Source organism: Brachybacterium sp. SW0106-09, from assembly GCF_001293905.1.
Classification (GTDB): domain Bacteria; phylum Actinomycetota; class Actinomycetes; order Actinomycetales; family Dermabacteraceae; genus Brachybacterium; species Brachybacterium conglomeratum.
Genome location: NZ_BCAK01000023.1, coordinates 1 through 57,671, shown reverse-complemented (window position 1 = coordinate 57,671; position 57,671 = coordinate 1). Strand labels below are relative to the sequence as shown.

Below are 57,671 nucleotides of genomic sequence, written 5' to 3'. Positions count from 1 at the left end.
CACGTCCCTGCATCGGCCGACGGGGACAGCCCCGGCCGGTGGGCGCGGAGCCGCTCCCCTCCCGACCGCCGTCACAGCGCGCCGCGGAAGAGCGCCACCAGGATCACGCCCGCGTACCCGAGGAGCACGCCGGCGATCGCGCCCGTGGCGCCGTCCCGGCTGCGGCCCCTGAGCACGAGCGAGACGGCCGCCACGATCACGCCGAGGACCACGAGCGCGCCCCACCCCAGCAGGAAGTAGCCGGAGAAGAAGCCGATCGCGAGGCCCAGCACCAGCAGCGGGATCATCAGCGGGGAGACCGGCGCGGGCTGCTGCCCGCTCCCCCGGCCGGCCCCGGCGCTCTGGCGGCCCGGTCCCTGGCCGCTCATGCCCCGTCCCCGTCGCGGATCTGCGAGGTGCTCTCCGCGAGCGCGCCGGCGCCGCGCAGCAGCAGCGCCTCGGCCAGGCAGACCTTCGCGAACTCCCCGAGGTGGAGGGACTCGTCGATGCCGTGAGCACGGGACTCGGGGTCCTCGACCCCCGTGACCAGCACCTCGGCCTGCGGGAAGACCTCGAGCAGGTCGGCGATGAACGGGATGGAGCCGCCGAGCCCGGTGTCCACCGCCTCGGTGTCCCAGGCTCGTGCGAAGGAGCGGCGGGCGAGGTCCATCGCGGCCGAGCTCTGCGCGGCGCTGAAGGGGCGGCCCAGCTCTCCGCGGTGGATCGTGACCTTCGCCGTGGACGGGGCGTGGGACTCGAGGTGGGCGGTCAGCGCCTCCATGGCGCGCTCGGGGTCCTCGCCCGGCGGGATCCGCAGCGACACCTTCGCGCGGGCCACGGGCACGAGAGTGTTCGACGCGTCGCGCACGGAGGGGGCGTCGATGCCGATCACCGACAGCGCCGGACGGGTCCACAGTCGCGCGGTCAGCGGCCCCTCGCCGGAGAGCTCGGCCCCCTCGACGACGCCGGCGTCGCGGCGGTAGTCGGCCTCCTCCATCTCGACGCTCGGGCCCTCAGCGCGGCGCAGCCCTTCGACGGCGACCGTGCCGTTCTCGTCGTGCAGAGTGGCGAGCAGGCGGCTGAGCTGGGTGAGGGCGTCGAGCACGGGGCCGCCGAAGAGGCCGGAGTGGACGGCGTGGTCCAGGGCCCGCACCTCGACCACGAGGTCGACCAGTCCGCGCAGGCTCGTGGTCAGGGCGGGGGTGCCCACCGCCCAGTTCGCGGAGTCCGCGACGATGATGAGGTCCGCCGCGAGCGCGTCGCGGTGCGCCTCGATGAAGGGACGGAACGTCGGGGAGCCCGCCTCCTCCTCCCCCTCGACGAAGACGCTCACGCCGATGCCGTCGGCCGCGAGCTCCTCCCCGACCAGGCGCAGCGCGGTGACGTGGGCCATGATGCCGGCCTTGTCGTCGGCCGCGCCGCGCCCGTAGAGGCGGCCGTCGCGCTCGACGGGCTCGAAGGGGTCGCTGCTCCAGTCGGAGACCTCGCCGGTGGGCTGCACGTCGTGGTGCGCGTAGAGCAGCACCGTCGGGCGACCCGGGGCGGCCGGGCTGCGTCCGATGACCGCGGGGCTCCCGCCCGCGACGGACTCGATCTCCACCTGCTCCATGCCGGCGCCGCGCAGCAGCTCGGCGACGGCCTCGGCGCTGCGGCGCACGGGCTCCTGGTCGTACCCCTCGAAGGCGATCGACGGGATCCGCACCAGATCCTTCAGGTCCTCGATCGCGGCGGGGAGCAGGGGATCCAGGCGCTCGCGCAGCGCCTGCACCTCCTCCGGGGACGCGGCGTCGGCGGTGGGCGAGACGGGGTCTTCGTTCAGGCTCATGGCCCTCACGGTACCGCCGCGGCCGGGCGACGGACCCGAGTACGGGGCAGGCCCTCGCAGGGGTCCCAGGCGGCTCCCGTCCCCGTCGCCTAGAATGCCCCGGTGATCTTCCGCAAGTCCGAGCCCCCGCATCCCGCCGAGCAGTCCCCGGCCCCCTCCCGCCCCGGCACCAAGGGTCGCCCCACGCGCACCCGCAAGGAGGCCGAGGCGGCGCGCCGCCGTCCGCTGGTCGTCGACGACCGCAAGGAGGCGCGCAAGCGCGATCGCGAGCGCGCCTCCCAGGAGCGCATGGAGGCGCAGCAGGCGCTGGTGACCGGCGACGAGCGGAAGATGCCGGCGCAGCACCGCGGCCCCGAGCGCCGCTACGTGCGCGACGTCGTCGACTCGCGCCGCAACGTCGCCGAGTACTTCTTCCCGATCGCGCTGGTGTTCATGCTGGTGGCGCTGGTGCTGCCGCTGATCCGTCCGGAGATCACCACCGCGATGAGCACGGGCATGATCGTCGTGCTGTGGGGCGGCATCGCGCTGTGCGTGATCGACAGCCTCGTCCTGCGCCGCTCCCTGCGCGCGAAGCTCACCGAGCGCTTCGGCTCGGTGGGCCAGGGCCTGGTCGGCTACGGGATCATGCGAGCGATCCAGATCCGCCGCTTCCGCCTGCCGAAGCCGCAGATAAAGCACGGCGAGGCGCCTCGCTGAGCGACTCCCCTGGGACCACGAGAACGGCCGACGCGATCACTCGCGTCGGCCGTTCTCGTGTGCAGAGGGCTCAGGCCTTCGGGGAGGCGGTGCCCGTCTCGCCCTGCGGGGCGTCCTTCGCGTAATCCTTCGGCGCGTCCTTCGCGGCCGGCTTCGCGTCGACGCCCGCCTCCTTGCGCTGCTGCGGAGTGATCGGGGCGGGGGCCGCGGTCAGGGGGTCGTAGCCGTTGCCGGTCTTGGGGAAGGCGATGACCTCGCGGATCGACTCCTCCCCGGCCAGCAGCGCCACGATCCGGTCCCAGCCGAAGGCGATGCCGCCGTGCGGCGGGGCACCGAACTGGAAGGCGTCCAGCAGGAAGCCGAACTTCTCCTGCGCCTCCTCGGCGCCGATCCCCATCACCTCGAAGACGCGCTGCTGCACGTCCTGGGAGTGAATGCGGATCGAGCCGCCGCCGATCTCGTTGCCGTTGCAGACGATGTCGTAGGCGTAGGCGAGGGCGCTGCCCGGGTCCGTGTCGAAGGTGTCGAGGAACTCGGGCTTCGGCGAGGTGAAGGCGTGGTGGACCGCGGTCCAGGCGCCGCCGCCCACGGCGACGTCACCGGCCGCGCGGGCATCCGCGGCGGGCTCGAACATCGGCGCGTCGACGACCCACACGAAGGCGTAGGCGTCCTCGTCGATGAGCCCGAGCTTCTCGGCGATCTCGTTCCGGGCCGCGCCGAGCAGGGCACGGGAGCTCTTCGGCTCGCCGGCGGCGAAGAAGACGCAGTCGCCGGGGGCTGCGCCGGTCTTCTCGAGCAGACCCGCCTTCTCCTGCTCGGAGATGTTCTTGGAGACGGGGCCGGTGAGGGTCCCGTCCTCCTGGACGAGCACGTAGGCGAGACCCTTCGCGCCGCGCTGCTTGGCCCACTCCTGCCAAGCGTCGAGCTGGCGACGGGGCTGGGAGGCGCCGCCGGCCATGACGACCGCGCCGACGTAGGGGGCCTGGAACACGCGGAAGGGCGTGTCCGCGAAGTACTCGGTCATCTCGACCAGCTCGAGGTCGAAGCGCAGGTCGGGCTTGTCCGAGCCGTAGCGGCGCATCGACTCGGCGTAGGTGATGCGCGGGAAGGGGCCGGAGATCTCATGGCCGGCCTTCGCCCAGACGGCGGAGAGGATCTGCTCGGCCAGCGCGATCACGTCCTCCTGGTCCACGAAGCTCATCTCGACGTCGAGCTGGGTGAACTCGGGCTGGCGGTCGGCGCGGAAGTCCTCGTCGCGGTAGCAGCGGGCGAGCTGGAAGTACTTCTCGATGCCGCCCACCATCAGCAGCTGTTTGAACAGCTGCGGGGACTGCGGCAGCGCGTACCAGGAGCCCGGGGCGAGGCGCGCGGGGACCAGGAAGTCGCGGGCGCCCTCGGGGGTGGAGCGGGTCAGGGTCGGGGTCTCGACCTCGACGAAGCCCTGGTCCAGGAGGGTGTCGCGCGCGGCGCGGTTCACCTCGGAGCGCAGGCGCATCGCGGCGGCCGGGCCCTGCCGACGCAGGTCGAGGTAGCGGTAGCGCAGGCGGGTCTCCTCGCCCACCTCGCTGTGCTCGTCGAGCTGGAAGGGCAGCGGTGCGGAGGTGCTGAGCACCTCGACCTCGGTCGCGGTGACCTCGATCTCCCCCGTCGGCAGCTGCGGGTTCTCGTTGCCCTCGGGTCGGCGGTCGACGGAGCCGGTCACCTTCAGCACGTACTCGCTGCGCAGGTGCATCGCCTCGTCCTCGCGCACGACGACCTGGGTGACGCCCGCGGCGTCGCGCAGATCGAGGAACGTCACGCCGCCGTGGTCACGGCGACGGCCGATCCAGCCGGTGAGGGTGACGGTCTGTCCGATGTGCTCCTGGCGGAGCTCACCGGCGGTGTGGGTGCGCAGCACGGGATGTCCTTCGCGGTGTCGGGGGTCGGTGGCTCCCCGGCGCGGGGCGCGCGGGGTCCGGCGCACGGGGTGCGCGGAGAGGCCAGCCTACCGTCCGGGGTGAGGGATCTCGCCACCGCCGACCTGTCGGAGCGGGCCCTCTCCCCCGTAGACTCGAGATCTGTTCGACCTGCCGGAGCGCAGGTCCTTCCGCCCGAGTCCGCCCGAGCATGCCGTGCCCCGCGCATGGCGCTCGCAGCGCGGAATGTATGGGCAGCCACGCCCTGCGACCTGTTGGGGCCTGTTGAAACCCCTGACCGTCGTAAGGACGCCATGACCGAATCCCGCCCTGCCCCCGATGCCGCCGACCCCGCCGACGGGTCCGACGTCCCTGCCGAGACCGTGACCGAGAGCACCGAGGGGGCGGGCGCGCAGAGCGGGACCGCCCCGTCGGCCGCCGAGGAGCCGCAGGCCCCGGCCGGGCCCAGCTTCGACGACATCGACCTGCCGGCGCCGCTGCGCCGCGCGGTCGACGAGCTCGGCTTCACCACCCCCTCGGCGATCCAGGCGCAGGCGATCCCCTCGCTGCTCGAGGGCCGCGACGTGATCGGCGTCGCCCAGACCGGCACCGGCAAGACGGCCGCCTTCGGCCTGCCGCTGCTGGCCGCCGTGGACCCGTCCGTCCGCGAGGTGCAGGCGCTGGTGCTCGCCCCGACCCGTGAGCTCGCGATGCAGGTCGCCGACGCGATCTCCTCCTTCGCCACCTCCATGGGCGGCCTCGACGTGGTCGCCCTGTACGGCGGCTCCCCCTACGGGCCGCAGGAGCGCGCGCTCTCCCGCGGCGCCCAGGTCGTCGTCGGCACCCCCGGCCGCGTGATGGACCACATGCGCCGCGCGAACCTCAAGCTGGACACGATCCGCTTCGCGGTCCTGGACGAGGCCGACGAGATGCTGCGCATGGGCTTCGCGGAGGACGTCGAGGAGATCCTCTCCCACTCTCCCGAGAGCCGTCAGGTCGCGCTGTTCTCCGCGACGATGCCCGCCGCGATCCAGCGCGTGGCGCAGACCCACATGAAGGACCCGGTGCGCGTGAGCGTCACCCCGCAGTCCTCCACCGTCAAGAGCGTCACCCAGACCTACGCCGTGGTGCCCTTCAAGCACCGCACCGGCGCGCTCGCCCGCGTGCTGGCCACCTCGTCCGCCGAGGCGGCGATCGTCTTCGTGCGCACCCGCGCCGCCGCCGAGGAGGTGGGCTCCGCGCTGGTGGCCCGCGGCCTGATCGCGGCGTCGATCAGCGGCGACGTGCCGCAGAAGGAGCGCGAGAAGATCGTCGAGCGGCTCCGCGACGGCTCCCTGCAGGTGCTCGTCGCCACTGACGTCGCCGCCCGCGGCCTGGACGTCGAGCGGATCGGCCTGGTGGTGAACTTCGACGTGCCCAAGGAGGCGGAGTCGTACGTCCACCGCATCGGCCGCACCGGTCGCGCGGGCCGCACCGGCGAGGCGCTGACCTTCATCGGCCCGCACGAGCGCCGTGCGCTGAAGAACATCGAGCGCGCCACCAAGCAGACCCTCGCCGAGGCGGACATCCCCTCGCCCCGCGACGTCTCCAAGCATCGTCTCGCCGCACTGCTGACCCAGGTCCCCGAGCGGATCGAGCGGGGCCGTCTGGAGCTGTACCGCGAGCTGATCGGCGAGTTCGTCGCCGAGAACGAGATCGACCCGCTCGAGCTCGCCGCCGTGCTCGGCGCGATGACCGTGGGCGACGAGGGCCCCGGCGCGGCGACGGAGGACGAGGAGTTCACCGGCGCGCAGCTGCGCGGGGACGACCGCGAGCGCGGCGACCGCGGCCCGCGTGAGGCGACGCCGATCGAGCGCGGGTACACCTCCTATAAGGTCGGGGTCGGCCACTCCCACGGCGCGCGCCCGCCGGGCATCGTCGGCGCCATGACCGGCGAGGGCGGCCTGCACGGGAAGGACATCGGCAAGATCCAGATCTTCCCGCACTTCTCTCTGGTGCAGATCCGCGGCTCGCTCACGCCGGAGCAGATGGACCGCATCGGCCGGGCGAAGCTCGGCGGTCGCGAGCTGCGCATCGGCCCGGACCGCGGGCCGCGCGGGGGCAAGGGCCCGCGTCGTGACGGCGAGCGTCCCTTCCGCCGCGACGACCGTCCGCGCCGTGACGACCGCGGCGGCCGCCCCGAGGGCAGGCGCCGCCCCTTCCGCCGGGAGGGCTGAGCGCCGCTCCCGCCCCGGTGCCGGCCCCGCCTCGGTGGGGCCGCCCGGGGCGTGAGCTCGGCGGTGCACGGCTCCGCCGGGAATCTCGCGGCGCAGCGCCTCCGCACAGACAGGACCCCGCCACCCTCCCGGGTGGCGGGGTCCTGTCGTCGTCGGGGTCGCGGGGCGCGACCGGGGTCGACCCTGCGGAGGGATCAGCCCTGCTTCTGCTCGGCCTCGGCGTAGGCCTTGCGGACCTCGTCCATGTCCAGGTTCTTCACCTGGCCGATGAGGTCCTCGAGCGCGGACTGCGGCAGGGCGCCCGCCTGGGAGAAGACCGGGATGCCCTCGCGGTAGGCGACGAGGGTCGGGATGGAGGTGACGCCGTAGCGCATGGCGAGATCCTGCTGGTCCTCGGTGTCGACCTTCGCGAAGGTGACGTCCTCGTGCGTCTCCGAGGCCTCCTCATAGATCGGGGAGAAGCGCTGGCACGGCACGCACCAGCCCGCCCAGAAGTCGATCAGGACGATGCCGTCCTCGACGGTCTTGTCGTGGTTCTCGGTGGTCAGAGTGAGCGTAGCCATGACCGCTGGAACGCCGCGGCCCCGGGGATCATTCCCCCGAGGCCGCGATGTGAGCCAGCTCATCCGCCGGCGGTCGAACAGGCCGTCAGTCCGTCTGGTCCTCCTGGGCGGCGAGGACGCGCGGGCGAAGGTCTTCGGCGGGGGGCTGCCAGGTGGTGGCGTCGGCCGCGGACTGGTCGCCGCTGCGGATGTCCTTGACCTCTCCGCCGGTGCCCTCCTCGCCGGGGAACCAGATGAAGGGGATGCCGCGGCGGTCGGCGTAGCGGATCTGCTTGCCGAACTTCGCGGCGCTCGGGGCCACCTCGCAGGAGATGCCGCGGGCGCGCAGCGCTCGGGCGGCCGCGTCGCTGCGGCCCCGGTGCTCCTCGTCGGCGACCGAGACGAGCACGCAGGTGGGGACCGCGCGGCTCGGGGCCGCCATCCCGGCCGAGACGAGGCGGGAGACCAGCCGCGAGAGGCCGATGGAGAGGCCGACGCCGGGATAGGTGTGGCGGTTGTCGGAGGCGAGACGGTCATAGCGCCCGCCGGAGCAGATCGAGCCGAGCGACTCGTGCCCGGCGACGAAGCTCTCGAACACGGTGCCGGTGTAGTAGTCCAGGCCGCGGGCGATCGAGAGGTCCGCGACGATCATGCCGGGCACGGCCGCCTCGACCCGCTCGATGACTGCGGTGAGCTCGGCGATGCCCTCCTCGACCATCTCGCCGCTTCCGCCGAGGTCGCGGACCTGCTGGGCGAAGGAGGCGTCACGGGTGCGGATGGAGGCGAAGGCGAGCGCCCTCTGCGCCTGCTCCTCGCTCGCACCGGCCTCGTCGTGCAGCAGGGCGGCCACGGCGTCGGCGCCGATCTTCGGGAGCTTGTCCAGGGCGCGCAGCACGGGGGTGTGGTCCTCGAAGCCGATCGCGCGGAAGAAGCCCTCGGAGAGGCGGCGGGTGTTGGCGTGGATGCTCACCTGCGGCAGCGGCAGGCGCGAGAGGATCTCCGCCATCACGATCGCGACCTCGGCCTCGACGTGGCCGGGCAGGGTGTCCTGGCCGATCACGTCGAGATCGGCCTGGTAGAACTCGCGGAACCGGCCGTCCTGGGGGCGCTCGCCGCGCCACACCTTCTGGATCTGGTAGCGCCGGAAAGGGAAGGCGAGGTCGTTCTGGTGCTCGAGCACGTAGCGCGCGAGCGGGACGGTGAGGTCGAAGTGCAGGCCGAGGGTGCGGGAGCGGTCGGCGCCGGTGTCCTCGTCGCCCTCCTCGGCGTGGAGGCGGCGCAGCACGTACACCTCCTTGTCGATCTCGCCCTTGCGCAGCAGCTGCTCGAGCGGCTCGACCGCGCGCGTCTCGATGCCGGAGAACCCGTGCAGCTCGGCGACCTCCCGGAACACGTCGATCACGTGCTGCTCGACGAGGCGCTCGGAGGGGAGCCACTCCGGGAATCCTGACAGGGCGGCGATCTTCGCCATGCGGTGCACTTCCTTCTGGTCGTCTGCGGTGCGCGCCCATTATCCCCTCTCGAGGCCGGGCGCGCCCGAGGTGCGGTCGCACGGCGCCGGACGAGGCGGAACGCCGGCGCGCTCCGCTGTAGAGTTCCCTGACGTGGTCGCCCCGGTCCGTCCGTGACGAGCACCCATCAGCCCGGCCGTCCTGGTGACGGCAGTGTCCCGCCCTGCAGCGGATCCCATCGAAGGAGCTCATCGTGAGCGAGTCCGAGACTTCCCTCCCCGCCGACCAGGCAGCCGCCCAGCCCGCCGACGCCGTCGTCGACGCCACGGCCGAGCAGACCTCCGCGGAGCCCTCCACCCCCGAGTCGCAGACCACGGCCGCCGAGCAGGCGACCGCGGAACTGTCGACCTCGGAGCAGGCGACCGCCGCCGAGAAGGCCGGTCCCGTCGCCGCCGCCGAGAACGGCGAGCCGGCCGCAGCGGCCGAGCACGGCGTCGAGGCCGAGCAGAGCACCACGACCGAGGAGAGCGCCTCGACCGGGGAGTCCTCCGCGGCCGACACGACCGCCTCGGAGGCTGCGGCTGCCTCGGAGGCCACGACCTCCTCGGACGACGCGACTCCCGCCGACGACGCGGCCCCCGCCGCGGGAGCGGGCGCCTCCACCGCGGCGACGCCTGCACCGACTCCCGTGCCGAAGCCCGCGCCGGCCGGTCCCCGCCCGCGCCCGGCCGCCCCCTCCCCCGCCGCGCTGGCGGGGAAGAAGCCGACGGCGGCGCTGCTGCCCGTCGCTCCCGCGGCCGCCGAGCACGACCCCGCCGAGATCGCCGCGGCGAAGGCCTTCGGCAGCGTGGCGGAGGACGGCACCGTCACCGTCCAGGACGGCACCCAGGTGCGCACGATCGGCACCACGACCGAGACCGACCACGACGCCGCGCTCGAGCCCTTCGCGAAGGGGTACCTGGACCTGGTCGCCTTCCTCGACCAGACCGCCTCCGCCCTCACCGCGCCCGAGCACACCCAGAACGAGCTCAACCGGCTCCTGGAGAACCTGCGCAAGAACATGAAGGAGCCGCAGGTCGTCGGCGACATCCCGGCGCTGCGCGCACGCGCCTCCGAGCTGCGCGAGCAGGCCAAGGAGAAGATCCGGGCGCTCGAGGCGAAGCGGGCCGAGGGCCGGGAGGCCGCGACCCGTCGCCGCACCGAGTTCGTCGAGTCGATCGAGGCCCTGGTCGCCACCGACCCGGAGCAGATCTCCTGGAAGAACGCCGGTGAGACGATGCGTCAGATGGTCCCGACGTGGAAGCAGATGCAGTCCGAGGACATCGGTCTGGACCGCCCCACCGAGGAGGCGCTGTGGAAACGGCTCTCGGCCGCCCGCGCCTCCTTCGACCGGATGCGCAAGCAGTTCTTCTCCCAGCTCGACGAGCGGCATGCCGAGGCCGCCGCGCAGAAGGAGGAGCTCATCGCCCGCGCCGAGGCGATGCAGGACTCCGCCGACTGGGGTCCGACGGTCCGGGCGTACAAGGACCTCATGAACCAGTGGCGCCGTGCGCCGCGCGGCAGCCGCAAGAAGGACGACGCCCAGTGGAAGCGGTTCAAGGCCGCCCAGGACACGTTCTTCGCGGCGCGCAACGCGGACCTCCACGAGACCGAGGCCGAGCAGCGCAAGAACCTCGAGGTGAAAGAGGCGCTGCTGGTCGAGGCCGAGGCGCTCGACCCGGGCAAGGACCTCGACGCGGCGAAGTCCGCGCTGCGCTCGATCCAGGACCGCTGGGAGGAGGCGGGCAAGGTGCCGCGCGGCGACATGCGCCGGATCGACGACCGCCTGCGGGCCGTCGAGCGTGCCGTGAAGGACGCCGAGCAGGCCGAGTGGCGCCGCACCGATCCGCGCACCAAGGCGCGCGTCGAGGGTGCGTCCTCGCAGCTGCACTCCGCGATCGCCTCCTACGAGGAGGCGCTGGAGAAGGCCCGCGCCGGCGGCGACCCGAAGAAGATCGCGGAGGCCGAGGCGGCGCTCGAGGCCCGCAAGGAGTGGCTCGCCGTGATCGAGCGCTCCGCCCGCGGCCTGGGCTGAGGCGCCCGCGCGCCGGCCGCCGGCGCCGCGCACCTCTCCTCCCCACTGCCCCGCTCGTCCACAGGGACGGGCGGGGCGTTGCCGTGCGGACCGGTGGGGGCCAGGGTCGATGCATGGAGACCCTCGCCGCTGCCGCGCCCGCCCTCACCGCGCCCGTTCTCACCGCACCCGCCCTCGGAGTGCCCGTCGACGCCGCGCTCCGCGACGCCCTGGCGGACCCCGTGCTGCGCGAGCTCCTCGCCGACGAGCCCGCACAGGACGCTCCCCCGCCCTGCGACCGCCCGCTCCCATCTGTGAGGCTGCGCCCGATCGGGCTGTGCGCGGCCTGGTCGCATCACGCGGCGGACCTCGCCCTCCCCCTCGGCGCCGAGCTGCAGCGCTGGGAGGAGACCCCCACCACCGCCGCGATGGTCGCCCGCGGGGAGATCGTCCGACTTCTGCCCGGGGTGTTCCTGCCCCCGGATCTCCTCGGGACCTCGGTGCGCCGGGCCCTGGCGCTCGGCTGCGCCCTCGGGGAGCACCTGCAGTCCCATCACGTGATCGCCGGGAGGAGCGCCGCCTGGGTGCATCTGGGCGGTCGGCCGCCGGCATCGCTCGAGCTGCTCTCCCCGGCGCACCGAGGGATCCTCGCCGGCGTGGTCCAGCGCCATGCCCGGCTCGGCCCGGGCGACATCGATACCGTCGGCGGCGCGCCCGTGACCACGCCCCGCCGCACCGCCTCGGACCTGCTGCGCTTCAGCCCCGAGGCGATCGCCCGCCCGCTGCTGAGGCGGCTCGAACGGGCGGGTCTGGTGGAGCACGAGGAGCTGCGCGCGCATCTGCACCGGCTGCACCGGCATCCCGGCGTGCAGGAGGCCCGGGAGCAGCTGGACCGGGCGCTCACACCGCTCGCGGCGCGGTCGGACACGGCACAGCAGGACGGGACCGGACGGTGCGGGCCGCGACGGGCCCCGGAGCAGCCGCCCACGGTGCGGCCGCTCGCGGGGGTGCGCCTCGAGGGTCCGCTGATCACAGCACGGTCGGAGCGGACCGGGCCTCTCAGCTCGCCGTGAGCGGTGCGCCGAGGCCGACGGGCCGGCCGTCGGCCGTGACGCGGTAGACGTCATAGACGCCCTCGACGCGCCTGACCTGGGCGAGCACGGACTGGAGGTGCGCGGGATCGGCCAGCTCGAAGGAGAAGAAGGTCGTCGCGAGCCGGTCGGTGTTCGACTGCGCCGAGGCGGACTGCAGATTGACCTGCTGCTCCGAGATCACCAGCGCCAGATCGGTGAGGAGTCGGGGACGGTCCAGCGCCTCGACCTTGATGTGCACGAGATAGGCGGTGGAGTGCCGCCCGGACCAGCTCGCCTCGACCATGCGATCGGGCTGCTGCTGCTGGAGCTGGATCGCATTGGTGCAGCTGGTGTGGTGCACGGAGATCCCCGAGCCGCGGGTGATGAAGCCGACGATCGGATCGCCCGGCACCGGAGCGCAGCACTTGGCGAGCTTGACCCAGAGGTCGGCGTGGCCGTCCACGATGACGCCCTGGTCCGTCTCCGCCGTGTGCCGTTCGGCGCGACTGCCCCGAGGGCGGACCTTCGAGGGCAGGGTGATCTCGGCGAGGTCCTCCTCCGCCCCGTCGGCGCCGCCGAAGGAGGCGCGAAGCTTCTCGACCACGTGCTGGGCGCCGGTGTGACCCTCGCCGATCGAGGTGTACAGCGCATCGATCGAGCCGAGGTTGAGCTCCGAGGCGATCGTGGCGAGCGTGTCGTGGGTGAGCAGGCGGCGCATGGGCAGGTCCTGCCGGCGCAGCGCCTTGGCGAGCTCCTCCTTGCCCCGCTCCAGCGCCTCCTCGCGACGCTCCTTCGAGAACCACTGGCGGATCTTGTTGCGCGCCCGCGGGGACTTCACGAAGCCGAGCCAGTCCCGGCTGGGGCCGGCGTCGGCGGACTTCGAGGTGAAGATCTCCACGACGTCGCCGGTGGCGAGCGCGGACTCCAGGGAGACCAGGCGCCCGTTCACCCGGGCCCCGATGGTGCGGTGCCCCACCTCGGTGTGGACCGAGTAGGCGAAGTCGACCGGGGTCGAGCCCTGCGGCAGGGCGAGCACGTCCCCCTTCGGCGTGAAGATGTACACCTCCTGCGTGTTGATCTCGAACCGCAGCGAGTCCAGGAACTCACCGGAGTCGGTGGTCTCCTTCTGCCAGTCCATCAGCTGGCGCAGCCAGGCGGCGTCGTTCGTGATCGCCGCGGACTCGCCGCCGCCCTGGCCGCCCGCCATCGCCTTGTACTTCCAGTGCGCGGCGACGCCGTACTCGGCCCGACGGTGCATCTCGCGGGTGCGGATCTGGACCTCGACCGGCTTGCCGGTCGGGCCGATCACGGTGGTGTGCAGCGACTGGTACAGGTTGAACTTCGGCAGCGCGATGTAGTCCTTGAAGCGGCCCTGCACCGGCGACCAGCGCGCGTGGAGCGTGCCGAGCACGCCGTAGCAGTCGCGGACCGTATCCACGAGCACCCTCACGCCGACCAGGTCGTAGATGTCGGAGAAGTCGCGGCCCCGCACGATCATCTTCTGGTAGATCGAGTAGTAGTGCTTGGGCCGGCCGGTGACCTCGGCCTTGATCCGCGCCTTCTTGAGATCCTCCTGGATCTGGGAGGAGACGGTGGAGAGGTACTGCTCGCGCGCCGGGGCGTGCTGGGCGACCAGCGAGACGATCTCCTCGTACACCTTGGGGTAGAGGACCTGGAAGGAGCGGTCCTCCAACTCCCACTTCATCGTGTTCAGCCCCAGGCGGTGCGCGAGCGGGGCGTAGATCTCGAGGGTCTCCTTCGCCTTGCGCTCCGCCGAGGCGGCCGGCACGTACTTCCAGGTGCGGGCGTTGTGGAGGCGGTCGGCGAGCTTGATCAGCAGTACGCGCACGTCGCGGCTCATCGCCACGATCATCTTGCGCACGGTCTCGGCCTGAGCGGCCTCGCCGTAGGTGACCTTGTCCAGCTTCGTCACGCCGTCGACCATGACGGCGATGACCTCGCCGAACTCGGCGCGCAGCTGGTCCAGGGAGTAGTCGGTGTCCTCGACCGTGTCGTGCAGGAGCGCGGCGGCGACGACATCGGCCGGCGAGCCGAGCTCGGCGAGGATCGTGGCGACCGAGACCGGGTGGGTGATGTACGGGTCGCCGCTGCGGCGGGTCTGGCCGCGGTGGGCGCGCTCGGCGACGGTGTACGCCTGGCGCACAAGCTCCTGGTTCTCCTTCGGGCTCACCGCCGTCATCGTCTCCAGCAGCGGTGCGAGCAGCGGATCCACCGGGGAGGAGCGCGGGGCGAAGAAGGACAGGCGCGAGCGGGAGCGTCGTGGCGCGGTCGAGGGGGTGCGCGGCGAATCGGGCTGTGCGGGCGGTGCGGCGGGAGGGCGCGCGGCCTGGTCGGCCGGGCCTGCCTCGGCCCCGGCCTGCTCGGATGCGGTCCGCTCCTGCATGCACACCTCCCTGCCTGGAAGGCCACAGTCTACGCGCGGGCGACAGGGGTGCGCGCCGCGTCCGCCGGCGGCGGACGGCGACGTCCCGGGGATCAGTCGGGGATGGACCAGACAGTGGTCAACGGAACGTCCGGCAGCAGGTCGCGGCCGCCGAGGCCCTCGAGCTCGATGAGGAAGGAGGCGCCGAGCAGCTCGACGTCGAAGCGTCGGGTGAGCTCGACCGTCGCCGCGGCGGTCCCGCCGGTGGCGAGCAGGTCGTCGAGCACGAGGGTCCGCGCGCCGGCCGGGAGCGAGTTCTCGGGGATCTGGATCTCGGCGCTGCCGTACTCGAGCTCGTACTTCAGCCCGGCCGGGCGGCCGGGGAGCTTGCCCGCCTTGCGCACCGGGATGAACCCGGCGCCGAGCTCGTAGGCGAGCGGTGCGCCGAGCACGAAGCCGCGGGCCTCGGTGCCGACGATGTACTCGATGCCCTCGGGCAGCAGCGTGGTCCAGTAGCGGATGACGCGGCGCAGCGCGTTTGCGTCGCGCAGCAGCGGGGTGATGTCGCGGAAGAGCACGCCCGGGGTCGGGAAGTCCGGGTACTCGGCGATGTGCGTGCTGCGCAGCGTCTCGATCTCGGCGGCGGTGGGGATCTCCTCCGCGGTGCGGAGCGGGGCAGGGGCGGTCTGCGGGTCGTTCATCGGGTCCTCACCTGCCGGAGCGTCGGCGTCGGGTGGTCCTGCGCGGCTGCTGCCGGGCGGAGCGGGGTGCGGCGGCGCGGCCGACGGTGCCGTCGTCCTCATCGGCGGGGTCGGCCTCCGGGGTGCGCCCCTCACCCTCGTCCGCCGCGTCGGCGTCGGCAGGGTCGGCGGCATCGGGGTCGACGGCGTCGAGGTCGGCGCCGTCGGCGCGGGTCGCGGCGTCCTCTCCGCGGGGGCTCCCGGGAGAGTCCTCGGACGTCGAGCCGGTCTCCCCGCGGCGCGCCAGCTCGAGGGCGAGGGTGTGGCGAGCGATCGTGTCCTCGCGCCGGCGGAGGTCCACGAGCAGCCCCGGGGCGAGGAAGATCGAGGAGTAGGTGCCGGCAAGGATCCCGATGAACAGGGCGAGGGAGATGTCCTTGAGGGTGCCGGCGCCGAGCAGGAACGCGCCGATGGCGAGGATCGAGCCGATCGGCAGCAGCGCGACGACGGAGGTGTTGATCGACCGCACCAGGGTCTGGTTCGCGGCGAGCTCGACGAGCTCGGCGAAGGTGCGTCGGCGCTGGCCCGTGAGGTCCGCGGTGTTCTCCCGCACCTTGTCGAACACGACGATGGTGTCGTAGAGCGAGTAGCCCATGACGGTGAGGAATCCGATGACCGTGCCGGGGGTGATCTCGAACCCGACCACGCCGTACACCGCAGCGGTGAGCAGCATGTCGTGGCCCAGCGCGATCATCGCGGCGAGGGACGCCTTGAGGTCGCGGAAGTAGAGCGCCATCATCGCGGCGACCAGGACCAGGAAGACCACGACGCCGCGGGCCATCTTCTGGGTGACGTCGCCGCTCCACACCGGGCCGATGTAGGAGGTCGAGACCGCGTCGGCGGGCACCTCGTAGGCCGTGGCGAGCTCTCCGGCGAGCTCGGCCGTCTGGGCCGAGTCGAGCTGCTCGGTCTGCACGCGCAGGGTGTCGCCGCCGAGCTGGGTGACCTTCGGCTCGTTGTCCGGCACGTGCTCGCGCACGACCTCACGGGCGGAGGACTGCTCGGTGTCGGCGACCCCGGCGATCTGGAACTCGGAGCCGCCGGTGAACTCGATGCCGAGGTTGGGCCCGCGCACGACCGCGAGGGCACCCAGCAGCACCACGACGACGACGCTGATCAGGTACCAGGTGCGTCGGCGGGAGACGATCGGCAGGATCCGCCTGCCGGCGTGGAGGTCGTTGCCGAAGGTGGCGAAGGTGGTGCTCATCGGCCCTGCTCCTCGGTCTCGTCGGTGTCCTCGTCGGCAGGGGCGCCGACGTCGGCCGCACCGTCGCCGGAGCTGTCGTCGTCGGCGGTGCCGTCCGCGGGGACCCCGTCACGGGCCTCCTGCGCCTCACGCGCCTCCCGGGCCTCACGGGCGCGGCGCACCGCGATCGGCTCGCGCTCGGCCGCCTCCTCCTCCGCGCGGGCGCTGCGGCGACCGCCGCGGCCGCGCTCCTCGCCGAGGCGGACCCGTCCGCGCCCGGCGTAGGCGGGCACGTCGCGGTCCAGGCTCGCCGGGTCCAGGCCGCTCCACGGATGGCCCTTCCCGAAGAAGCGCGTGCGCACGAGCGCCTGCAGCACCGGATGCGTGAACAGGAAGACGACCAGGAGGTCCAGCAGAGTGGTCAGCCCCAGCACGAAGGCGAAGCCGCGCACGCCGCCGGTGGAGAGCAGGTAGAGCACCACAGCCGCGATGATGTTGACCGTGTCGGAGGCGAGGATGGTGCGCTTGGCGCGGTCCCAGCCGTGGTCCACGGCCGCGGCGATGCCGCGGCCATCGCGGATCTCGTCGCGCACGCGCTCGAAGTAGACGATGAACGAGTCCGCCGTGAAGGCGACCGCGACGATCAGACCGACCACGCCCGCGAGAGAGAGTCGGTAGCCGATCTCGGGGATGTTCGAGAGCACCGTGAGGGTGGCGTAGGTGAGCACGCCCATGATGAGCAGGCTCGAGGTCGTCACGATCGCGAGCAGGCGGTACTGCGCGAAGGCGTAGGCGACCACGAGCGCGAGCCCGATCAGGCCCGCGATCAGGCCCATCTGCAGCTGGTCCGCCCCGAGGGTGGCGGAGATCTGCTGCTCGGAGGCGACCTCGAACTCGAGCGGCAGCGCGCCGAAACGCAGCTGGTCCGAGAGCTGGGTCGCCTGCTCCTGGGAGAAGTTGCCGGAGATCGACGCCTCGCCGCCCGGGGAGGGCTCCTGCACCTCGGGAGCGGAGACGACCACCCCGTCCAGCACGATGCCGAAGGCGGCGGTGGCGCCCTCGCCGTTGTACAGGGCGCCGGTCATGGTCGAGAAGGACTCCGCGGCGGTCTCGTCGAACGACATGTTCACGACGTAGTAGCCGGTCGGCTGGCCGGTCGGGGTGACGTCCGAGGCGACGGAGGAGTCCTCGATCGAGGAGCCCGCGATGACCTCGGGGCCCAGCAGGTACTTCGCGCTCCCGTCCGGGGCGCAGGCGACCATCGGCTCGTCGGGGGCGGTCTCCGTGGCGCGCTCCTGCTGCGCGGCGGGGTCGACGCAGTCCGCGCTCATCAGCTCGGTCTGGACCTCGGGGGTCATCCAGTCCATGCTCCAGGCCGGGTAGGGCAGGTCGCCCTCGCCGGTCCCGGTCGCGGGAGCCATCGAGGAGTCGTCGCTGAGCAGGCCGGAGAAGAGCTGCTGGGAGGGATCGGCGGGGGCCTCGGAGGTCTCCCCGGCGGACTCCTCGCCCCCGGCGTCGGAGGCGCCGCCGCCGTCGGAGGGGAGCGCCTCGCCGCTGCCCTCGGGCGCGACGACGCCGAGCACGGGGCGGAAGGACATCGCGGCGGTCTGACGGATCGCGGCGGAGGTCTGCTGGTCCATCTGCCCGGGCACGTCGATCACGATGTTCGTGCCGCCCTGGACGGTGATCTCGGTCTCCGCCACGCCCATCGCGTTGATGCGCTGGCTCATGATCTGCCGCGCCTGCTCCATGGCGGTCTCGTCGATCGCGGAGCCGTCGCGCGACTGCGCCTGGAGGATGACCTGGGTGCCTCCCTCGAGGTCGAGGGCGAGCTTGGGGGCGGGCTGCCAGCCACCCTTCCAGACCCCGGCACCGATCCCGCCGCCGAGCAGCAGGATCAGCACCGCGAGGGTCGCCAGGGCGATGCGGCGTGCAGGCATGGTGGGGATTCCTCAGGACGACGGGCCAGGGAGCGATGGGCGGGGCGAGGAGGCCCCGCGGGTCGGGTCAGCGACCGCGCGCGGAGCCGTCCTCGCGGGGGTCCTCGTCCGCGACGGTGACGCCGGGGACCTGGCCGGTGGCAGAGGCGTCCTGCGCCTCGCGGGAGCCGGTGCCCTCAGGGGCGACGCCCTCGACGGCCTCGCCCTCGACGGCCTCGCCCTCGAGGGTCTCGCCCTGCTCGTCCTCGACCGGGTCCACGGCCATCGCGATCGCCATGCGTGCCCACTTGGTCTGCGTGCCGTCCTCCGACTCGAGCACCACCACGTCGTCGTACTCCTCGACGATCAGACCGTAGAAGCCCGAGTGCGTGCGCACCTCGTCGCCCACGCCGAGCTTCTTGACGAGCTCCTGCTGCTTGGCCTGCGCCTTGCGCTGGCTGCGGGAGAGCAGGAACAGGGGCAGCATCATCACGAGGATGATCAGCAGGATGGGAAGGAGGTCCACGGTTTTCCTCTCGACGGACAGCCCCTCGGGATCGTGCTGCTGCACGGGGGAGGGCCTGCCGCGGGCGACTGACCGCCCCACTGTACCCGTCGGTCCGCCGCGGTCCTCCCAGCCGGTGCCCGGGCTCAGAAGCGGCCGAGCATGGGCGAGGCGCCCTCCGCCCCTGCGGGCGGCTCGAGGCCGAGGTGCTCCCAGGCGGCCGGGGCGGCCGCCCGGCCGCGCGGGGTCCGCAGCAGGAATCCCTCGCGCACGAGATACGGCTCGATCATCGTCTCGACCGTCTCGGTCTCCTCCCCCACCGCGACGGCGAGGGTCGACAGGCCCACCGGCCCGCCGGCGAAGCGGCCGCACAGGGCACTGAGCACCGCGCGGTCCAGACGGTCCAGGCCCCGGTCGTCGACCTCGTAGACCCGCAGCGCCTCCTCCGCGGCGCCGAGGTCGAGGTCGCCGCTGCCGCGCACCTGGGCCCAGTCGCGCACGCGGCGCAGGAGACGGTTGGCGATGCGGGGCGTGCCGCGGGAGCGGGAGGCGATCTCGATCGCGGCGCGGTCCTCGAGCTCGACCTCGAGCCGCACGGCAGAGCGGCGCACCACCTCGCGCAGCTCCTCGGCGCCGTAGAAGTCGAGGTGGCCGATGAACCCGAAGCGGTCGCGCAGCGGCGCCGGGAGGAGACCGGCGCGGGTGGTGGCGCCGACGACGGTGAAGGGCGGCAGGTCCAGCGGGATCGACGTCGCGCCGACGCCCTTGCCGACCACCACGTCGACGCGGAAGTCCTCCATGGCGATGTACAGCATCTCCTCGGCGGGCCGTGCGAGGCGGTGGATCTCGTCGATGAACAGCACCTCCCCCTCGTCGAGGGAGGAGAGGATCGCGGCGAGATCGCCGGCGTGCTGGATCGCAGGTCCCGAGGTGATGCGCAGCGGGGCGGAGAGCTCGGCGGCGATGATCATGGCGAGGGTCGTCTTCCCCAGGCCCGGCGGTCCCGAGAGCAGCATGTGCTCGGGGGCGCGGCCGCGCGCCGCGGCGGCGTCGAGCACGAGCGAGAGCTGGTCGCGCACCACCTGCTGTCCCACGAACTCCTCCAGCCGACGCGGGCGCAGCGCCGCCTCCGCGGTGCGCTCGGGCGGCATCGACTCGGGGCTCGTCACGGTGCGCGGCGCGTCCTCGGTCGCCTCCCAGGAGCCGTCGGCGAAGGACCCGCCGACCGGCTCCTCCTCGCGGCCCGCCGCCTGCGCGCTCACCGATGTCCTCCGAGACCGCGCAGCGCCGTGCGCAGGAGCGCGGCGGCATCGATCTGCTCCCCGCCCTCCTCGCGCGCGGCCTCGACGGCGCTGCGCGCCGCCTTCTCCGCCCAGCCGAGGCCGACGAGCGCCTCGACCACGTCGGCGTCGGGGCCGCCGAGGGCAGCACCCGGGGCCGACGCCGCCTCCCGCGAGGCCTCGCTCGGCGCGGGCAGCTTCCCGCCGAGCTCGAGGAGCATCCGGCCGGCGACCTTCGGGCCGATGCCCGGGGTGCGGGTGATGGTCTTCACGTCCTGCTCGGCGACGGCGCGGCGCAGCTCCTCCGGGTCGAGCACCGCGAGCACGGCCAGCGCCGTGCGCGGGCCGATCCCGGTGACGGACTGCACGATGCGGAAGGTCTCGGCCTCCTCCGCCTGGGGGAAGCCGTAGAGGGTCAGGGAGTCCTCGCGGACGACGAGCTCGGTGTGCAGGGTGACCTCGGCCCCGTGACGGGTCGCGGCGAGGGCCTGCGGCGTGGTGCGCACGAGGTAGCCGATACCGGCCACCTCGAGCACGAGGGCGTCGAGGTCGAGGCGGACGACCCGCCCGGTCAGGGATGCGATCACGCCACCACCCTAGAACACCTGTTCGATCACTGGCGGGAGGTCGAGCGTTCCCGGGCGCGTCGGGCCCGTCGCTCCGCCTCGGCCCACACGGCCTGCGCGCTCGTGCGGGCGCCGCCGGTGCGGTCCAGCGCCACGGGGCCGCCGCCCCGCCACAGCTGGGTCAGCGCGATCGCGACGGCATCGGAGGCGTCCGCGGGCTGGGGTGCCGCGTCCAGGCCCAGCACCTTCACCAGCACCGATTGGATCTGCTTCTTGTCCGCCCGCCCGCTGCCGGTCACGGCGGCCTTGACCTCCGAGGGGGTGTGCAGCGCGACGGGGATGCCGCGCTCCGCCGCCTCGAGCAGCGCGATGCCGGAGACCTGCGCGGTGCCCATCACGGTGGAGATGTTGGACTGGCTGAACACCCGCTCCACGCCGACGGCGTCGGGGGCGAACTCCTCGAGCACGGCGCGCAGCCCGAGGGCGATGCCGAGCAGGCGCCGCTCGAGCGGCTCCCCGGAGTCCGAGCGGATCACGCCCGCGTGGACGAGACGAGCGCGTCGCCCGCCGATCGCGTCGACGATGCCGATCCCGCAACGGGTCAGCCCGGGGTCGACCCCCAGCACACGCAGGGTCGTCATCTGCACTCCTCCCCTCCCGGCATGGCCGTCGGCGGTGTCAACGGCCCTCTCCCCGGTCCGGGTGGTGCGGCCCGCGTCGGCGGTGCCGCCGAGGGGACGACGCGGCCCAGGCCGCGACCGCGTCGTCCCGCTCGCTCACTCCTGCTCGTCCAGCTGGGCCGCGACGTCGTCGGGGATGTCGAGGTTGGAGTAGACGGCCTGCACGTCGTCGCTGTCCTCGAGCGCGTCGATCAGGCGAAGCGCCTTCTGCGCGCCCTCGAGGTCGACGGGGGTGCGCATGGTGGGCACGAACTGCACCTCGGCGCTCTCGTAGTCGATCCCCGCCTCCTGCAGCGCGGTGCGCACGGCGACCACGTCGGTGGCCTCGGAGAGGATCTCGAAGGTCTCGCCCTCGTCGTTGATCTCCTCGGCGCCGGCGTCCAGCACGACCTCGAGCAGGTCGTCCTCGGTGTTCTCGCCCTTGGCGACGGTGACCACGCCCCGGCGCTCGAAGAGATAGGAGACCGAGCCGGAGTCCGCCATGTTGCCGCCGTTGCGGTTGAAGGCCAGGCGCACCTCGGAGACAGCGCGGTTCTTGTTGTCGGTGAGGCACTCGACCAGCACGGCGACGCCGCCCGGGGCGTAGCCTTCGTACATCAGGGTCTCGTAGTCGACGCCGCCGCCGTCGAGCCCGCCGCCGCGCTTGACGGCGCGGTCGATGTTGTCATTGGGGACGGAGGTCTTCTTGGCCTTCTGGATGGCGTCGTAGAGCGTCGGGTTGCCCGATGGGTCGGGGCCGCCCATGCGTGCAGCCACCTCGATGTTCTTCACCAGCTTGGCGAACAGCTTGCCGCGCTTGGCATCGATGACGGCCTTCTTGTGCTTGGTCGTCGCCCACTTGGAATGCCCGGACATCTCGCTCCTTCCGATGGTCCGCCATGGGGTGGCGGATCGCCGCACCATCCTAGTGGTACGGCGAAGGCGCTCCACGCCGCGCACCGCCGGGCCTCTCCGCCGACCGCGCCGTCGCGTCCCCGCCGATGCGGCTCCGCCGCATCCCGCCGTGTCGCCCGGCCGCGCCCCGCCGGACGGTCAGCCGCGGACGACGGGGGCGGTCAGCGCACCGATCAGGCGACGATCGGCGGTGATCTGCTCGAGCAGCTCGCGCTCGCGGGCGCGGGTCCTCGCCGTCGGCCGGCCGAACAGGACGCTGTGCCGCTCCATGCCCAGCGAGATCGCGGCGCGGATCAAATCGTGCATGCCCATCCGGGCGACGGCGCCGTGGCGGCCCGCCCAGGTCTCGGCACGACGGCGTCGACGCATCGAGACCAGCATCTCGACCTCGTCGGGCGAGAACCATCCCGCCCTGCCGTACTCGGACAGCTGGCGGCGCAGGATCCGCTTCTCCCGCAGGCGCAGGAACAGCACGATGCCCACCAGCAGCAGGAAGATCGGCACCTGCACGGTGACGTAGTAGCGCAGGAACCCGGACAGCGGCGCCTCCGGGTCCACCGGGAGGAAGAAGCTCGAGCCGTTCCACAGCGCGTGCAGCGCCATCCCGAGCGACAGCCCGCCGAGGCCCAGGCCGAAGTAGAGCATCAGCGAGCGGCGCTCGGCCGCGATGCCGAGGCCGAGGCCGCACAGGGCGGTGAAGGACACGTGGGCGAAGGGCGAGAGGATGCCGCGCAGGAAGAAGGTCTGCCAGAAGACGTCGACCGTCCCGGCGGCCTGCGCCTGATGGAACGAGTTGCCGAAGTAGAGGATGTTCTCGGTGAAGGCGAAGCCGCCCGCGATGAGGGCGGCGTAGACGACGCCGTCGAGCGGACCGGAGATGTACCGGCGCCCCCAGACGAGCAGGGCGAACAGGCCCGCGGACTTCATCGTCTCCTCGATCACCGGTGCCTGCACGGTCGCGCCGAGGAAGGAGTCGATCAGCTCGGTCTCCTCCTGCGGGGAGATCCAGGCGTCGAAGAAGGTCCCGAAGAACAGCGACAGCAGCACGGAGCCGATCGCGCCCCAGGCGAAGGCGGAGACGAGCGAGAGCCGGGGCTGCGGCGTGTACCGGTCCAGCCACCACACCGCGCCGAGCACGAGCGCGACCGGCACGAGCGCCGCGGTGAGGGCGACCAGCGCGGTGCCGATGCCGAGCGGCCTGATCACCACCAGGTACAGCACGACCAGGGAGGCGAGGATGCCCAGCAGCGAGCCGATCAGCAGCACCCAGCGCAGCCAGCGTCGGCGGGGCCGGGCGGCGGCGGGCGTGCCCGGGCCGAGCCGGCCGGGGGCGCGGGGATCGGTGCGGGCGATGTCGTAGCCGTACCCGGGGTCGGGACCGGCCGGGGCGGCGGCGCCGGGGCCGACGGCCTGCGGTGGGCCGGGCTGGCGCGCGGGCGCGCCGGTAGAGCTGGTCACAGCGTGGCCCTGCCTCTCCCCCGGTGCTCGGTCGCGGTCGGTCGGCTCCCGCCGTCCGCACGGCGCTCCCCCCGGATGCGCTCGGCCATGCTAGCTCAGGCCCCGCCGCCGCCGGGCCACGCCTCGGCGTAGAGCCGACGGGTGTCCGCGAGCAGGATCGGGAGGGCCTTGGTGCGGCCGACGATGGGCAGGAAGTTCGCGTCCCCCGCCCAGCGCGGCACCACGTGCTGGTGCAGGTGGGCGGCGATCCCGGCGCCCGCGACCTCGCCCTGGTTCATGCCCAGGTTGAAGCCCGCGGGGCCGGAGACCTCGCGGATCACGGTCATCGCGGTGCGGGTGATCTCGGCGACCTCCGCCACCTCCTCCTCGGTCAGCTCCGTGTAGTCCGAGACGTGCCGGTCCGGGCACACCAGCAGATGGCCGGAGTTGTAGGGGTAGAGGTTCAGGATCGCGTAGGCGACGCGGCCGCGGTGGACGATGAGCGAGTCCTCGTCGCTGCGGCGCGGCCCCGCGCAGAAGGGGCACTGCTCGTCGTCGTGCGGGTCCTCGGGCTTGTTCTCGCCGCCGATATACGCCATCCGGTGCGGGGTCCACAGCCGCTGGGTGTCGTCGGGGACGCCCGCGAAGTCGCGGGCGTCCTCGAGCGCGGGCTCCCCGCCGGGCTGGTCGGCCGGGCTCACACCTGCACCTTGTCGGCGATCGCGGTGACGATCCGCTCCACGGCCTCGTCGACGTCGATGCCGTTGTCCTGGCTGCCGTCGCGCATGCGGAAGGAGACCGCGCCCTTCTCCTGGTCCTCGCCGCCGGCGATGAGGAGGTAGGGCACCTTCTCCTTGGTGTGGGTGCGGATCTTCTTCTGCATCCGGTCGTCGGAGGAGTCGACCTCGACGCGCACGCCGCGGGCGCGCAGCTTGGCGGCGACCTCCTCGAGGTAGGGCACGTACTCGGCGGCGACCGGCACCCCGACCACCTGAACCGGCGCGAGCCAGACCGGGAAGGCGCCCGCGTAGTGCTCGAGGAGCACGCCGAAGAAGCGCTCGATCGAGCCGAACAGGGCGCGGTGGATCATCACCGGGCGCCGGCGGGAGCCGTCGGGGGCGGTGTACTCGAGCTCGAACAGCTCCGGCTCGAAGAAGTCCAGCTGGATGGTGGAGAGCTGCCAGGTGCGGCCGATCGCGTCCTTCGCCTGGACGGAGATCTTCGGGCCGTAGAAGGCGGCGCCGCCCGGATCCGGGACGAGGTCGAGGCCGGAGGCGGTGGCGACCTCCTCGAGGGTGCGGGTCGCCTCCTCCCAGGTCGCCTCGTCGCCGACGGACTTCTCGGGGTCGCGGGTGGACAGCTCGAGGTAGAAGTCGTCCAGGCCGTAGTCGCGCAGCAGGTCCAGGACGAAGCCGAGCAGGCTGGAGAGCTCCTCCTTCATCTGCTCGCGGGTGGTGTAGATGTGGGCGTCGTCCTGGGTGAAGCCGCGGGCGCGGGTCAGGCCGTGGACCACGCCGGACTTCTCGTAGCGGTAGACGCTGCCGAACTCGAACAGCCGCAGCGGCAGCTCGCGGTAGGAGCGGCCGCGGGAGCGGTAGACGAGGTTGTGCATCGGGCAGTTCATGGGCTTGAGGTAGTAGTCCTGGCCCTGCTTGGTGACGTTGCCGTCGGCGTCGACCTCCTCGTCCATGTGCATGGGCGGGTACATGCCGTCGGCGTACCACTCGAGGTGGCGGGAGGTCTCGAAGAGGTTCTTCTTCGTGATGTGGGGGGTGGAGACGAAGGAGTAGCCGGCCTCGACGTGGCGGCGACGCGAGTAGTCCTCCATCTCCATCCTGATCATGGCGCCCTTGGGATGGAACACCGGCAGGCCGGAGCCGATCTCGTCGGGGAAGGAGAACAGGTCCAGCTCGCTGCCCAGGCGCCGGTGGTCGCGGCGCTCGGCCTCGGCGATCCGCTCCTGGTGGGCGCGCAGCTCCTCCTTGGTGGGCCAGGCGGTGCCGTAGACGCGCTGCAGCATCGGGTTCTTCTCGCTGCCACGCCAGTAGGCGGCGGCGGAGCGGGTCAGGGCGAAGCCGTTGCCGATGAGCTTGGTGGAGGGCAGGTGCGGGCCGCGGCAGAGGTCGGTCCAGACCACCTCGCCGCGCCGGTCGACGTTGTCGTACATGGTCAGGCCGCCCTCGCCGACCTCGACGCTCGCCCCTTCGGCGGCGCCGTCGGCGGTGGACTTCAGGCCGATGAGCTCGAGCTTGTAGGGCTCTGCGGCCTCCTCGGCGCGGGCCGCGTCGTCGGTGATCTCGCGGCGCACGAAGCGCTGGCCGGACTTGACGATCCGGTTCATCTCCTTCTCGAGCACCTTGAGGGTCTCGGGGGTGAAGGGCTCGGCGACGTCGAAGTCGTAGTAGAAGCCGTCGGTGATGGGCGGGCCGATGCCGAGCTTCGCATCGGGGTTCGTCTTCTGCACGGCCTGCGCGAGCACGTGCGCGGTCGAGTGGCGGAGGATCGAGAGCCCGTCAGGGCTGGAGATGTCTACGCCCTCGACGTCCTGCCCGTCCTCGAGCACGGTGTCGAGGTCGCGCAGCTCCCCGTCGATGCGCAGGGCGACGATCGCGGCGGTGCCCTCGAAGAGCGCGGTGCCCGTGGTCCCCTCCTCGATCTGCTGGGGGGAACCGTCGAGGGTGATGGCGATCTGGGCCACGTGCTGCTCCTTGCGTGTCGGGGTGAGCCGGCCGACGATGCCGGATCCGTCGTCGATGGTACCGGCCGGCACGCCCGCGCCGGACCGGCCCCTCGACGCCGGCGGCTCAGAGGGAGCGCGCGAGCTCCCTCACCCGGAGGAGCGCCGCCTCCATGATCTCCTCGGCACGATCGGGCTCGTGGTCCATGCCCTCGGCGGCGAGGGTGTGGGTAGTGCACCCCAGGAACTGGAACATCCCGGCGATGTACAGACTCGCGGGATCCTGCTGGCCGAAGTGGCCGCCGCTGGCCTGCAGGTGCACCACGGTCTTGTCCGTGACGAGGCCCTCCGCCTCGCCCTCGGCCGTGTACCGGAAGGTCACGCCGGCGCGGCAGACGGTGTCGATCCATGCCTTCAGACGCGTGGGCACCGAGAGGTTCCACAGCGGGTTCGCGATCACCACCAGGTCCGCGCTCTGGAACTGCTTGGTGTACTGGTCGATCAGCGCCAGCTTGTTCTGCTGGGCACCAGTGAGGTGGGAGAAGTGCTCGCCCGCTCGCAGCCGCTCCCAGCCGGTCATCATGTCCAGGTCGATCTCGGGCACGGCGGTCTCGTACAGCCGCACGTCGTCGACCACCGTGTCGGGGCGATGCGCTGTGAGCTCCTCGACGAAGGCGTCGGCCATCGTCATGGAACGGGACTAGCTGGGGTCCAGCGGATGGGCACGGACGATGAGGGCACGCATGCTGAGGTCTCCTCCGGGTCGGCGCGGCGGGTGACGTGACGGCGGTCTCGTCACCGTCGAGCCTAGAGACCTCGGAGGCCGCGCACCGGGACCGAGGGCCCGGTGGGCCCCGGCTGCGGGACCCGGCGCGGGGCGCCTCTCCGCGGACGCAGAAGAGCCCCGGCCGGGGGGCCGAGGCTCTTCTGCTGGGGGTGGGCGATACTGGGATCGAACCAGTGACCTCTTCCGTGTCAGGGAAGCGCGCTACCGCTGCGCCAATCGCCCGGGACGGCACCGACGGGTGCCGTTCGAGGTGGGTACGGGATTCGAACCCGTGTACACGGCTTTGCAGGCCGTTGCCTCGCCTCTCGGCCAACCCACCGGGTGATGCTCACGCATCATACGGAACAGCGCTCCCGACGCGAGGTCGGGAGCGCCGTTCCCCCGGAGCGGACGACCGGATTCGAACCGGCGACCCTCACCTTGGCAAGGTGATGCTCTACCAACTGAGCTACGTCCGCAGGACAGCGATCCGAGGATCCTGCCGTGGGCGATACTGGGATCGAACCAGTGACCTCTTCCGTGTGAAGGAAGCGCGCTACCGCTGCGCCAATCGCCCTGAGGTGATGCCCGCTCTCTCGATCGGACTTGAAGAAGCTTACATGCTCCCGACGGGTGCTCGCGCCACTTCTGGATGTGACCTGCGTCCCGGTCGGTCGGAGCGGCGTCGGACCCGACGAGCCGACCCTCCGGCCCCGCCGCATCCGGGCCCCATCGCCCCCCCGATCCGATCGCACGGACGCGCCGCCGATCCGACTGCACGGGCGCGCCGCGCCCGTGAGGCGCGAGGGCGGAGCGCGAGCGCGGTCCGCGCCCCTCGCGCCCCGAAGCCCCGGCCGACCGGCCGACACGAGCACTCCGCACACCCCGACCCTGCCGCCCGTGACCTCGAACACTGAACGCCGTCCGGGTTTGCGCCGGGGCCGGGACGCGCCTAAGGTAACTCCTCGTCGGCCCAGTCGATGTGCGGACGTAGCTCAGTTGGTAGAGCATCACCTTGCCAAGGTGAGGGTCGCCGGTTCGAATCCGGTCGTCCGCTCCATCCCTCCCCGGCGCCTCCGGCGCGACGGGCGATTGGCGCAGCGGTAGCGCGCTTCCCTGACACGGAAGAGGTCACTGGTTCGATCCCAGTATCGCCCACCATGCAAGGCCCCGGCTCCGGCCGGGGCCTTTCTCGTCCCCTGCCCCGGCGGCGACCCCGTCCCCTCCTGTGCCGTGTCCGGCCCCGCGGGAGTATCACGATCGGGCCCGCCTCGCCGCGCACCGATCCCAGCCCGCCCGCGCGCACTACTGTGGGGCCATGCAGATCTGGACAGGTAAGTCGTATCCCCTCGGCGCCACGTTCGACGGCTCGGGCACCAACTTCGCACTCTTCTCCGAGGCGGCCGAGCGGGTGGAGCTGTGCCTGTTCGACGAGGACGGCGCCGAGCGGCGCATCGACGTCACCGAGGTCGACGCCTACGTGTGGCACGTCTACCTCCCCGCGGTCCAGCCCGGCCAGCGCTACGGCTACCGCGTGCACGGCCCCTTCGACCCCAGCGCAGGACTGCGCTGCGACCCCTCGAAGCTGCTGCTGGACCCGTACGCGAAGGCGATCGCCGGCATGGCCAGCAACCATCCCTCGCTGTACAGCTACGACTTCGAGGATCCCGAGAAGCGCAACACCGAGGACTCCGCCGCCCACACCATGCACTCGGTCGTGGTCTCCCCCTTCTTCGACTGGGGCAACGACCATCCGCCGGCGCACGAGTACCACGACACCGTGATCTACGAAGCGCACGTCAAGGGCCTGACGATGCTGCACCCGGAGATCGACGACAACATCCGCGGCACCTACGTCGCGATGGGCCATCCCGCCGTGATCGAGCACCTCAGGGAGCTGGGCGTCACCGCGGTCGAGCTGATGCCGGTCCACCAGTTCGTGCAGGACGGCCATCTCGTCGAGAAGGGGCTGCGCAACTACTGGGGATACAACACGATCGGGTTCTTCGCACCGCACAACGAGTACGCCTATGCGGGCGACCTGGGCCAGCAGGTCCAGGAGTTCAAGCAGATGGTCAAGAACCTCCACGAGGCGGACATCGAGGTCATCCTCGACGTGGTCTACAACCACACGGCCGAGGGGAACCACCTGGGCCCCACCCTGTGCTTCCGCGGCATCGACAACAGCGCCTACTACCGCCTGGTCGAGGGCGACGAGGCGCACTACTACGACACCACCGGCACCGGGAACTCGCTGCTGATGCGCACCCCGCACGTGCTGCAGCTGATCATGGACTCGCTGCGCTACTGGGTCACCGAGATGCACGTGGACGGCTTCCGCTTCGACCTCGCCTCGACCCTCGCGCGCGAGCTGCACGAGGTGGACCGGCTCTCCGCCTTCTTCGACATCATCCAGCAGGACCCGATCATCTCCCAGGTCAAGCTCATCGCCGAGCCGTGGGACCTGGGCGAGGGCGGCTACCAGGTGGGAGGCTTCCCGCCGCTGTGGTCGGAGTGGAACGGCCGCTATCGCGACTCGGTGCGGGACTTCCACCGCTCGGAGCCGGGCACCGTCGGCGACTTCACCTCGCGCCTGGCCGGCAGCTCGGACCTCTACCAGCACACCGGCCGCACTCCGATCGCGTCGATCAACTTCGTCACCGCCCACGACGGGTTCACGATGCGGGACCTCGTCTCCTACAACGAGCGGCACAACGAGGCCAATCAGGAGGGCGGCGGCGACGGGGAGAGCCACAACCGCTCCTGGAACTCGGGAGTCGAGGGCGACACCGACGACGAGGCCGTGCTCGCCCTGCGCAAGCGCCGGGCCAAGAACCTCATGGCCACGCTGCTGGTCAGCCAGGGCGTGCCGATGATCCTGCACGGCGACGAGATGGGACGCACCCAGCAGGGCAACAACAACACCTACTGCCAGGACAACGAGCTGTCGTGGGTGGACTGGGAGCTCGACGAGCACCAGGAGGAGATGCTCTGGTTCACCCAGCGCATGATCGCGCTGCGCCGCGAGCACCCGATCTTCCGCCGGCGCCGCTTCCTGCAGGGCGTGGTGCGCGAGGACGCCGGCTCCGTGCTCAAGGACGTGGAGTGGCTGGGCACCGACGGGGAGCCGATGACCGAGGAGGAGTGGAACGATCCTCAGAACAAGTGCCTGACCATGTTCCTCAACGGCTCCGCGATCCCCGAGCCCAACTCCCGCGGCGAACGGATCGAGGGCGACTCGGCGCTGGTGGTGTTCAACGCCTCCGGCAACGACGTCGATGTCGTGCTGCCCGGCGAGGAGTACGGCGCCGAGTGGGAGGTCGTGCTCGGCACGGGCGACACCATCGACGTCGGCTCCGTCTTCGACGCCGGCCAGCAGGTCGTCCGCCCCGGCCATTCGATGCTGATCCTCATGCGGCCCCCGGAGACGGGCGAGGACGAGGAGCGCGCCGCCGACGACCTCGAGCGCACGGTCCGCGCCTGACCCACAAGAAGGAGAGCCCTGCAGTGAGCCTCGAGACCGGTCCCCGTCCCACGACCCGGGAGACGCCGTCCCGGCGCTCCCGACCCGCCGTCACCGGGGCCCAGCCCGCGGTGCGCCGGGTCCCGACCTCGACCTACCGCCTGCAGCTGCACGCCGGCTTCACCGCCGACGACGCGGCGGAGATCGTGCCCTATCTCGCCCGGCTCGGCGTGGGGCACCTGTTCTGCTCCCCCGTGCTGCAGGCCGCGCCCGGCTCGACCCACGGCTACGACGTCGTGGACCACACCCGCATCAGCGAGGAGATCGGCGGGGAGGAGGCGCTGCACCGCCTCGCCGAGGCCGCCCACTCCCACGGGATGGGGATCGTCGTGGACGTCGTCCCCAACCACATGTCGATCCCGACCCCGATCTGGCACAACCGGGCACTGTGGTCGGTGCTGCGCGACGGCCCCGCCTCCCCCTTCGCCGAGTGGTTCGACCTCGAGCTCTCCGGCGAGCGCTCGGTGCTCGTGCCTGTGCTGGGACGGCCCATCGGGGCGGTCCTCGCCGACGGGGAGATCACGATGGGCGTCGAGGAGGTCCCGCAGGCCGACGGGTCGGTCGCCGAGGAGACCGTGGTGCGCTACTACGACCACGTGCTGCCCGTCGCCACCGGCACCGAGCACCTCGGGCTCGCCGATCTGCTGGACCGCCAGTGGTACCGGCTCGCGTACTGGAAGGTCTCCGACGAGGAGCTGAACTACCGGCGCTTCTTCGACGTGGACACCCTCGCCGCGGTGCGGGTCGAGGACCCTGCCGTGTTCGAGGCGACCCATCGCACGCTGCTGCAGCTGCAGGGCGAGGGCGTGATCGACGGCTACCGGATCGACCATCCCGACGGCCTCTCCGATCCTCGCGGCTACCTGCGCGATCTCGAGCGCGCGACCGACGGGGCCTGGACCGTGATCGAGAAGATCCTCGAGGGCGAGGAGCACCTGCCCGGCGACTTCCCCTGCGCGGGCACGACCGGCTACGACGCGCTGTGGCGGGTGACGGGCCTGTTCCACGACCCGCACGGCGCGCTGGGCCTGACCCATCTGTGGCAGCGGCGCACCGGTGACCTGCGACCCTTCGAGGAGGTCGCCGCCGAGTCCACGGACCTCGTGGTCACCACCAGCCTGTGGGCCGAGATCGAACGGCTGACCGCGCTGATCCACGGGATCTGCCAGGACGACATCCGCCTGCGCGACACCACGCGGCGCAACATCCAGAAGGTCGTCGTCGCGCTGCTGACCTCGATGGACCGCTACCGCGCCTACATCGTCCCGGGCGAGCCCGCCCCCGGCGCCGAGCGGGCCGTGATCGAGCAGGCCGCGGCGCGGGCACAGGCCCGGCTCGGGGACGACGAGGACCTCGCCGCGACCCTCGAGCTGGTCGTCGCCCTGGTGTGCGGGGACGAGGCGGGCAGCGCGGGGCGCAGCCGCAGCGCCGAGCGCGACGAGGTCGTGGTCCGCTTCGCGCAGACCTGCGGCCCCGTCCACGCCAAGGGGCTCGAGGACACCGCGTTCTACCGCTACACCCGCTTCCTGGCCGTGAACGAGGTGGGCTCGGACCCGGAGCGGATCGGGGTCGAGTCGGATGTGCTGCACGACCACGCCCTGCACATGGTGCGCACCCGGCCCGATGCGATGACCACCCTGTCCACCCACGACACCAAGCGCAGCGAGGACGTGCGGGCGCGCCTGGCCGTCCTCACCGAGCAGCCGCTCGAGTGGGCGCTGGTGGTGCAGGACCTGGATCGGGCGACCTCCGCGCATCGCGGCGACCGGGTCGACGGGGCGATCGAGCTGCTGCTGTGGCAGACCCTGGCCGCCTGCTGGGAGCTGCCCGGCTCCGGGGCCGCGCCGCTGGACGCGGACCGGCTCGAGGGCTACCTCGCCAAGGCGATGCGCGAGGCGAAGACCCACACCACCTGGACCGAGCAGGACGCCGAGTACGAGCGCGAGGTGCAGGCCCTGGGGCGAGCGGCGCTGGAGTCCGAGGAGGTCGCCGCGATCCTCGCCGACTGGACCCGGCGCACGGCCGCCGTGCAGCGCGCCGCGATCCTCGGCCAGAAGCTCGTGCAGCTCACGATGCCCGGCGTGCCCGACGTCTACCAGGGCAACGAGAGCGTGGACCTCTCCCTGGTGGACCCCGACAACCGCCGCGAGGTCGACCACGCCGCGCACGCCGCCCGCCTCGGACGGATGATCGAGGGCGCCCGTCCCGAGGGGATCGGCGACGAGAAGCTGTGGCTGACCCACCGTGCGCTGGTGCTGCGCCGGGAGCGGCCGGACCTGTTCCAGGGCCGGGACGCCGCCTACCACCCGCTGCCCACCACGACCGGCCATGCCGTCGCCTTCGGCCGCGCGTGCGGTGAGGGACCGGTCGAGGTGGTCACCGTCGTCACCCGGCTCGCGCACGGACTCGCCCAGCGCGGCGGCTGGGGCGAGAGCCGGATCGGCCTGCCCGAGGGCCGCTGGCGCGACGTGCTCGGCGGCGCGGAGCACGAGGGCGGGATGGTCCCGCTGGTCGAGCTGCTGGACGACAGCCCCGTCGCGCTGCTGGTGCGCGTCGGCGCCACCCCGACCGGCGCCCTGCCGGTCCCCCACCCCCTGAAGGAGACGCGATGACTGCCGCACCGCACCCCCCGACCCCGCTCGGCGCGATGGACCGCTATCGCGTGTGGGCCCCGTCGGCCGACGCCGTGGCGATCCGCGTGGACGGGACCGTGCACACCATGGCCCCGGCCGAGGAGGGATGGTTCGAGCTGTCGGACCCGGCGCCCGTGGCGGGGGCGCGCTATGCCTTCCGCCTCGACGACGGGGAGCTGTGGCTGCCGGATCCCCGGTCGCTGTCCCAGCCGGACGGCGTCCACGCCGCGAGCGAGGTCGTCGACGCGCAGGCGCTCGCGCCGTCACCGGGATGGGAGGGCAGGGACCTGCGCGGGGCCGTGCTCTACGAGCTGCACGTGGGCACCTTCGCCCCGGGGCCGGACGGCGCCGGCGGCACCCTCGACACCGCGATCGAGCGGCTCGACGCGCTGGTCGAGCTCGGCGTGGACGCAGTCGAGCTGATGCCGCTGGCGACCTTCCCCGGCGAGCGCGGCTGGGGCTACGACGGGGTGGGGCTGTACGCCGTGCACTCCGCCTACGGCGGGCCGGAGGCGCTGGCCCGCTTCGTGCGCGCCGCCCATGACCGCGGCCTCGCCGTCGTGCTCGACGTGGTCCACAACCACCTGGGCCCCTCGGGGAACTACCTGGGCATGTTCGGCCCGTACTTCACGGACCGCCACGAGACGCCCTGGGGCGAGGCGGTGAACCTCGACCAGCCCGGCTCCCGCCAGGTGCGCGACTTCCTGCTGGGCAGCGCCCGGCAGTGGCTGGTGGAGCTGGGGCTGGACGGGCTGCGGCTGGATGCGGTGCACGAGCTGAAGGACGACTCCTCCCCGCACTTCCTCGCCGAGCTCGCTGGCGCCGTCGCCGCCTGGCAGGAGGAGACCGGGCGCCCCCTCGCCCTGATCGCCGAATCGGATCGCAACCAGCCCGCGACCGTCACACCGACGGGCGCGGGCGGCCTGGGGATGGACATGCAGTGGGCCGACGACGTGCACCACGCCGTGCACGCCTGGGCCACCGGCGAGCGCGCCGGCTACTACGCCGACTTCGGCGACGCCGACGTGCTCGCCGCCGTGCTGCCGGGGATCTTCCTGCACGCCGGCACGTACTCGAGCTTCCGCGGCCGGGTGTGGGGCGCGCCGGTGGACCCCGCCTCCCCCGACTACGACGGCCACTCCTTCGTCACCTTCCTGCAGGACCACGACCAGGTCGGCAACCGGGCCGCCGGCGACCGGATCCACCACGGCATCTCCCCGGGCGCGCATGCCGCCGCGATCGCGCTGATCCTGCTGGGCTCGGGCACGCCGATGCTCTTCCAGGGCGAGGAATGGGCGGCCTCGACCCCTTTCGCCTTCTTCACCGACCACGACGACGAGCTCGGCCCCCTGGTCAGCGCTGGCCGCGCCGAGGAGTTCGCGGCGATGGGATGGTCCGCGGAGGTGCCCGACCCGCAGCAGCGCTCGACCTTCGTCGGCTCGCAGCTGCGCTGGGAGGAGCGCACCGAGGGCGAGCACGGGCGGATGCTCGAGTGGTACCGGGAGCTGATCGCGCTGCGCCGCGCGCACGAAGCGCTGCGCTCGGGCGATCTGGCCGCGACCCGCGTCGAGGTGCTCGCCGAGGAGACGGTGCTGATGCATCGCGGGGAGCTCTCGGTGCTCGCCCACCGCGGCCCGGGCGCGCTCGCCGCGGCCGACGGGCGGGTGCTCCACGCCGAGGAGGTGCTGGGCTCCTTCGGGCCGCTCCGTCACGGACAGGACGGGGGCGTGCACCTGGAGGGTGCGGGAGCGGCCGTGCTGCGCGGGGCGCGCCTCAGCGGCTGAGGACGAGCCCGTCCCGGGCGAGGGAGGCCAGGCGCGACAGCGCCCGGAGGTACTTCTTGCGATACCCGGAGCGCAGCAGCTCGGCGGAGAACAGGTCCTCGAGCACACCGTCCCCGGGCTCGCTCGCCGCGGCCCGGCCGTCGGCGTCCGCGCCGCCTGCCGGGGAGAGGGAGAGGAGCACCGGGACCTCCCGGTCGTAGAGCCGGTCCACGAGGACCACGAAGCGCAGCGCGTCGTGGTGGTGCGTGAGCCCGTGCACCCCGGTGAGATGCGCGGCGGCGACCTCGTCGATCAGGGCGCCGTAGCGGGAGGGGTGGACGCGCATGAGATGCGCGAGCAGCTCGTCGAAGCCGTCGAGGGTCGCGCCGTCCTGCGCCGCGGCGTGCTCGCGCACCTCCTGCTCGGGCAGGGCGGAGATCTCGGCGACCCCGTCGCGGCGCCGGTAGTCCTCGCCGTCGATCCGCAGCACCTCGAAGCGCTCGGCCATCGCCTGGATCTCCCGCAGGAAGTCCTGGGCGGCGAAGCGTCCCTCGCCGAGCGCGTCGGGGAGGGTGTTGGAGGTCGCGACGATGGAGACGCCCCGGTCGGAGAGCTCCCGGATCAGCCGCGTCATGAGCAGGGTGTCGCCGGGGTCGTCGAGCTCGAACTCGTCGATGCAGACCAGGCGCGAGGCCCCCAGCAGGTCCACGGCCTTCTGGAAGCCGAGCGCGCCGACCAGGTCGGTGTACTCCACGAAGGTGCCGTAGACCTTCTCCCCCTCGACCGCGTGGAAGAGCGAGGTGAGCAGGTGGGTCTTGCCCACGCCGAAGCCGCCGTCGAGGTAGATGCCGCGGGCCGCCTCGCTGCGTCGGCGCAGCCGGGAGAGGAATCCGCCGCGCGGCCGGTCGAGGGCGGCGGCGGAGGCGGAGACGCGCTCCTTGGCCTCCTGCTGGGATGGGTGCGCGGGGTCGGGGACGTAGTTTTCCAGGCGCGCCTGCGCGAAGCGGGGCGGGGGCACGAGGTCCGCGAGCAGTCGTTCGAGGGTCGGTTCGGGGCGACGGTCGCAGAGGGAGTCGGTCACGCCGGTCAGTGTAGGGGCGCATCCCGCACCGCGTGCCGTGCCCCGGGCGGTTCCCCGGTGCGCGATGATCGAGGACACACCCTCCGGCCGTGCTCCGGAGCGGCATGTCCCGTCCCGCCCGTCCTGTGCGAAGGAGTCCCCGTGCACCTGCTGCTGCGCGACGGCGCCCCGCTGCCCTCCCCCGTGCCCGTACCGGCCGACGCCGAGGGCGCCCGCGCGCTCGCCGCGCTGTACGCCGCCCCGCAGCTCCCGCCGGGCGCGGTGCACGTGCGCGCGATGATGACCACCACGATCGACGGCGCGGTCGCGGGGGCCGACAGGACCTCCGGCTCGCTCCACGACCCCGACGACTCGTTCCTCTTCTCCGTGCTGCGGGCGCTCGCCGACGTGGTGGTGGTGGGGGCCTCGACCGTGCGGGCGGAGGACTACCGCAGCGTGCGCGGCCGCGAGGACCTGCTGCGGCCCTCCCTCCGGCCCGGCGGCGCCCCGCGACCTGCGCTCGCGATCTGGTCGCGCAGCGGGGAGCTGCCGGACTACCTCGACCCTGATCAGCCGACGTATCTGCTCACCCCGTCGGCCGGGGCGAAGGACGCCGCGCGCCGCTCGGGCCTGCCCGCCGCGCAGGTGCTCGCCGCCGACTCCCCGCAGGAGGCGGTCGAGGCGCTCGCCGCCCGGGGGATGCGGCTGATCCAGGCCGAGGGCGGACCGTCGGCCCTCGCCCGGCTGGCGGAGGCGGAGCTGCTGGACGAGCTGTGCTTCACCACCGCGCACCGCACCGTCGGCGGCCCCTCCCCGCGGGTGCTCGACGGCGCCGCGCACGAGACGCGCTGGACGCTGGAGTCGCTGCTGCTGGGCGAGGGTGCGACGCTGTCGCGCTATCGGCGGGCCTGAGCACCCCCGGTCGGGGCGCGACCGGGGCCCGCAGGGCTCGAGCGCTCAGAGACGCATCCCGATCGACCCCTCGAGCGCGGGCGCGGCCGGATCGCGCACCGGCACCTCGAGCGCGGCGGCCTGCTCCCCGAGACCGAGCGCATCGCCGAGGAAGTCGGCCAGCAGCCGCTCGTACCGGGCGGGATCGCGGTTCCACTCGCGGGTGTGGGAGGCGCCCTCGAAGGGCTCGAACTCGATGAGGTCCGGCCGGAGCGCGGCGAGATGACGGCTCGGGGCGGGGGGCACCGTCGCATCGTCGAGGGCGTGGAAGAGGAGGGTGCGGTGGCGCAGGTGACGGCCGTAGTAGGCGGGCGTCATCTCGTGCAGCGCCAGCGGCTCGTGCAGGCGCACCATCCGCGCCCCGATGCTCGAGGTCATCATCCACAGCGCGAGCCGTCGCATCGGGGCGGGGGCCTTCAGCGCGGTGGCGTGGTAGGCGAGGATGTCCTGCCAGTCCACGGCCGGGGAGTCGAGCACGAGGGCCGCGATGCGGTCGCGGTGTGCGGAGCGGACGGAGGTGCGCAGCACGATCCCGCCGCCCATCGACCAGCCCACCAGCACGAGGCGCCGGGCGCCCTGGGCCACCGCGTACTCGATCGCCGCCTCGGTGTCCTCCCACTCGGCCGAGCCCAGGTGGTGCATCCGGTCCGCGGAGGCGGGGGCGCCGACGTCGTTGCGGTAGGTGATGGTGAGACTGGTCAGCCCCAGCCGGTGCAGGAGCGGGATCACGCGGAGCGCCTCGCCGCGGGCGGAGCCGTGGCCGTGCACCAGGATCGCCCAGGTGTCCTCCTGCCCCGGCACGGACCCCTCGGCCTCGTCGGGCCGCACGAGCCACGCCGGCATCGGGCCGACGGGCGAGCTGATCTCCACCTCCTCCGTCTCCAGCCCGTGCGCCGTCTGCGGCGTGCCGGCCCAGAAGAAGCCGTTGGACTTCGCCCGGTCCACGAGGAGCGGCTCGTCGGTGTCGCGGGCGAGCAGCGGCCGGGAGACGGTGGTCTGCGTGGGGTGATCGTCGACCGGTCCGAGCCGCACGTGCACGGTCCCGCCGGACTGGCGCAGCGCCAGCAGCCCGTCGCGCCGCGTGGTCGCGGAGGCGTCGAGGTGCACCCGGTCGGAGTGGACGGCGCGGACGGTGACGTCGGGCCGTCCGCGCAGGCTCTCCCGCGGCACCAGCGGCAGTCGGGCCATGACCCGGGCGCCGACGGTGAGCAGCCCTGCGCTGAGCGCGAACGCCCCGGCGGCCCCGGTGATCCCGTAGCCCGCCACGTGGGACCATCGCGCCTGGTCAGGGCGTGCGGCCAGGAGCCGCTCGCGAAGGGGCACAGCCGTGGTCGGGCGGTTCCGGAAGAGGTCGCGCGTCATATCGCGCATCCTATCGACGCACTACCATTGACCCTGAGAACACCCGTCCGCACCGGCGGCGACGAGCCCGTCCCCGCCGGTCCGCGGCCCCAGGCGGCGCCAGGCGCCGCAGAGCGGAGGCATCATGTCCACCGAGCCCATCGGCACCCGTCCCTACCCGGTCGCGATCAGCGAGGAGGAGTGGCGCGAGCGTCTCTCCCCCGCCGAGTACCAGGTGCTCCGCCAGGGCGGCACCGAGCGCCCCGGCAGCGGCGAGTACGAGGAGGTGCGTCCCGCCGGCACCTACGCCTGCCGCGCCTGCGGCGTCGAGCTGTTCACCGCCGAGACCCAGTTCGACGCCCACTGCGGCTGGCCGGCGTTCTACGCCCCGGGCGACGCCGACGCGGTGGAGCTGCTCGAGGACACCTCGCTCGGCATGCGCCGCATCGAGGTGCGCTGCGCGAGCTGCGGCTCGCACCTCGGCCACGTCTTCGAGGGCGAGGGCTTCCCCACCCCGACCGACCAGCGCTACTGCATCAACTCGATCAGCCTGCTGCACAGCGACGACGGGGCCGACCGCGGCTGACCCCGGCGCGCCTGCCGGGCGGGCGGGCACGCCGGGGATAGCCTCCCTGCGTGTCCGTCCATCGAATCCGCACCGGCGACGACACCTTCCGCGCCGCCATCGACGCCATGACCAGCGCTCCCCATCGCCCGGAGTTCACATGGCGCACCATCCCGGCCCCGTCCCGGATGGCGCCCTCGACGTGGGCCTGCACCGGGGAGATCCTGGTCCATGACGACGAGCTCGCCTCCGGTCGTCTGGTGGTCCTGCACGACCCGGCCGGCCAGGAGTCCTGGGACGGCACCTCGAGGATGGTCGCGCTGGTCCAGGCGCAGCTCGAGCCCGAGTTCGCGATCGAGTCGATGCTCGGCGACGTCGCCTGGTCCTGGGTGACCGAGTCCCTCGAGCTGCACGACGCAGACGCCCGGGAGCTCGGCTGCACGGCGACCCGCGTCGTCTCCCAGTCCTACGGCGCGCTCGCCTCGCGGCCCTCCACGGTCGACGTCGAGATGCGGGTGTCGTGGACGCCGGAGCCCTCCGAGGACGGCGACCTCGCCCTCGCCCCGCACTTCGCGGCCTGGACCGCGATGCTCGCCGCCGCCGGAGGGCTGCCCCCGGCGCCCCCGCAGATCTCGGCGATCGCCCCCACCCACCATGCGCGAGCGCCCCGCACCGCGGAGGACGACGGGGAGCTGCGGTGAACGCCGCGAGCGACACCTCCCCCGCCGATCCCGCCGGCCCTGCCAGCGCCGCCGATCCCGCGGCGTCCCGCTCCCACCGCCGCACCCGCACGCGCGGCCCTCGCCGCCCCCGCCCCCTCGAGACCACGGACAGCGCAGCCAGCACCCAGATGCCCCACGACACCGCCACCACGCCCGCCGCAGGACCCGAGCTGCGCGACCTCACCGCGCCCCGCGACGGACTCGTCCCCGTGATCGATCGCATCCAGCCGCTGCTGGCCTGGTGCGAGGCCGCGGCCTCCGATCCCGCCGAGCCGGTCGCGGTGGACGCCGAGCGCGCCTCCAGCTACCGCTACAGCTCCCGCGCCTATCTGGTGCAGCTGCGCACCGAGGCGGCCGGCACCGCACTGATCGACCCGCTGGCGTTCACGATGCCGGGCACGCTGCGCACCCTGCTGGCCGAGCGCGAGTGGGTGCTGCATGCGGCCGGTCAGGACCTGCCGAGCCTGGCGGAGCTGGGCCTGCACCCGGGCGGCCTGTTCGACACCGAGCTCGCGGCGCGGCTGCTGGGCATGGAGCGGGTGGGGCTCGGCGCGGTGGTCGAGGACACCCTCGCCCTGCGCCTGGCCAAGGAGCACTCCGCCGCGGACTGGTCGAAGCGGCCGCTGCCGGAGAGCTGGCTGGTCTACGCCGCGCTCGACGTCGAGGTGCTGGTCCAGGTGCGGGACGTGCTGGCGCAGCGCCTCGAGGAGGCCGGCAAGGCGGACTGGGCCGCTCAGGAGTTCGCCCACGAGCGCACCCGCGAGCACGGTCCCACCCGCTCCTCGAGCTGGCGGGGGCTGCACGGCCTGGGCGCCCTGCGCACCGTGCGGCAGCTCGCGGCGGCGCGGGAGATGTGGACCCGCCGCGACGAGCTCGCGAGCGAGGCGGACCTCTCCCCGCACCGGGTGATCAAGGACCGCGACCTCGTCGCCGCCGCGAAGGAGGCGCCGCGCGGGAGGGAGGCCTTCGACCGGGCGCTGCCGTCGAAGATGCGGCACAAGGACCGCTGGTGGCAGGTCGCCCGCTCGGGCATCGACCTGCCCGCCTCGCATCTGCCGGAGCGCTCCGAGCGGTCCTATCCCCCGCCCCACAAGCTCTGGGCCAAGAAGCATCCCGAGGTGGCCGAGCGCTACCAGGTGGTGCGCGCCGCGGTGAACGAGCGCGCCGAGGATCTCGAGATGCCGCCGGAGAACCTCCTCCAGCCCGCGCTGCTGCGCCAGTGGGTGTGGGAGCACGAGGAGGCCGGGGCCGAGGCGGAGGTCGAGCGGGCGCTGCGCGACCTGGGTGCCCGTCCCTGGCAGGCGGAGCAGTCCGCGCCGGTGATCCACCGGGCGCTCGTCGAGTCCGTCTGAACCCGGGAAGCGCCCGCTCAGGCCCGTCCGGGCCGCTCCATGAACGGCGCGTCGGCGGGTCGCAGCGAGACCGCGGGGGATCCACCGCCGCGCAGCGACTTCAGGGCGAGCAGGGCGGCGACCGTGGTGCCGTTGGTGATCCGGCCCTCGAGCACCGCGGCGACGGCCTCGCCCAGCGGGACCCAGCGGCTGATCAGCTCGGCCTCCTCGTCGACGCGCTCGAACTCCTCCTCGCTCTCGCGCACGCCCTCGGCGAGGTAGACCCGGATCACCTCGTCGCTGCCGCCCGGGCTCGGGCGGAGGTCAACCAGGGTGGACATCCGCACCGGCTCGCATCCCGCCTCCTCGGCGAGCTCGCGGGCGGCGGCGACGTGGGGCGGCTCGCCGGCGAGGTCGAGCAGCCCGGCGGGGATCTCCCACAGCCGGTGGCCGACGGGATGGCGGTACTGGCGGATCAGCAGCACCCGGTCGGCCTCGTCCACGGCGAGGACCGCGACGGCGCCGGTGTGGCGGATGTACTCGCGGTCGAAGCGCACGCCCGGCGCGAAGTCGATGGTGTCGCGCACGAGGTCCCACACCATCCCCTCGTGCACCGTGCGGTGCGCGGCGACGGGGCGGAGGTCCGCGTCGTCGCGCAGCGGGTCCTCGCCGCCGTGCTGCGGGTGCTGGGTCGTGCCGTCGGTCATCGCCGCTCCGTCCTCGGTCGTCGCGGGCCGCCGGGAGGGGAGGTCCCGGCGCGCCCGCGCGGGTCTCAGTCCTGCTGGTCCTGGTCGTCCTCGCGCTCGGCGAGCTCGGGCACGGTCCCGTCGGGCTCCACCTCGAGCAGGCGGGTGGACTTCTGGAGGTCGAGCGCCGCCCCGATCAGACCCGCGAACAGCGGATGGGCGCGGGTGGGGCGGGACTTCAGCTCGGGATGGGCCTGGGTGCCGATGTAGAACGGGTGCACCTCTGCGGGCAGCTCCACGAACTCGACCAGGGAGTGGTCCTCGGTCAGCTCGGAGACGCCGGAGATGCACAGCCCCGCCTGCTCGAGCCGGTCGCGATAGGCGTTGTTGACCTCGTAGCGGTGACGGTGCCGCTCGGCGACCTCGGTGGTGCCGTACACCTCGGCGGCGAGGGAGCCCTCGGCGAGGGTGTGGTCGTACGAGCCGAGCCGCATGGTGCCGCCCAGGTCCCCGGCGCCGGAGACGATGTCCTCCTGCTCGGCCATGGTCGCGATGACGGGATGGGCGGTGTCAGGGTCGAACTCGGTGGAGTGCGCTCCCGTCAGGCCCAGCTCGGTGCGGGCGTACTCGATCACCATCGACTGCATGCCCAGGCAGAGGCCCAGCGCGGGCAGGCCGTGGGTGCGGGCGTGGCGCAGCGCGCCGACCTTCCCGTCCACGCCGCGCACGCCGAAGCCGCCGGGGACGACGATCGCGTCGACGTCCGCGAGCTGCTCGCGGGCCCCGTCCTCGCTCGCGCACAGGTCCGACTCGACCCAGCGGATCGTGACCTTCGCGCTGTGGTGGAAGCCGCCGGCGCGCAGCGCCTCGGTGACCGAGAGGTATGCGTCGGGCAGGTCGACGTACTTGCCGACCAGGGCGACGGTGACCTCGTAGGCGGGATGCTGGACGCGGCGCAGCAGCTCCTCCCACTGGCTCCAGTCCACGTCGTGGCTGAGCAGGTCCAGCCGCCGGATCGCATAGGCGTCCAGGCCCTCGCCGTGCAGCACGAGCGGGATCTCGTAGATGGAGGGGGCGTCGGCGCAGGTGACGACCGCGTCGATGTCCACATCGCACATCGAGGAGATCTTGGACTTCACGGAGGCGGGCAGCGCCCGGTCGGCGCGCAGCACGATCGCGTCGGGCTGGATGCCGATGCTGCGCAGCGCGGCGACGGAGTGCTGGGTGGGCTTGGTCTTCAGCTCCTGGGACGGGCCGATGAAGGGCACCAGGGAGACGTGCACGAAGAACACGTTCTCACGGCCGATGTCCTGGCGGACCTGGCGCGCGGCCTCGAGGAAGGGCTGGGACTCGATGTCGCCGACGGTGCCGCCGACCTCGGTGATGATCACGTCCACGTCGTCACCGGCCTGGGAGCGCATCGACTCCTTGATCTGGTTGGTGATGTGCGGGATGACCTGCACGGTGTCGCCGAGGTACTCGCCGCGGCGCTCCTTGGCGATCACGGTGGAGTAGACCTGGCCGGTGGTAACGTTCGCGTTGGCGGAGAGGTTCTCGTCGAGGAACCGCTCGTAGTGGCCGATGTCGAGGTCGGTCTCGGCGCCGTCTTCGGTGACGAACACCTCGCCGTGCTGGAAGGGGTTCATCGTGCCCGGGTCCACGTTGAGGTACGGGTCGAGCTTCTGCATCGTCACGCGCAGCCCGCGGCTGCGCAGGAGCATCCCGAGCGAGGAGGCCGTCAGTCCCTTGCCGAGGCTGGAGACGACACCGCCGGTGACGAAGATGTGCTTGGTGGTGCCCTCGTTGCGGAAGGGCTTGGCCGATGCGGCCGCCCCGATCCGGGGGATGGGGCCGGTGCCGGTCTGGGGTGCGCTCGCGCTCGTGTCTGCCACGGACGGCCAACCTACCATCGACGGGGTGCGGGGGCGAGGATCTCCTCGAGCTGGGCCAGGAGATCCTCGGCACGCGGGAGCTCGCGGGCCCGCCGCCGGGAGGCGGTCTCGGCGCGGCGCCGTGCGAGCGGGGCGCGGAGCGTGATGACCGCCGCGGCGAGCGCCTCCGCGTCGCCGACGGGGACCAGGTGCGCGGCCGTTCCGGTGACCCAGCGGGTGCCGCCGGCGTCGGTGGCGACGATCGCGCGGCCGGCCAGGAGCGCCTCCTGGAGGGCGACGGGCTGTCCTTCCCAGCGGGCGGCGGAGAGCACCAGATCGGCGCGGCGCAGCAGGTCGGGGACGTCCTGACGACGGCCGAGCAGGTCGACGGGGAGGTCCTCCGCGCTGATGCGGGCGGTGAGCTCACGCTCCAGCGGACCGTCGCCCGCGACGAGGATCCGCACCTCCTCGCCGCGCAGCAGAGCCGCCGCGTCGAGCAGGTCGTGCAGTCCCTTCTGCGGGGCGAGCCGGGCGATGACGAGGGCGACGAGGGCCACGGGCGTTCCCGGCCCGGTCGCCTCCCGGGCGCCGCTCCCGGCGCTCGCGGACCGCTCCTCCCCCACCTCCTCCGGGCGTCGTGGGGCGGGGATCACGGCGTGTCGCACGTAGCGCGCGCCGGCGCGGCGGGCGTCCTCGGCGAGGTCCGGGGAGACGGCGAGCACGGTGTCGGCCCGGCGGGCGAGGAGCCGCAGCAGCGCGGCGCCGATCGCTCGGGCGGGGACCCCGCCGACGGTGCGGTTGTGCAGGGTGACCACGAGCCGGTGCCCGCCCCGGCGGGGCACGGCCAGGGCGGCCAGGGCCCCTGCGCGCAGCCCGTGGGCATGGACGGCGACGGGCTCCCCGGCGCCGCGCACGATCCGGCGCAGCGCCGTCACGGTCGCGGCGTCGTGCCGGGGGCTGGGGCGCTCGCGGATCCGCACCGGCGCCTCGGCGACGCGTCGTCCTGCGCTCTCGAGCAGCGCGAGCTCCTGGTCGACGTGCGCGGCCAGTCCCCCGCTGGCGGTGGGGCGCACGAGCAGGACGCGCATCAGCCCGCCCTCCGCAGGCGTCGCACCACGCCGACGGCGAGCTCCCGGTCCACCGCGCCGAGCACCGCGGCGGAGAGCACGGCCGCGACCAGCCCGCACAGGATGCCGTAGAGCACGGTGAGCACCTCGCCGGTGTCGACCGTGATCAGCAGACGGCCCAGCAGCAGTCCCGGCACCGCCCCGACGAGCACGGCGACGGGGACCGCGAGGGCGGTGCGGCGCACCTGGCGCTCGTGGCCGCCGTGCTCGAGCATGTCCCAGATGCGGGAGAGACCGACCAGGCCGCCCACCGCCATGCCGGCCGCGATCGCGAGGGCGAAGGCGGTGGCCGCCTCCGCGGCGGAGCGGGCGGGGCTGGGCAGCACCAGGACGAGCAGGGCGACCAGGGCGATGCCCCAGCCGACCGCGCCGACCATCAGCGCGTCCCGGGCGCGCAGCGCCGCGGAGAGGATGCGGGTGCACTGGGTCGCCACGGCGAAGCCGACCAGCCCGAGCGCGAGGCCCGCGGTCGCGGAGCCCACCCCGGTCGCCTCGGCCCGATCGATGTGGCGGAAGAACTGGCCGAGCGCCGGGCCGGCTGCGATGAGCATCGCCGCCCCGACCACGGACACGCCGATGACGGTGCGCACCGAGACGGCGGCGACACGGGCGAAGCCGGTGACGTCCCCGACCAGGCGCAGCTCGGACAGGTGCGGGAAGACGGAGGTCACCAGCGGCACCACCAGCACCGCGTAGGGCAGCAGGTAGAGCGCCTGGGCGTACTGGAAGACAGGCAGGGTGCCGACGCCGCCCGCGCGCATGGCCAGCAGCATCACCAGGGCAAGCACGATCTGCTGGGCGCCGACCGCCCCGAGCCCCGCTCCGCCGAGGGCGAGGGCGCGCCGTGCGTGCGCGGCGGGCATGGTCAGCGCGGGGCGGACGCGCAGCCCCGCCCGGGCGGAGGCGATCGCGACGGGCAGCGCCATCACGACGACCCCGGCGGTGGTGCCCCAGCCGAGCCACTGCACGGCGGCGCCGTCGATGGTGGAGACCGTCGCGACCGACGGCACGAGCAGGGCGTAGACGCGATAGGACGCCATCACCACCAGCGAGGACAGCAGCGGCATCATCGCCGGCCACAGGAAGCGCCGCCGGGCCTGGAGGTAGGCGGCCAGCACCACGGAGATCCCGTAGAACGGCAGCTGGACCGCGAAGATCCGCAGCAGCGTCGCGCCGAGGCCGACGCCGGCCGCCCCGGTCTGGTCGGAGGCGAGCAGCAGCTGCGAGAGCGGCTCGGCGAGGGCGATCACGAGCGCGGCGAGGAGCAGGGTGCCGATCACCGTCCAGGTCAGCAGCGCCGAGACGATCCGGTCGGCGAGCGCCGCACCGGCGGGGACGGGGCGCGTCGGCGAGTCGGGCGAGGAGGCGCTCTGCGGCGACGGCGGTGAGGCCGGGGCCGGGGTCGTGGGCTCCGGCGTCGCCGTGGACGGCTCCGGGACCGCGGTCGTCCCGGCGGCGGGCGCAGGCACGGGCACGTCGGCCGTCCCCACCGTCTCCTCGGGGTCCCGCTCGGGCACGAGGCCCGCGATGAGCGGCACGACGGCCGCGGCGAGCGCCCCTCCCGCGACGATCTCGAAGAGCACGTTGGGGAGCATGTTGGCGGTGGTGTAGGCGGTGCCCACGTCGCCGGCGCCCACGCTCGCGCCGAACACGAGATAGCGCACGAAGCCCGCGATCCGTGCGAACACGGTGACGATCAGGATGATCCCCGCGCCGCGCAGCACGGAGCGGGCGATGCGGCCGCTGCGGGGCGAGGGCGCGGGCCGTGCCTCCAACGCGGTGTCGGTCCCGTTCATCGTGCCTCCTCCGCGTCGTCCGGGTCGCTGGACGTCCTCGGCGGCTCCGACGGCGCGGCGGGCCCGTCGGTCGTCCCCGGGCCGGCGGAGCCGTCCACGGCGTGGGAGGGCACGGGCAGCCGGCCTGCGCGGTCCAGCGCTCGCAGCGCCGAGGTGCGGTCGATGACCGCGCTGAAGCTCACCTTCTCGCTGGCCAGGGTCAGCGCGACGACCCCGCCGAGCAGCGCGAGCCGGGCAGGCGCAGGGAGGGTGCGGGTCGCGGCGGCGCCCACGGCGGCGCCGAGCACGTTCGCGCCCGCGTCGCCGAGCATGCCGTGCTCGCGCAGGTCCGCCGGCAGCGCGAGCGCCCCGGGCAGCAGGGCCGCGACGGCGAGCCGCGCACCGCTGCGGGCGCGCTCGTCCTGCCCTGCCGTGAGCGCGAGCAGGGCGGCGGGCGGCAGTACGGCCTTGAGCGCACGGCCGGGGCGGAGGTCGAGCAGGTTGGCGAGGTTCGCGCAGCCCGCCGTGAGCGCGGCGTCCACGGGGACCATCGCGCCGCCGCGCGGGGCCGGGCCGCCCGCCGCGGCGAGCAGCGCGAGGGCGGGGATGCCGAGCGCCTTCGCGGCACCCGTCGTCACCCGGCCGGAGCGGAGCGAGGCGAGATGCCCGCGCAGCCCCTTGGAGACCGGGCGGCCGGCGCGTCGCTGATGCGGCTCGAGCAGGTCGTCGAGCAGCCCGAGCCCGCCGATCCCGGCGAGCGCGAGGAGGTCCAAGGACCGGTCCGTGCGCCGTGCGAGGGCGCAGGTGCCCGCGACCACGAGCGCGCCCTCGGCGAGGCTCACCTCGCGTCCGGCGAAGTTGGTGCGGGCGAGCTCGGCGCGCAGCGCGGCGATCACTCCGCTCCCCCGCCGTCGGACGGCGCGGCCCCGCCCTCGGTGCCGTCACCCCCGGAGCCGTCGCCCTCGGTGCCGACCCCGGCGGTCTCGGGCAGGGCGGGGAGGCGCTCGGCGGCATCGGCCGTGGTGCCGTAGGCGCCGGAGCCGCCGCGGGTCTGCTCGACCAGCGCGAGCACGGACAGGACCGGGCCGTCGGGCTCCTGCAGCCGGTCCGTGGTCGACAGCGCGTCGTAGGTCGCCTCCCCGCGCACGGTGCGCAGGATGCCGGTGGAGGCGTCGTTCGCGGGCGTCACGGCGGAGACCACCGCGGGCAGGCCGGTCCCGGCGAGGGCGGTGAGCATGCTGGTGCGGGAGGCGAGCAGGCCCTGGGCGCGCTCGGCGGCGGCCTGGTCGTCGTCGGTGTCGACGGCGAGCTCCTCGGGGGCGGCGCTCGCGTGCACGACGCCGTCGACCGTGCCCGGCGCCCCGCCGTCCACGCTCACCATCCCGTGATCGATGAGCACCTGCCACAGCTGCCCGCGCAGCTCCTCGACCAGGCTGTCGCCCTCGCCGCCGGCCAGCAGCTCGGGGATCAGCGCGGAGAGGCGCTCGGAGTCGGTGAGCTCCTCTCCTCCGACGGCCGTGAGCGCCCCGGGCGCGATCTGCTCCACCGCGGCGACCGCGTCGGTCCGCGCCTGCTCCTGTCCCGGCTCCCACAGCGCGCTCTGCAGCTCGACGTGCACGGTCTGCTCGACGCCGGCCGCGTCCAGCAGCGAGGCGATCCGCTCGCTGGAGGCGCGGGTGGAGTCGTCGTCTGTGAGGACCGCGATCCGCTGCCCCTCGAGGGTGCCGTCCACGAGCTCCGGCCCGACCTCGGTGATGAACGAGGAGAGCTGGTCGTTCTCGCCGGCGAGCTGCTCGGCCTCGGTGCGCAGCTGCTCCTGCTCGGTGCGCAGCTGCTCGACCTGACCGGCGAGCTGGTCGCCCAGATTCTCGCGCAGCGGCCCGGCGCCGAGGACGATGCCGACGGCGAGCGCGAGGAACACGGAGATCAGCGAGACGAGGTGGTAACGGAAGTCGATCACGGGGTCGGGACCCTCCTACGACCCGGTGGCCCGGGGTGTGAACAGCGTGGTAAACCAGGACAGGAGCCCGTCGAGGCGGGCGAAGAGGATCTGCACGAGCGCCTGACCGCCCGGGGTGGCCCAGAGCGCCACGGCGAGCGCGGCCAGACCCGCCAGCGCCAGCAGCACGAGCTGGAAGGTGGAGATCCTCTGACGGTACAGGCGGGAGACGCCCTTCGCGTCGACGAGCTTGGAGCCGATGCGCAGACGTGTGAGGAAGGTCGAGCTCATGCCGGCACGGCCCTTGTCGAGGAACTCCTCGAGGGTGCCGTGGGTGCCGACGGCGACGATGACCGAGGCGCCCTTCTCGTCGGCCAGCAGCATGGCGATGTCCTCGCTGGTGCCCGAGGCGGGGAAGGAGACCGCGCCCTCGGCCAGCCCCAGCTCCGCCAGCCGCTCCATCCCGGGGGCGCGGCCGTCGCGATAGGCGTGGACGACGAGCTCGGAGCCGGAGCGCAGGGCCCGGTCGGAGACGGAGTCCATGTCGCCGATGATCATGTCGGGGCGGAATCCGGCCTCGAGCACCGCGTCCGCGCCGCCGTCGACCCCGATGATCACGGGGCGGTTCTCGCGCAGGAAGGGCTTGAGGGTCGCCAGGTCCTCCTTGTAGTGGTAGCCGCGCACCACGATCAGCACCGGCCGGCCGTCCATGCGCGTGGCGACCTCGGGCGCGCCGATCCCGTCCAGCAGCAGGTCCCGCTCGCGGAGCATGTACTCCATCGTGTTCTCGGCGAACAGCTCGAGCTGCTCGGAGAGCCCTTCGCGGGACGCCACCTGGGAGGCGGTGACGCTCGCATCGTCCTGCCGGGCGCCCTCGGCGATCGGCTCCCCCTCGAGCAGCACCCGCCCGTCCTCGACCGTGATCCGCTCCCCGTCGCGGATCCCCTCGAAGACCTCGTCCCCGAGGGAGTCGACGAGCACGATCCCGGCGTCGACGAGGATGCGCGGGCCCGCGTTGGGGTAGCGGCCGGAGGTGGAGGCGGCGACGTTGAGGACCGCGGCCGGCTCCCGCTCGACGAGCGCCTCGGCGGCGACCCGGTCGATGTCCTCGTGGTCGATGATCGCGATCTCGCCGGGGCGGAGGCGCTTGGTGAGGTCCTTGGTGCGCTTGCCGAGCCGGGCCACGCCCTCGGTGCGGGCCGCGCTCATCGCTGCACCCGTCCGGCCTCGTCCAGCAGCTCCTCGGCGTGGGCGAGGGCGACGTCGGAGGCGTCGTCCCCGGCGAGCATCCGGGCGAGCTCGCGGATCCTCCCCGGCCGGTCCAGGGTCTCCACGGTCGAGCTGGTCGCACCGTCCTGCGAGGTCTTCACGATCTGCAGGTGGGTGGAGGCGTGCGCGGCGACCTGCGGGAGGTGGGTGACGACGATGACCTGGGCGTGGCGGGCCAGGCGTGCGAGGCGCTGGCCGACGGCGAGGGCGGCGCGCCCGCCGATGCCTGCGTCGATCTCGTCGAAGACGAACACGGGGGCGGCGGTGCGGTCGCTGCGGGAGGAGGCCAGCGCCACCTCGAGGGCGAGCATGACGCGGGAGAGCTCGCCGCCGGAGGCGGCCTGAGCGACCGGCAGGTGGTCGGCGCCGGGATGGGGGGCGAGCAGGATCGCGACCTCGTCCCGGCCGTGGGAGCGGTGGGCACGCCCCGTGACGTCGACACGGATCTCCGCATCGGGCATCTCGAGGTGGCGCAGCTCCTCCTGGACCGCGCCGGAGAGGGCGCCGGCGGCCTCGGTGCGTGCCGCGGTGAGCTCCGCGGCGGCCGCGTCGAGCTCCGTCTCGAGCTGCTCGAGGCGAGCCGCGACGGTGCCGCGCTCCTCCTCCGCGCCCTCGAAGCGGTCGAGCTCCTGCGCCGCGGTGCGGGAGGTCTCGAGCAGGGTGGTGACGTCCTCGGCGGGGCCGTCCTGGCCCGGCAGCAGGGCGCCGAGGTCGCGCACCAGGACGGTCAGCTCGTGGAGGCGCTCGTTGGCCTCCTCGATGCGTCCGGGCGAGGCGTCGATCCCGTCGGCGTAGCTCGAGAGCTCCCCGGCGATGTCGGAGAGCTCGATCCGCAGCGCGTCGAGCCGTTCCGTGAGCGGGACGAGGGTGCCGTCGGTGCGGGCGGCGCGGGCGAGGGCCTCCCCCGCGATGTCGAGCAGGGATCCGGCGGCGGGGCCGTCGTCGTCGCCGACCAGGGCGAGCGCGGCCTGCCCGGCGGCGCCGCGGAGCTCCTCGGCGTTGCCGAGCCGTTCGATCTCGGCGCGCAGCGCGTCGTCCTCCCCCGCCTGGGGGTCGGCCTGCTCGAGCCGCTCCAGCGCCTCGGTGAGGACGGTGCCGCGGCGCTCCCGCTCGGCGAGCAGGGCGTCGAGCTCGGCGAGGCGCTCGGTGAGGGCGGTGCGCTCGCGCCAGACCGTGCGGTGCCGCTCGAGCAGCGGCTCGATCTCGGCGGCGCCGAAGCGGTCCAGGGCTTCGCGCTGGGCGTCGTGGTCGCGCAGACGCTGCTGGTCGGACTGGCCGTGCACGGTGACCGCGGTGCCCACCAGCCGGGCGAGGGTCCCGATCGGGACGGGGACCCCGCCGATCTGGGCGCGGGAGCGGCCGTCGCGGGTCAGACGGCGCACCACGAGCACCTCGCCGTCCTCCTCCTCGGCGCCGAGCTCGTCCATCGCGTCCGCGAGCTCCCCGTGCCCGGCGAGCGCGAGGGTGCCGTCGACGGTGCTGGAGCCGCGGGTGCGGCCTCGGTCCAGGCGACCGCCCAGCAGCATGGTCAGGCCGGTGACGATCATGGTCTTGCCGGCTCCGGTCTCGCCGGTCAGGGCGGTGAATCCCGGCCCGAACTCGAGCAGGGCATCGTCGATCACGCCGATGTGGCGGATGCGCAGGGTGGACAGCACGGCGGCGCCCTTCAGCGGGTGCGCGGGCCGCGGCCCCGCCAGCCCACGACGGGCAGCTGGAACTTCTCGACCAGTCGATCGGCGAACGGGGTCGGGGCGAGGCGGACCAGGCGCACCGAGTGCTCGGAGAGCCGCGCCTCGATCCGCATCCCGGCCACGATGTCCTCCCCGCGTCGCCCGTCGAGGGTGAGGATCGCGTCCTCGCGGTTGTCCATGGTCATCTCGACGGCGATCTCGGAGGAGCGCCCCAGCACCAGCGGCCGGGCGAAGAGGGCGTGGGCGGCGAGCGGGATGAGCATCATCGCGTCGACCTCGGGCCAGATGACGGGACCGCCGGCGCTGAACGCGTAGGCGGTCGAGCCGGTCGGGGTGGACAGCAGCACCCCGTCGGCGCCGAAGCTCGAGACTGGCCGGCCGTCGATCTCGATCGCGACGTTGATCATCTTCTGCCGGTCGGCCTTCTCCAGGGACGCCTCGTTCAGCGCCCAGTGGTGCCCGATCTGCTCGTCGTGCTCGTCGAGGACGGCGATGTCCAGGGTGGAGCGCTTCTCGATCTCGTAGTCGCCGTCCAGGAGCCGGGCGACGGTGATGGAGAGGTCCTCGACCTCGCTCTCGGCGAGGAAGCCGACATGGCCGAGGTTCACGCCGTGGACGGGGATGTCGGCCTCGCGCACGGCCTCGAGGGCGCGCAGGATGGTGCCGTCGCCGCCGAGGACGATGCCGAGCTCGACGGCGTCCGCGGCCGAGACGGCGTCGAGCACGTCCACGCCGCCGTTGGTGAGGAAGGTCAGCAGGCGCGGCGGCGCCTCGTCCTCGGGCAGGGAGAGGATCTCGTCGACCTGCTCGTCGACGACCACCGCGCGCACGCCCCGGCGGCGCAGCTCCTCGAGGACCGTGAGCATGGCGCGCAGCGCCGCCCGACGTCCGGTGTGCACGTACAGGAGGAACCGTCGCATGGGTCAGTCCTCCTCGGGGGCGTTCTGGTCGCGGCGGCGCCGCGGGAGTGCCCCGCCCACGGCAGACCCGATCATGTCATAGGCCTGCGCATCCGGCGCGCAGGAGGAGTCCGGCGCGGTGGCCCCTGCAGCATGCGGCCGGACCGAGCGGGCGGGCCGCAGGTGCACGAAGTACTCGCGGTTGCCGTCCTGGCCGGGCAGGGCGCTGGGGCCGATGGCCGCGAGCTCGATCCCCTGCTCGGCGGCGGTCTCGACCACGCCCTCCACGGCGCGGATCCGGGCGGAGGGATCGGTGACCACGCCGGTGCGGGGCAGCGCCTGCTTCCCGACCTCGAACTGGGGCTTGACCATGAGCAGCAGCCCCCCGTGCGGGGCGGTCACGCCCGCGAGGGCGGGCAGGACGGTGCGCAGGGAGATGAAGGAGAGATCCGCGACGACGAGGTCGACGCGGGCGCCGAGCATGTCCGGGGTGAGGTCGCGCACGCTCGTGCCGTCGCGCACCTCGACGCGGACGTCCTCGCGCACATGGTCGGCGAGCTGGTCGTGGCCGATGTCGACGGCGATCACGCGATCGGCGCCGCGCCGCAGCAGCACGTCGGTGAACCCGCCGGTCGAGGCGCCCGCGTCGAGGCAGAGCAAGCCGCGGGGGTCGAGCTCGAGCAGGTCGAGGGCGCCGGCGAGCTTGTGCGCGGCGCGGGAGGCGTACTCGATGCCGTCGGGCACGTCGACGACGGTCAGGCGCGCCCCGTCGGGGACGGGGGCGGAGGGCTTGTCGGCCCGGCGCCCGTCGATCCGCGCGCGTCCCTCCTCGACGATGCGCCGGGCGTGGGTGCGGGACCGTGCGAGGCCGGCGGCGAGCAGCGCGACGTCGAGCCGGTCCCCGCTCACCGGGCGGCGGCCGCGGCGGGCAGAGCGGTGGCCCCGTCGCGGCTCAGCAGGCGTCCCTGCCAGGCGTGCTCGGGATGGGTCGCGCGCAGCAGCGCGAGCACGGCCCGCAGCACGCGAGGGTCGTCGGCCTCGCCGTGGACGACGGCGATGTCCTCGCCCTCGCGGCGCACCGAGACGGCGCCGCAGCGGGCACCGTCCCCGTCGACGACGGGCAGCGGGAAGGGTGCGGCGATCCCGACGAGGTCCGGGGTGATGAACGTGGGGCGCCGCACCGGCTCGGCGTGCAGGGCGGTCTCGACCGTGTCGACGCCGGTGAGGACGAGCAGGGAGTCCATCCCGGCACGGACGGCGCCCTCGATGTCGGTGTCCAGCCGGTCGCCGACCACGAGCGGGCGGCGGGCGCCGATCCGGGTCGCGGCGACGGTGAACATGCCCGGCTCGGGCTTGCCGGCGACCTCCGGCTCGGCGCCGGTGGCGTGGCGCAGCGAGGCGACGAGGGAGCCGTTGCCGGGGGCGAGGCCCCGCTCGGTGGGCAGGGTCGCATCGACGTTGGTGGCCATCCAGCGGGCCCCGCGGCGGATCGCGTAGGCCCCCTCGGCCAGGCGCGCCCAGCCGAGGTCCGGGGACCAGCCCTGGACCACGGCGACGACGTCCTCGGCATCCGTCTCGACGGGCTCGAGCCCGTCGGCGCGGAGCTGGTCGGCGAGGCTGGGTCCGCCGACGACGAGCACCTTCGCGCCGGGGGCGAGGTCCTCGGCGAGCAGGCGCGAGGCGACCTGCGGGGAGGTCACGAACTCCTCGGGGCTCGCCTCGAGGCCGATGACCGCGAGGTGGTCGGCGGCCTGCTGCGGAGTGCGGGAGGCGTTGTTGGTCGCGAAGACGACGGAGCGGCCGGCGGCGCGGGCGGTCTCGACCGCCTCGACGGCGTGCGGGATCGGCCGGGCGCCGTGCATGAGCGTGCCGTCGAGGTCGAACAGCAGCGCGTCGTGGAGGTCCAGGAGCGAGGGGTCGGGCCGGCGGATCACGCGGACTCCTCCCGGGTCTCGGACTCCGGGGCGCCGGGGTCGTCGGACGCGTCGGCGCTCTCCGCCGTCACGGTCGCGTCGCCGGCCTCCGCGCCGTCGCCCTCGGTGTCTTCCGCGCCGTCGCCCTCGGTGTCTTCCGCGGCGCCGCTCTCGTCGACCTCCGCGTCGTCACCCTCGGCGACCTCCGCGTCGTCGTCCTCGGTGTCGTCCGCTGCCTCCGCCGCGTCGTCCGTTCCGTCGACGTCGTCGGTCTCGACAGCGTCGGCGTCCGCGCCGGCATCCACCGGGGCGTCGCCGTCCTCTGCGTCGTCGGCGCCGTCCTGCTCGTCCTGCGCGTAGGGGTCGAAGGCGTCGAGCACGCTGATCTGCTCGTCGCCCTCCAGGACGGGCGCCTCGGCGGGCGCGGGAGCCGGGCGGCCGAGACGCTCGGCGGCATCGGTGAGGCCCTCGGTGTCCGCGTCGGCGGCGAGCGTCATCCAGCGCCGCGCCTCGTCCTCGCGGTCCGCGCGCTCGAGCAGGTCGGCGTAGGCGACCCAGAGCCGCACCTGCCAGCGACCGTCGATCTTGTGCCGCAGGGCCGGGATCTCGAGCGTGCTCAGGGCGGTCTGGACGTCGCCGGTGTCGGCGTAGGCGCCGGCGACGACCATCATCAGCTCGATCGCGGACTCGACCCCGAGGGCGGCGGCCTCCTCCGAGGCGGCGATGTCCAGGGCGCGCTCGGGGCGGCCGAGGCCGCGCTCGCAGTCGGCGATCATCGGCAGGACATCGGTGCGCCCGGTGATGCGCATCGCGGTGCGCAGCTCACGGGAGGCGGTGCGGTAGTCGCCGGCGTGATAGGCGAAGATCCCGTAGACCTCGCGCACGATGCCGACGCGTCCGCCCAGACGGGCGGCGAAGCGCGCGTGGGCGAGGGCGGTCTCGGGGTCGGTGTCCTCGAGGAGGTGGGCGGAGACCAGATGGCGGCCGACGCGCTCCGCGGTCTCCTTGCTCAGGCCCCGCAGCTCCTCGTGGGTCTCCTTGTCGAGCTCGCGGCCGGTGATGCCCTCGGGCACGCGCGGCTCGATCGGCCGATCGGCACGCTGCTCCTCGCCCGGACGACCGCTGCGACGGTCCTCACGGCGGCCCGCGTCCCGGCCCCGGTCGCGCGAGCCGCCCCGGCGGTCGTCGAAACGGTCCTGGCCGCCGCGGCGGTCCGGAGCGCCTCGACGGTCTCGGTCGTCGCGGCGCGGCCGATCATCACGGCGCGGCCGATCATCACGGCGCGGCCGGTCATCACGGCGGGGCCGGTCGTCACGGCGCTGACCGGTGCCTCCGCGACGCTCCTCGCCGCTCCCCCGTCGGTCGCGGTCCTCGCGCCAGGGCCGATCGTCGCGGCGCGGCCCTGCGTAGCGGTCCCCGCGCTCCCCGCCCTGGGGGCGGTTCTCGCGCCATGGGCGGTCGTCGCGGCGAGCACGATCGTCGCGTCCGCGGGTGTCGTCGCGGCGCTCGCCCTCACGGCGCGGGCGGTCCTGCCACCGTCCCCGGTCCTCGCGGTAGGGGCGGTTCTCGCGGCGGTCCGCGCCGTCGGTGCGGGGGCGATCGTTCCGACGCGGGCGGTCGTCCTGACGGGGGCGGTAGGGGCGGTCGCCGTCCCGGCGGGGTCCGCCCTCGGGGCGTGCTCCTCCGTCGCGGGAGGGGCCTGCGTCGCGGCGGCCTCGAGGACCCCCGGCGCGGCCGCCGGCGGACGCGCCGGATCGAGGCGTCGAGCCTCGCTCGTCCCGCCGCCGACCGTCACGACCCCAGTCGTCCCGGCCGCGGTCGCTCCCGTTGTTGCTGTGCTCAGCCACCTGGACCGCCCGCCTCTTCGTCTCGCCCTGTGCGCCCTATGCGTTTGTCTCCCGGCGACTCTAAGCCAGAGCACGCCCTTGACCCTCGGGTAACGGCATCATCCGTGACTGCTTTCACGGGGCTCCCAGACACCGGGAACCGACGGTGCTCGGGACCGCGAACCCGGCGCCGCCGCAGCGGCGTGCCGCACTCGTCCCGTCCCGCCCGCACCCGGCGCGCTGCCCGGAGCCCTCACGTCGCGCACCGCTCGCCCCCTCCGCACCCGGCTCCCCGGACCACCGCTCGGCGCCGCGACGCACGCCCCTCCCTCTCCGCGATCCCCGCCGGTCCCCTGCGCGATCCCCGCCGGCCCCCGCCGTGTGTCCCTCAGGAACGGGGCGTACCCTCGAGAGCGGGTGAGTCCTCCTCCATATGGACGGTCCCGCCCTGTCACCGTGCCTCGCAGCCACCAGGAAGACCCGTGCTTCTCGAACGCCTCTACGACGAGGACCTCTCCCAGGCGAGCTATCTCGTCGCCTGCCAGGACAGCGGGGAGGCGCTCGTGGTCGATCCGCGGCGCGACATCGCTGACTATCTCGACCTCGCCCGGCATCACGGTCTGCGGATCGTCGCCGTGACCGAGACCCATGTCCATGCGGACTTCCTCTCGGGGACGCGCGAGCTCGCCGCGGCGACGGGCGCGACCGACTATGTCTCGGGAGAGGGCGGCGAGGACTGGCAGTACGACTTCCCGGCCGAGCGCCTCCACGACGGCGACACGATCGAGCTCGGCGCGGTCACGATCACCGCCCGCCCCACGCCGGGGCACACACCGGAGCATCTCTCGTTCCTCATCACCGACACCGCTGTCGCGCCGAGCCCCGGGTATCTCCTCAGCGGGGACTTCGTCTTCGCGGGCGATCTGGGGCGCCCGGATCTGCTGGACGAGGCGGCCGGTATGCAGGACACGCGCTTCGAGGGGGCACGGCAGCTCTTCGCCTCGCTGCGGGACGTGCTCCTCTCCCTCCCCGACCATGTCCAGGTGCTCCCGGGCCACGGCGCCGGGTCGGCCTGTGGGAAGGCCCTCGGGGCCGTGCCCTCCACGACGGTCGGCTACGAGCGGAGCTGCGCCTGGTGGGCTCCGCACCTCGCGGCCGACGACGAGCAGGGCTTCATCGACGAGCTCCTGGACGGACAGCCCGATGCCCACGCCTGCTTCGGACGGATGAAGCGTCAGAACGTCCTCGGGCCGGCTCTGCTGGGAGAGCGGACTCTCCCCCGCCGCGTCGATGCCTCGGAGATCTCCTCAGGGATGGCCTCCGGCACGATCGCCCTCGTGGACACGAGGCCCGTCGCCGCGGTGCACGAGGGCATGGTGCCCGGTGCGCTCATCACCCCCGCCCCGGGCAAGGCCGCCTCCCATATCGGCTGGGCATTCGACCCGGAGTCCGACGACGCCGAGATCATCGTCCTCGCCCCGGACGCGGAGACCGCAGCGAGGATCCAGGACCATTTCGTGAGAGTCGGCATCGACGCGCTCGGCGGCTACGTGACCTCGCTCGAGGGTCTCGAGCAGAGCGTCCCTCAGCGCGTCTCGCCCGCGGATCTCGACCAGCTGCGCTCGAGCCGCCCGGAGGCCGTGCTGCTCGACGTGCGGAACAAGTCCGAGCACTCCGCCGGACCATCCCGGGTGCTCAGCAGCTCTCGGCCGGGAGGGCGCTGTTCCATCGTGAGCAGCTCCCCGCGCCCGCCGAGGGCGCCGTCATCGCCTTCTGCCAGTCGGGGCTGCGCGCCGCCGTGGCCGCGAACGCTCTGCGACGGGCCGGCCATGAGGTGATCGAGGTCGACGGCAGCTACGCCGGCTGGTCCCGCTGGCAGCAGGAGAACGACGCGCCGGCACGCGGCTGAGCGAAGAGCCCCGATGCCCGCAGAAGGGCCCGTGACCGAGGAATCCCCTCGCTCCCGGGCCCTCTCCCTGCCCGCGGGCATGAGAAAAGGGAGTGGAGGAGGCGAACACCCCGC

The 57,671-nt window shown here is 73.5% G+C and carries 43 protein-coding genes, 6 tRNA genes and 1 pseudogene; 14 read left to right on the top strand and 36 right to left on the bottom strand.

Features of this window, described 5'->3' with window-relative positions; translation table 11 throughout:
• Window positions 1–71: 71 nt before the first annotated feature.
• Together Y09_RS11160 and Y09_RS11155 are read right to left on the bottom strand one after the other, a co-directional pair.
• Window positions 72–368 (bottom strand): hypothetical protein, encoded by a 297-nt coding sequence (locus Y09_RS11160; RefSeq protein WP_234695706.1) that lies wholly within the window; start codon window positions 366–368, stop codon window positions 72–74.
• The gene (locus Y09_RS11155; protein WP_053917774.1) at window positions 365–1,804 is read right to left on the bottom strand and encodes a dipeptidase; all 1,440 of its coding nucleotides are present in this window, start codon (window positions 1,802–1,804) and stop codon (window positions 365–367) included. The genes Y09_RS11160 and Y09_RS11155 overlap by 4 nt, the downstream gene beginning before the upstream one ends.
• Window positions 1,805–1,906: 102 nt before the next feature.
• On the opposite strand from Y09_RS11155, the gene Y09_RS11150 reads away from it, so the two are divergent.
• Window positions 1,907–2,500: a DUF3043 domain-containing protein gene (locus Y09_RS11150; protein WP_053917773.1), complete on the top strand. Its 594-nt coding sequence runs from the start codon at window positions 1,907–1,909 to the stop codon at window positions 2,498–2,500.
• Between the two features lie 70 nt (window positions 2,501–2,570).
• Here Y09_RS11150 and aspS read toward each other — a convergent pair whose 3' ends face one another.
• Complete coding sequence (gene aspS / locus Y09_RS11145) at window positions 2,571–4,397, bottom strand: aspartate--tRNA ligase (RefSeq protein WP_053917772.1); 1,827 nt, start codon at window positions 4,395–4,397, stop codon at window positions 2,571–2,573.
• Window positions 4,398–4,709: 312 nt separating this feature from the next.
• Between aspS and Y09_RS11140 the strand changes: the two genes are divergently transcribed.
• Entirely contained in the window at window positions 4,710–6,611 is a 1,902-nt protein-coding gene (locus Y09_RS11140; protein ID WP_053917771.1) for a DEAD/DEAH box helicase, read from the top strand.
• A 194-nt stretch (window positions 6,612–6,805) separates the two neighbouring features.
• On the opposite strand, the gene trxA is transcribed toward Y09_RS11140, so the two are convergent.
• A complete protein-coding gene (trxA, locus tag Y09_RS11135) occupies window positions 6,806–7,174 on the bottom strand; it encodes a thioredoxin (RefSeq protein WP_053917770.1) in 369 nt (122 codons plus the stop codon).
• Window positions 7,175–7,259: 85 nt separating this feature from the next.
• Window positions 7,260–8,624, bottom strand: a complete 1,365-nt coding sequence (hisS, locus tag Y09_RS11130; protein WP_053917769.1) for a histidine--tRNA ligase — start codon at window positions 8,622–8,624, stop codon at window positions 7,260–7,262.
• 233 nt (window positions 8,625–8,857) lie between these two features.
• On the opposite strand from hisS, the gene Y09_RS11125 reads away from it, so the two are divergent.
• Both Y09_RS11125 and Y09_RS11120 read left to right on the top strand, forming a co-directional pair.
• Window positions 8,858–10,678: a DUF349 domain-containing protein gene (locus tag Y09_RS11125; protein ID WP_053917768.1), complete on the top strand. Its 1,821-nt coding sequence runs from the start codon at window positions 8,858–8,860 to the stop codon at window positions 10,676–10,678.
• A gap of 113 nt (window positions 10,679–10,791) precedes the next feature.
• Entirely contained in the window at window positions 10,792–11,730 is a 939-nt protein-coding gene (locus Y09_RS11120; RefSeq protein ID WP_053917767.1) for a hypothetical protein, read from the top strand.
• Here the strand turns inward: Y09_RS11120 and Y09_RS11115 are convergent.
• The 17 genes from Y09_RS11115 to Y09_RS11035 all read right to left on the bottom strand — a co-directional run bounded on the left by Y09_RS11115 (window position 11,717) and on the right by Y09_RS11035 (window position 27,340).
• Window positions 11,717–14,134, bottom strand: a complete 2,418-nt coding sequence (locus Y09_RS11115; RefSeq protein ID WP_053917766.1) for a bifunctional (p)ppGpp synthetase/guanosine-3',5'-bis(diphosphate) 3'-pyrophosphohydrolase — start codon at window positions 14,132–14,134, stop codon at window positions 11,717–11,719. The two genes, Y09_RS11120 and Y09_RS11115, sit on opposite strands and share 14 nt — an antisense overlap.
• Window positions 14,135–14,226: 92 nt before the next feature.
• Window positions 14,227–14,814 carry an adenine phosphoribosyltransferase gene (locus Y09_RS11110; protein WP_148639626.1) on the bottom strand — a complete coding sequence of 196 codons (588 nt, stop codon included), beginning with the start codon at window positions 14,812–14,814 and terminating at the stop codon, window positions 14,227–14,229.
• A 7-nt stretch (window positions 14,815–14,821) separates the two neighbouring features.
• Complete coding sequence (gene secF / locus Y09_RS11105; RefSeq protein ID WP_053917765.1) at window positions 14,822–16,060, bottom strand: protein translocase subunit SecF; 1,239 nt, start codon at window positions 16,058–16,060, stop codon at window positions 14,822–14,824.
• Window positions 16,057–17,979, bottom strand: a complete 1,923-nt coding sequence (secD, locus tag Y09_RS11100) for a protein translocase subunit SecD (protein ID WP_053917764.1) — start codon at window positions 17,977–17,979, stop codon at window positions 16,057–16,059. The genes secF and secD overlap by 4 nt, the downstream gene beginning before the upstream one ends.
• 67 nt (window positions 17,980–18,046) lie before the next feature.
• Entirely contained in the window at window positions 18,047–18,484 is a 438-nt protein-coding gene (gene yajC, locus Y09_RS11095; RefSeq protein ID WP_053917763.1) for a preprotein translocase subunit YajC, read from the bottom strand.
• 125 nt (window positions 18,485–18,609) lie between these two features.
• The gene (gene ruvB / locus Y09_RS11090) at window positions 18,610–19,614 is read right to left on the bottom strand and encodes a Holliday junction branch migration DNA helicase RuvB (RefSeq protein ID WP_148639627.1); all 1,005 of its coding nucleotides are present in this window, start codon (window positions 19,612–19,614) and stop codon (window positions 18,610–18,612) included.
• A gap of 107 nt (window positions 19,615–19,721) precedes the next feature.
• Window positions 19,722–20,330: a Holliday junction branch migration protein RuvA gene (ruvA, locus tag Y09_RS11085; protein ID WP_053917762.1), complete on the bottom strand. Its 609-nt coding sequence runs from the start codon at window positions 20,328–20,330 to the stop codon at window positions 19,722–19,724.
• A gap of 26 nt (window positions 20,331–20,356) precedes the next feature.
• Window positions 20,357–20,950 carry a crossover junction endodeoxyribonuclease RuvC gene (ruvC, locus tag Y09_RS11080; RefSeq protein ID WP_053917761.1) on the bottom strand — a complete coding sequence of 198 codons (594 nt, stop codon included), beginning with the start codon at window positions 20,948–20,950 and terminating at the stop codon, window positions 20,357–20,359.
• Window positions 20,951–21,085: 135 nt separating this feature from the next.
• Window positions 21,086–21,844 carry a YebC/PmpR family DNA-binding transcriptional regulator gene (locus Y09_RS11075; protein WP_053917760.1) on the bottom strand — a complete coding sequence of 253 codons (759 nt, stop codon included), beginning with the start codon at window positions 21,842–21,844 and terminating at the stop codon, window positions 21,086–21,088.
• A 177-nt stretch (window positions 21,845–22,021) separates the two neighbouring features.
• Window positions 22,022–23,341 (bottom strand): PrsW family intramembrane metalloprotease, encoded by a 1,320-nt coding sequence (locus Y09_RS11070; RefSeq protein ID WP_053917759.1) that lies wholly within the window; start codon window positions 23,339–23,341, stop codon window positions 22,022–22,024.
• A gap of 95 nt (window positions 23,342–23,436) precedes the next feature.
• On the bottom strand, window positions 23,437–24,021 hold the full coding sequence (locus Y09_RS11065) for an HIT domain-containing protein (RefSeq protein WP_053917758.1): 585 nt from the start codon (window positions 24,019–24,021) through the stop codon (window positions 23,437–23,439).
• Window positions 24,018–26,018 carry a threonine--tRNA ligase gene (gene thrS / locus Y09_RS11060; protein WP_053917779.1) on the bottom strand — a complete coding sequence of 667 codons (2,001 nt, stop codon included), beginning with the start codon at window positions 26,016–26,018 and terminating at the stop codon, window positions 24,018–24,020. Before thrS ends, Y09_RS11065 begins: the two co-directional genes overlap by 4 nt.
• Window positions 26,019–26,124: 106 nt before the next feature.
• Window positions 26,125–26,688 (bottom strand): FMN-dependent NADH-azoreductase, encoded by a 564-nt coding sequence (locus Y09_RS11055; protein ID WP_234695705.1) that lies wholly within the window; start codon window positions 26,686–26,688, stop codon window positions 26,125–26,127.
• A gap of 246 nt (window positions 26,689–26,934) precedes the next feature.
• Window positions 26,935–27,006: transfer RNA gene (locus Y09_RS11050), tRNA-Val, on the bottom strand.
• Between the two features lie 26 nt (window positions 27,007–27,032).
• Window positions 27,033–27,103: transfer RNA gene (locus Y09_RS11045), tRNA-Cys, on the bottom strand.
• Between the two features lie 66 nt (window positions 27,104–27,169).
• A tRNA-Gly gene (locus tag Y09_RS11040) sits at window positions 27,170–27,242 on the bottom strand.
• A 26-nt stretch (window positions 27,243–27,268) separates the two neighbouring features.
• Window positions 27,269–27,340 (bottom strand) — tRNA-Val (locus Y09_RS11035).
• Window positions 27,341–27,747: 407 nt separating this feature from the next.
• Between Y09_RS11035 and Y09_RS11030 the strand changes: the two genes are divergently transcribed.
• From Y09_RS11030 to treZ, 5 genes are all read left to right on the top strand, one after another.
• Window positions 27,748–27,823, top strand: a tRNA-Gly gene (locus Y09_RS11030).
• A gap of 26 nt (window positions 27,824–27,849) precedes the next feature.
• Window positions 27,850–27,924 (top strand) — tRNA-Val (locus Y09_RS11025).
• A 157-nt stretch (window positions 27,925–28,081) separates the two neighbouring features.
• Entirely contained in the window at window positions 28,082–30,247 is a 2,166-nt protein-coding gene (gene glgX, locus Y09_RS11020; protein ID WP_053917757.1) for a glycogen debranching protein GlgX, read from the top strand.
• A 23-nt stretch (window positions 30,248–30,270) separates the two neighbouring features.
• Window positions 30,271–32,898, top strand: coding sequence for a malto-oligosyltrehalose synthase (gene treY, locus Y09_RS11015; RefSeq protein WP_082358782.1), 2,628 nt, complete (start codon window positions 30,271–30,273; stop codon window positions 32,896–32,898).
• A complete protein-coding gene (gene treZ / locus Y09_RS11010; RefSeq protein WP_053917756.1) occupies window positions 32,895–34,703 on the top strand; it encodes a malto-oligosyltrehalose trehalohydrolase in 1,809 nt (602 codons plus the stop codon). The genes treY and treZ overlap by 4 nt, the downstream gene beginning before the upstream one ends.
• Here the strand turns inward: treZ and zapE are convergent.
• Window positions 34,693–35,763 carry a cell division protein ZapE gene (gene zapE / locus Y09_RS11005; RefSeq protein WP_053917755.1) on the bottom strand — a complete coding sequence of 357 codons (1,071 nt, stop codon included), beginning with the start codon at window positions 35,761–35,763 and terminating at the stop codon, window positions 34,693–34,695. The two genes, treZ and zapE, sit on opposite strands and share 11 nt — an antisense overlap.
• A 141-nt stretch (window positions 35,764–35,904) precedes the next feature.
• Here zapE and Y09_RS11000 point away from each other — a divergent pair, with 141 nt between their 5' ends.
• Window positions 35,905–36,654, top strand: coding sequence for a dihydrofolate reductase family protein (locus Y09_RS11000; protein WP_053917754.1), 750 nt, complete (start codon window positions 35,905–35,907; stop codon window positions 36,652–36,654).
• A 45-nt stretch (window positions 36,655–36,699) separates the two neighbouring features.
• Here Y09_RS11000 and Y09_RS10995 read toward each other — a convergent pair whose 3' ends face one another.
• Window positions 36,700–38,055 carry a S9 family peptidase gene (locus Y09_RS10995; protein WP_053917753.1) on the bottom strand — a complete coding sequence of 452 codons (1,356 nt, stop codon included), beginning with the start codon at window positions 38,053–38,055 and terminating at the stop codon, window positions 36,700–36,702.
• A 124-nt stretch (window positions 38,056–38,179) separates the two neighbouring features.
• On the opposite strand from Y09_RS10995, the gene msrB reads away from it, so the two are divergent.
• From msrB to Y09_RS10980, 3 genes are read left to right on the top strand one after another with little or no spacing between them, the layout of a single operon-like run.
• On the top strand, window positions 38,180–38,620 hold the full coding sequence (gene msrB, locus Y09_RS10990) for a peptide-methionine (R)-S-oxide reductase MsrB (RefSeq protein WP_053917752.1): 441 nt from the start codon (window positions 38,180–38,182) through the stop codon (window positions 38,618–38,620).
• A gap of 50 nt (window positions 38,621–38,670) precedes the next feature.
• Window positions 38,671–39,300, top strand: coding sequence for a DUF3000 domain-containing protein (locus Y09_RS10985; RefSeq protein ID WP_010552383.1), 630 nt, complete (start codon window positions 38,671–38,673; stop codon window positions 39,298–39,300).
• On the top strand, window positions 39,297–40,673 hold the full coding sequence (locus Y09_RS10980; RefSeq protein ID WP_082358780.1) for an HRDC domain-containing protein: 1,377 nt from the start codon (window positions 39,297–39,299) through the stop codon (window positions 40,671–40,673). Before Y09_RS10985 ends, Y09_RS10980 begins: the two co-directional genes overlap by 4 nt.
• 17 nt (window positions 40,674–40,690) lie before the next feature.
• On the opposite strand, the gene Y09_RS10975 is transcribed toward Y09_RS10980, so the two are convergent.
• The 12 genes from Y09_RS10975 to Y09_RS10920 all read right to left on the bottom strand — a co-directional run bounded on the left by Y09_RS10975 (window position 40,691) and on the right by Y09_RS10920 (window position 54,895).
• Entirely contained in the window at window positions 40,691–41,359 is a 669-nt protein-coding gene (locus Y09_RS10975) for an NUDIX domain-containing protein (protein ID WP_053917751.1), read from the bottom strand.
• Between the two features lie 65 nt (window positions 41,360–41,424).
• Window positions 41,425–43,230, bottom strand: a complete 1,806-nt coding sequence (locus tag Y09_RS10970) for a CTP synthase (RefSeq protein ID WP_053917750.1) — start codon at window positions 43,228–43,230, stop codon at window positions 41,425–41,427.
• A gap of 11 nt (window positions 43,231–43,241) precedes the next feature.
• Window positions 43,242–44,297 carry a glycosyltransferase gene (locus Y09_RS10965; protein ID WP_053917749.1) on the bottom strand — a complete coding sequence of 352 codons (1,056 nt, stop codon included), beginning with the start codon at window positions 44,295–44,297 and terminating at the stop codon, window positions 43,242–43,244.
• A complete protein-coding gene (gene murJ / locus Y09_RS10960) occupies window positions 44,297–46,132 on the bottom strand; it encodes a murein biosynthesis integral membrane protein MurJ (protein ID WP_053917748.1) in 1,836 nt (611 codons plus the stop codon). The genes Y09_RS10965 and murJ overlap by 1 nt, the downstream gene beginning before the upstream one ends.
• Window positions 46,129–47,007 (bottom strand): hypothetical protein, encoded by an 879-nt coding sequence (locus Y09_RS10955; protein ID WP_053917747.1) that lies wholly within the window; start codon window positions 47,005–47,007, stop codon window positions 46,129–46,131. The genes murJ and Y09_RS10955 overlap by 4 nt, the downstream gene beginning before the upstream one ends.
• Window positions 47,004–48,071, bottom strand: a complete 1,068-nt coding sequence (locus Y09_RS10950) for a copper transporter (RefSeq protein WP_053917746.1) — start codon at window positions 48,069–48,071, stop codon at window positions 47,004–47,006. The genes Y09_RS10955 and Y09_RS10950 overlap by 4 nt, the downstream gene beginning before the upstream one ends.
• Before the next feature lie 15 nt (window positions 48,072–48,086).
• Window positions 48,087–49,259, bottom strand: a complete 1,173-nt coding sequence (steA, locus tag Y09_RS10945; protein WP_053917745.1) for a putative cytokinetic ring protein SteA — start codon at window positions 49,257–49,259, stop codon at window positions 48,087–48,089.
• Window positions 49,256–50,974, bottom strand: a complete 1,719-nt coding sequence (gene recN, locus Y09_RS10940) for a DNA repair protein RecN (RefSeq protein ID WP_053917744.1) — start codon at window positions 50,972–50,974, stop codon at window positions 49,256–49,258. The genes steA and recN overlap by 4 nt, the downstream gene beginning before the upstream one ends.
• A gap of 11 nt (window positions 50,975–50,985) precedes the next feature.
• On the bottom strand, window positions 50,986–51,930 hold the full coding sequence (locus Y09_RS10935) for an NAD kinase (protein ID WP_053917743.1): 945 nt from the start codon (window positions 51,928–51,930) through the stop codon (window positions 50,986–50,988).
• Between the two features lie 3 nt (window positions 51,931–51,933).
• Window positions 51,934–52,818: a TlyA family RNA methyltransferase gene (locus tag Y09_RS10930; RefSeq protein ID WP_053917742.1), complete on the bottom strand. Its 885-nt coding sequence runs from the start codon at window positions 52,816–52,818 to the stop codon at window positions 51,934–51,936.
• Window positions 52,815–53,843 (bottom strand): HAD-IIA family hydrolase, encoded by a 1,029-nt coding sequence (locus Y09_RS10925; protein WP_010552395.1) that lies wholly within the window; start codon window positions 53,841–53,843, stop codon window positions 52,815–52,817. Before Y09_RS10925 ends, Y09_RS10930 begins: the two co-directional genes overlap by 4 nt.
• On the bottom strand, window positions 53,840–54,895 hold the full coding sequence (locus Y09_RS10920) for a hypothetical protein (RefSeq protein ID WP_053917741.1): 1,056 nt from the start codon (window positions 54,893–54,895) through the stop codon (window positions 53,840–53,842). The genes Y09_RS10925 and Y09_RS10920 overlap by 4 nt, the downstream gene beginning before the upstream one ends.
• A 1,235-nt stretch (window positions 54,896–56,130) precedes the next feature.
• Between Y09_RS10920 and Y09_RS10910 the strand changes: the two are divergent.
• Window positions 56,131–57,557 (top strand): annotated as a pseudogene (locus Y09_RS10910) (rhodanese-like domain-containing protein).
• The last annotated feature ends 114 nt before the right edge of the window (window positions 57,558–57,671 follow it).

What these genes read in the sequence shown, in the direction of transcription:
- Y09_RS10965 (WP_053917749.1), bottom strand. Translation starts at nt 44,297, where the DNA reads ATGCGCGTCCTGCTCGTGCGCCCCACCGCCAGCGGGGGACTGGCCGCG.
- Y09_RS11115 (WP_053917766.1), bottom strand. Translation starts at nt 14,134, where the DNA reads ATGCAGGAGCGGACCGCATCCGAGCAGGCCGGGGCCGAGGCAGGCCCG.
- Y09_RS11055 (WP_234695705.1), bottom strand. Translation starts at nt 26,688, where the DNA reads ATGACGATGGCCGACGCCTTCGTCGAGGAGCTCACAGCGCATCGCCCC.
- murJ (WP_053917748.1), bottom strand. Translation starts at nt 46,132, where the DNA reads ATGAACGGGACCGACACCGCGTTGGAGGCACGGCCCGCGCCCTCGCCC.
- ruvB (WP_148639627.1), bottom strand. Translation starts at nt 19,614, where the DNA reads ATGCCGCCCGAGCGCACCGCGGAGGCGGCGCTGCGCCCGCGTCGGCTG.
- secD (WP_053917764.1), bottom strand. Translation starts at nt 17,979, where the DNA reads ATGCCTGCACGCCGCATCGCCCTGGCGACCCTCGCGGTGCTGATCCTG.
- secF (WP_053917765.1), bottom strand. Translation starts at nt 16,060, where the DNA reads ATGAGCACCACCTTCGCCACCTTCGGCAACGACCTCCACGCCGGCAGG.
- Y09_RS10975 (WP_053917751.1), bottom strand. Translation starts at nt 41,359, where the DNA reads ATGACCGACGGCACGACCCAGCACCCGCAGCACGGCGGCGAGGACCCG.
- trxA (WP_053917770.1), bottom strand. Translation starts at nt 7,174, where the DNA reads ATGGCTACGCTCACTCTGACCACCGAGAACCACGACAAGACCGTCGAG.
- Y09_RS11160 (WP_234695706.1), bottom strand. Translation starts at nt 368, where the DNA reads ATGAGCGGCCAGGGACCGGGCCGCCAGAGCGCCGGGGCCGGCCGGGGG.
- glgX (WP_053917757.1), top strand. Translation starts at nt 28,082, where the DNA reads ATGCAGATCTGGACAGGTAAGTCGTATCCCCTCGGCGCCACGTTCGAC.
- Y09_RS11075 (WP_053917760.1), bottom strand. Translation starts at nt 21,844, where the DNA reads ATGTCCGGGCATTCCAAGTGGGCGACGACCAAGCACAAGAAGGCCGTC.
- Y09_RS11120 (WP_053917767.1), top strand. Translation starts at nt 10,792, where the DNA reads ATGGAGACCCTCGCCGCTGCCGCGCCCGCCCTCACCGCGCCCGTTCTC.
- Y09_RS10935 (WP_053917743.1), bottom strand. Translation starts at nt 51,930, where the DNA reads ATGCGACGGTTCCTCCTGTACGTGCACACCGGACGTCGGGCGGCGCTG.
- Y09_RS11155 (WP_053917774.1), bottom strand. Translation starts at nt 1,804, where the DNA reads ATGAGCCTGAACGAAGACCCCGTCTCGCCCACCGCCGACGCCGCGTCC.
- msrB (WP_053917752.1), top strand. Translation starts at nt 38,180, where the DNA reads ATGTCCACCGAGCCCATCGGCACCCGTCCCTACCCGGTCGCGATCAGC.
- Y09_RS10995 (WP_053917753.1), bottom strand. Translation starts at nt 38,055, where the DNA reads ATGACGCGCGACCTCTTCCGGAACCGCCCGACCACGGCTGTGCCCCTT.
- Y09_RS11140 (WP_053917771.1), top strand. Translation starts at nt 4,710, where the DNA reads ATGACCGAATCCCGCCCTGCCCCCGATGCCGCCGACCCCGCCGACGGG.
- ruvC (WP_053917761.1), bottom strand. Translation starts at nt 20,950, where the DNA reads ATGACGACCCTGCGTGTGCTGGGGGTCGACCCCGGGCTGACCCGTTGC.
- treZ (WP_053917756.1), top strand. Translation starts at nt 32,895, where the DNA reads ATGACTGCCGCACCGCACCCCCCGACCCCGCTCGGCGCGATGGACCGC.
- hisS (WP_053917769.1), bottom strand. Translation starts at nt 8,624, where the DNA reads ATGGCGAAGATCGCCGCCCTGTCAGGATTCCCGGAGTGGCTCCCCTCC.
- steA (WP_053917745.1), bottom strand. Translation starts at nt 49,259, where the DNA reads ATGAGCGCGGCCCGCACCGAGGGCGTGGCCCGGCTCGGCAAGCGCACC.
- Y09_RS11110 (WP_148639626.1), bottom strand. Translation starts at nt 14,814, where the DNA reads ATGAACGACCCGCAGACCGCCCCTGCCCCGCTCCGCACCGCGGAGGAG.